A 55,516-nucleotide genomic window follows, 5' to 3' on the forward strand; every position below is an offset into this window, starting at 1 on the left:
ACTTCAACACTTTTGCGTCCGACCTGTTCAACCAGATCCGAGTCACCAAGACGACGTCCGCATCGATGGATGAAGGTTCCCTGGGCGCCACCGTCGATCTGCGCACCGCGCGCCCGTTCGACTATGGTTCGGGGCTGACGGCCGCCATGTCGGGCCAGATGGGCTATAACAGCCTGTCGGAAGAGACCAGCCCGCGCGTGGCCGGTCTTGTGTCCTGGGTCAATGAAGAAGAGACGTTCGGCGCCAATCTGTCGATCGCCTTCTCTGACCGCACCATCATCGAGGAAGGTTTCTCGACGGTTCGCTGGGATGACGGCAATTTCCGCTCGGTGAATGGCGTCGCCTGTCCGGCCGGTCCCGATTGTGCCGGCATCAATTCCAGCTCCACCGTCTACCATCCGCGTATCCCGCGTTATGGCCGTCTGACCAATGAGCAGGAGCGTCTGGGCATTACCGGTGGCCTGCAATTCCGTCCGAGCGAACGCACGACGGTGTCGCTGGATGCGCTCTATTCCAGCTTCGACGCAACCCGCACCGAGAACTTCCTGGAAGTCTTCATCCGCAGCCAGCAGGGTCAGTTCGACGTCAACAGCTTCACGGTCGACAGTGGGCTGAGCATCATCGACTCGGGTAATTTCGACATCAGTGCCAATGCCAACGGTACCCACCCGATTCGCTCGGAAGGTCGCTATGATGAGCTGACGACCGAGTTCACGCAGTTCACCTTGAATGTCGATCACGACTTCTCGGACCGTCTGCGCGGCAACTTCCTTGCTGGTACGGTGACATCGGATTTCGACAACCCGGTCCAGACGACCATCCTGTTCGACGCCATCGGCGATGTGACCGGGTATTCGTATGACTTCCGCGGCAATCTCAACACGCCGGCGATCGACTTCGGGTCACTTGACGTGACGGACGCATCGCAGTTTGCCTTCACCGAAATCCGCGACCGCCCGCAGTCTGTGTCGAACAGCTTCGATACCTTCTCGGCGAGCTTGGAATTTGACGCGAACGAGAACTGGGTCATTTCAGGCGGCCTCAATTTCAAGCAATATGACTTTGAAAGCCGCGAAGCCCGCCGCGAAAGCACCAATGGCTCGATTGTCTGTAACCTGCCAGGCGTGTCTTGCCCGGTTGGTGCGAACGGCCTGCCGATCACCAGCGACCTGTCATCGGTTCTCACCGGTTTCGGCAATGATCTGGGCATGCCGGCGGGCAATGACACGGCCTGGTTGGTCCCGAACATCCAGGCTGCCGCCGCAGCTGCCGGAATTTACAACATTCCGGGAACGGTTCGCGCCGGAAATCAGCGCGCCGTGAGCGAAGAGGATCTGGGCGCCTTCGTCCAGGCTGATTTCGAAGCGCAGCTGGGCAGCATCCCGGTTCGCGGTGATGTCGGCATCCGCTATGTCGAAACCACCACCGCGGCAACGGGTCTGGTCAGCGGTACGGAAGTCACGGTCGAGCGCAGCTATGAAGATACGCTGCCCTCATTGAACCTGACATTCGAGATGTCCGAGGACTTCCTGATGCGCTTCGGCGTTGCCAAGGTGATGGCCCGTCCGTCGCTCGGCAATCTGACGCCGGGTGGTTCGCTGGACAGCTTCACCGGACCTCCCTTCTCCTACAATGCGGGCAATCCGGGTCTCGATCCCTACCGGGCAACAGCCTATGACGCCTCGTTCGAATGGTATTTCGATGATGAAGCGCTGTTCGCGGTCAGCTTCTTCTACAAGGATGTGTCGAGCTTCTTCACCTCTTCCCAGTCGGTTGAAGTGGCCTACAGCCTGTCCGGCCTGCCGGCCAATCTGCCGCCGGCGTCCAGCCCGCTCTTCAACCTGATCCAGGCCGGCGGCGACCCGCTGGTCGAGATCAGCCAGGTGTCGAATGGTGGCAGTGCCTCCGTGCAGGGTTTCGAAGTGGCCTATCAACAGCCCTTCACCTTCCTGCCGGCGCCGTTCCACAATTTCGGCTTCCAGGGCAACTACACCTATGTGGACAGCGACGAGATCATCGGCTTCTCGCCGAATGCCTACAACGCGACCATCTATTATGAAGATGATCGCCTGTCGGCCCGCATATCTTCGGCTTACCGCGATGCCTATGTGACGACCCGGGCCAATGGTTCCGGTCGGAACGAACGGGGTGTGGAAGCGAGCTTCAATCTCGACTTCGCCTCCTCCTACCGCGTCAACGACATGATCGATCTCACCTTCGAGGCGATCAATCTGACCGACGAGTTCGAGCATCAGACCTATGACTCGGGCTATCTGCCGACGGTTTACCATCACACGGGCACGGAATACCTCTTCGGGGTTCGTGCATCCTTCTGATCGGTTTGACCATGTGAATGCGGAAGGCCCGGCGCGGGAGATTGCGCCGGGCCTTTTCGTCAAAACCTTGGAGTTGTCATGCACCGCGTGTTCGCCCTTGCGCTTGCTGTGGTCGTCATCGCGCCGTCGACGCCGGCCCAGCACCGTGAACCCGATGCCGAAATCGCAATCTGGGGCGATGCGGTCCCACCCGGCACGGGCCCGGTCGCCGACGGGCTGTTGGAGGTGATCACCGAGCGAAGCGGGGCTCCGGAATTGATCCGTGACCGCATGGCGACCGGCATCACAAGGCCGCGGCTCCTGGTTTTCCGGCCCGAGCAGCCCAATGGCTCAGCCCTTCTGATCCTGCCCGGCGGCGGCTATCAGCGGGTGGTGATCGACAAGGAAGGAATCGAGAGCGCTGAACGCTTCAACGCGGCCGGAGTTACGGTCTTCATCCTGCTCTATCGCCTGCCGCATGAAGGTCATGATCATGGCGCCGACGCGCCCCTGCAGGACGCCCAGCGCGCCATGCGCCTGGTTCGAAGCGACGCTGCGGCGTTCGGCATTGATCCAACCCGCGTCGGCGTGCTGGGGTTTTCGGCCGGCGGTCATCTCGCCGGTTCGCTGACAACGCGTTTCGACGCGACTGTCCATACACCGTCTGATGCGGTCGACGCGGTCAGCGCCCGACCGGACTTCTCGGTGCTGGCCTATCCGGTCGCCCGCTTGAGCGGGCCGGCCGTCCATGCGGACTCCCGCGATCGCCTGATCGGTGCCGCGCCGGATGCCGCCACCCTCGCCATTTACGACATTGCCGAAGCGGCCCGGGCCGATGCGCCGCCGCTTTTCCTGTTTCACGCTGCCGACGATGCCGCGGTGCCGGTCGAAAACGCGCTGGACGTGTTCAACGCTTTCCACGCGCTCGGGGTCGAGACCGAAATGCACATCTTCGCCGAGGGCGGGCATGGGTTTGGCATCCGCTTCGCCGAGGGCCTGCCGGTCGAGGTCTGGCCCGACCTGGTCCTGGCCTGGATGGCGCGCGGCGGCTTTCTGGGCGAGTCGCGTCAGGTGCCCGGCTGAACGTAGGGCACGCTGGCGAAGAGCGCCCGTTCGGCGCCGCGCGGGTCATTCTCCATCCGCGGCGGCCAGTCAAAGATCATGGTTTCGCGGTTTGGCAGCGTATAGCGCGACCAGGCCGGCAGGGCCGCGTGTTGTGGCGTGCCATTGCGGGCGAGGGCAATGAAGGCCTCGCTCATCAGCGCCGCCATGTTGCGGGCCGTCTCGCCATTGCCCGGCAGGTCGCCCTCCACCGCCGTATTGTCGAACACCAGTGGTATGTCGAATGTGTGCGGTGCGTAGGGATTGCCGAAGTCGAGCTGGTAGACCCAGGTCGGCGTGTCGACCTTGGCCCGTTCCTCGGCTTCGATGATTGCGCCGCGCCAGGATCGGGCGGCGGTGGTAGCGGCGTAGAAAATTTCCTCCGCCGAACGCTCAGGATAGAGTTCGCGATAGCGGGCAATCACCGTCTCCGGCCGGATATCAACCCGCATGTTCGGGATCAAAAGCTCGGGCAGGTCGTCCCAGTCGAGGTTTTCGTATTGCGGGCCGCGCAGGAAGGCGCGGGTCTCGTCACGGGTGTTGCCGATGATCATCGGGATGTGGCGCGATTGCGGCGCCACGTCCGGGTAGAAGGGGTGGCGCGGCAGGACGACATCATCCTTCACCGGCCCGAAATAGACCCGGCCATAGGGCAGCACCGGATCATCAACGCCGAGCGCTTCGACAAGCTGCGCCATTGGCAGGTCGAGGATTTCGTGGGCGCGGGCATCATCCAGGCCAAGCCCCGCCAGAAAGGCGCGTGAGCGGGCCGTCGCATTGGCCGGACCTGATGCCGTCACCTGCTGTCCGCTCATCGTGGCCGCGCTGTGGAACAGGCCGTCGGCGACCGGGGTCGCCATCAGGCTGGCAATCTTGGCGCCACCACCGGACTGGCCGAACACCATGACCCGGCCCGGATCGCCGCCAAAGCGGGCCGCATTGTCGCGGACCCATTCCAGCGCCAGCACAAGGTCCAGCTGTCCGGCATTGCCTGAGGCGGCAAAGTCCGGTCCCAACACGCGTTGCAGATAGAGATAGCCAAAGGCATTGAGGCGGTGATTGACCGTTATCACCACCACGTCGCCGCGTTGGCACAGCTGGGTGCCGTCATAGAGCGGTGAGGAGCCGGATCCCGCCGCATAGGCGCCGCCGTGGAAATAGACCATGACCGGTCGCGCCGCATCGGTTTCGAGGCCGGGCGTCCAGACATTGAGGAAAAGGCAATCTTCTGACTGGTTCGCTTCGTTGCGGCCTTGTGGCGAGGCTGAGCCATACTCGGTCGCGTCAAGCGTGTCCGTCCAGGGCGCCGGCCGGGTCGGAGGCCGGAAGCGGGTCGTCGCGGTGTCGGCGCCATAGCGGATGCCGAGGAAGCGGTGGATGCCGTCCTCGATACTGCCGCGAACCGGTCCGTTTGATGTGGTTACAACAGGGTCGCGACGCTGGGCGCAGCCGGCACCGGTCGCGAGCACACTACCGGCGGCGCCGGCCGTGGCCAGAAGGGTGCGTCGGTTAAGTGTGGGGCTCATCGGATCACTCCTGCATCGCTGTCGTCGATCGCGCGTTCAATCTCGTCCAGCCGCGCCATCGAGGCGTCGCCGGGCGTCGTCATGGCCAGGGCACCGTGAGCGGCGCCATACTCCACCGCCTGGGCAGCGCTTTTTCCGGCCATCAGCGCCCAGCAGACACCCGAGGCGAAGGCATCGCCGCCGCCGACCCGGTCGAGGATGTCGAGGCCTGGCCGTTTGCGGGATTCATGGAATTGGCCATCGGCGTGGATGATCGCCGACCAGTCGTTCGAATTGGCTGTATGCGCCGTCCGGCAGGTGGTGGCGACAACGCGCAGATTGGGAAAATCGGCGACCGCGCTCTCGATTGCCGTCCGCGGATCGCCGCCGGACGGTCTGTCACCCAGCCCTTCGGCCCCGAACAGGACGTCAACATGGGGGGCGATGGTGCGGTTTAGGGCGCGGGCCGCGTTCGAGCCGCCGCGTGAGGCCCAGAGCGAGGCGCGGTAATTGAGGTCGAAGGAGACGACGGCGCCGTGCTTGCGGGCGGCCGTCACGGCCTCGACGGTCAACGCGGCCGTGCTGTCGCTGAGGGCGGCGAAGATGCCGCCGGTGTGGAACCAGCGCACGCCCTGGGCGCCGAACAGGGTGTCCCAGTCGACATCGCCGGGCTTCATCGCCGAGGCCGCGCTATGGCCGCGATCCGACACGCCCAGGGCTGGACGCAGGCCGAAGCCGCGCTCGACGAAGTTCAGGCCGACCCGGCTGTCGCGACCGATACCGTCGAAAGCCCGCCAGAGAATGTGCGAGGTATCGACCCCGCCCTGGCAGATGCAGTCCTCGACCAGCCAGCCGACATCGTTTCGGGGCAGGGCCGTGACCACGGTTGCCGACAGGCCGAAGCATTTGCGGGCCGCGCGTGCGAGATTGTACTCGCCCCCGCCCTCCCAGACCTGGAAGTGACGGGTATTGCGCACCCGGCCTTCGCCGGGGTCGAGGCGCAACATGACTTCACCGAGGGCGGCGACGTCCCAACGCGCCGATCCGGCGGGTTTGATGGGCAGAAAGCTGTGGGTCATGGGATCAGGGTCAGAGCGTTACGCCGCCCTTCCACAGGGCGATCTGGCGTTCGTCATAGAGTTCGTTGCGGGCGCGCTTGCCGCCGGCGACATCGAGAAGGGTCCGCCACAGACGGTCGGCCGTCGCGTCCGGTGCCTCGCCATCGAGGATGGGACCGGCGTCAAAATCGATCCAGTTCGGCTTGCGCTCGGCAAGGTCGGAGCGGGTGGCGAGTTTCAGCGTCGGCACCATCGTGCCCAGCGGCGTGCCGCGACCGGTGGTGAAGAGGATCATCGTGGCGCCGGCGGCGGCCATGGCTGTTGTGGAGACGGCGTCATTGCCCGGTGCTTCCAGCAGGCTCAGCCCGCTGCGGCGCAGCCGGTCGCCATAATCCAGGACATCGACCACCGGCGCGCTGCCGGCTTTTTGGACCCCGCCGAGGGATTTTTCTTCCAGCGTGGTGATGCCGCCTTCGATATTGCCGGGCGATGGATTGGCGTGGACCGGTTCGCCATGGCCGATGAAATAGCGTTTGAAGCGGTTCATCATGGTGCCGATCGCGGTGTGGACTTCGCGCGAGACGGCGCGGTCCATCAGAATGTGCTCGGCGCCGAACATTTCCGGCACTTCGGTCAGGATGGTGCTGCCGCCGGCGGCGTCGAGCCGGTCGGTGATGCGGCCCAGCAGCGGGTTGGCGGTGAGGCCGGAAAACGCGTCTGAGCCACCGCATTTCAGCCCGATCACCAGGTCGGAGACCGGGCAGGGCTCGCGGCGATCCATCTGCGCCATATGATCGGCGATCTCGGCGACGGCGGCGATGCCGGCATCCAGCTCGTCGCCGGCCTCCTGGCAGGCGAAGGCGCGAACGCGCAATGGATCGGTGTCGGGCATGGCGTCGAGCAAGGCGCGATACTGGTTGGACTCGCAGCCCAGCCCGACCAGGAGCACGCCGCCGGCATTGGGATTCTGGGCCAGGCCGGCGAGGATGGCGCGAGTCTTCTCGAGATCATCGCCGAGTTGCGAGCAGCCGAAGGGGTGGGTGATGGCATGGACGCCGTCAACCTGGCCACGGACCTGGTTGGCGGCCATGCGGGCGATGCGTTCCGAGGTGCGGTTGACGCAGCCGACGGTCGCGATCACCCAAATTTCATTACGGATTCCCACCCGGCCATCAAAGCGGCGATAGCCCATGAATGTATCGGTGCTGACCGCGGCCTTGGAAGACCGGTCTGCCGTGCGCCCGGTCCAGGCATAATCTTGTTCGCCGCTGAGCGTGGTTTCGAGATTGTGGCTGTGGACATGGGCGCCAGCCGCGATATCGCAGCGGGCGCGGCCGATGATGGCGCCGTATTTGATGACCGGCGCGCCAGCCGGAATGTCGGTGAGGGCGAATTTGTGCCCGGCGGGAACAGGGTCGAGCAGGCGCGGCAAATTGGCGGCCGGGCGTTCGCCCCGGGCCAGCGCGCTTGTCGCGACCCCGACCCCGTCGTCCGGATGGACGACAAGACCTTGGCTGATCGCGGATTTTTCGGCGACACTCATATCGTCTCTCACCCTTGCTGGCCTGAATGGTAACCGGTGTCATTTTGCACGGAAAGAGAAAATTTCATCGCCAGCCATCAAGCGGCCGAAAGGCATGACAAGCAAGGAGATGTCCTGTAGTGGACATTTCCTCGGCATGGTGCCGCGGGGGATTTTCCGGATGACTGACGGCGAGACGCCTGACAATGGCAAGCCGGCGAAAAGCCTGCGCGATGAGTTCGTGGACCGTCGGCCGACCATCAATGATGTCGCCCGGCTGACCGGCGTTTCCAAGAAGACCGTGTCGCGGGTCATCAACAAGTCACCGGCGGTGAAGGAACACACCCGCGAGGAAATCCTGCGGGTGATGCATGAGATCGGCTATGCGCCGGATCCGCAGGCGCGCGGCCTGGCTTTCCGGCGTTCCTTCCTGATCGGCATGATCTACGACAACCCGAACCCGCAATATGTCGTCAACATGCAGCAGGGCTTGCTGGACGGCATGCGCAGCACCGGTTTTGAGCTGGTCGTCCACCCCTGTGACCGCGCCAGTCCGACCTTCCTGGAAGATGTCCGCAATTTCGTCGAGCGCCAGAAGCTCTATGGCGTCATCCTGACCCCGTCGGTGTCGGAAGACGAGCGTGTGCCGCCGATCCTGCGCCAGATCGGCTGTGAATTCATCCGTATCGCTTCGGTCTCGCTGGACGAGCCGGAACACATGATTGTCTCGCATGACCATCTCGGCGGTGCGGCGGCAGGCCGACATCTGGCCGAACTCGGGCACACACGGATCGGCTTCATCTCCGGTCGAGAGAGCTTCCGCTCCTCCCACGAACGCCGCCGCGGCCTCGAGCGGGCGCTGGGCGAGGCCGGGCTCGCCCTGGACGATGAGCTCGTCGTACAGGGCGCCTACACATTCGAGTCCGGCTATGACTGTGCCCGCGACCTGTTGCAGCGGCCGGTCCGGCCGACAGCGATCTTTGCCGCCAATGACGAGATGGCCGCCGGCGTGCTGCAGGCGGCGCGGTCGCTGGACATTCGCGTGCCCGATCAGCTGTCGGTCGTCGGCTATGACAATTTCCAACTCGCCGAGCGGCTGTGGCCGCGTCTGACCACGGTCCACACCCCGACCCGCGAGATCGGGCGGCGCGCGTCGACCAAGCTGGTCAATCCGCAGTCGGCCGCCGAGATCGAACAGCAAGACCCCCGGGCCCTGCCCAGCCTGGTCATCCGGGACACCACCGCACCGCCTCTCTGACACCCCTGCAAAGACATCGGGCAGAAAGACTGAATTCGCACGCTTGGGACCGGTTGATGTTCGCAATGACACCGGTTACCTTTCTGCCTGACAGTCCGCAGGACAGATAATCGAAAACAATGCCCACGAAGTCGTTTTTCCATGAGGATCGCCTCTTTCCCGCCGACCCGGTCGTGCGGGGTATTGCTCGTGAGCTGCATGCCTCGGTGCGCGATCTGCCGATTGTCTCGCCGCATGGCCATACCGATCCGCGCTGGTTCGCGAGCAATGATGCCTTCGACAATCCGACCGCGCTGTTGCTGGCGCCGGACCACTACATTTTCCGCATGCTCTACAGCCAGGGTATCCGGCTCGCCGATCTCGCCATTCCCGATCGCCAGGGTGTCCCGGCGACCGATCCGCGCGCGGCCTGGCGCTTGTTTGCGTCCAATTTCCATCTCTTTCGCGGCACGCCGTCAGCCATCTGGCTGAGCCATGTCCTGGTCGAGGTGTTCGGCATTGAGGACCGGCTCGATGCGGCGACGGCCGATGCGGCCTATGACAGGATTGATGCCGCGCTCAAGACCCCGGAATTCCGTCCGCGCGCCCTGTTCGATCGTTTCAATATCGAGCTGATCGCGACCACGGAGTCTCCGGTCGACACGCTTGAGCATCACCACGCCATCGCCAGTTCCGGCTGGACCGGCAAGGTCGTCACGGCCTACCGGCCCGACCCGGTCATCGATGCCGACCACGAAGATTTTTTCGCGTCGCTCGAAGCCTTTGGCGACATCACCGGCGAGGATGTTTTCAACTGGGATGGTTATCTCGCTGCCCACCGCCAGCGGCGGGTCGACTTCATGGCCGCCGGCGCGACGTCAACCGATCACGGCCACCCCACCGCGCGGACCGCAGATCTCGACCGGGGTGAGGCAAAGGCCCTGTTCGACCGCATCGTCAGTCGCAAGCCAGCAGCTGGTGATGCGGAATTATTCAGGGCCCAGATGCTGACCGAAATGGCGGCGATGAGCCTGGAAGATGGTCTGGTCATGCAGATCCATCCCGGCAGCCATCGCAATCACAATGGACCGCTGTTCGCCAGCCATGGCCGCGACAAGGGTGCCGATATTCCGACGAGCACCGAATATGTCGAGGCCCTGCGTCCGCTCCTCAACCGGTTCGGCAATGAACCGGATTTTGGCTGCATTGTCTTCACCCTCGACGAGACCAGCTATTCGCGCGAACTCGCGCCGCTGGCCGGTCATTATCCGGCGCTGAAGCTGGGGCCGGCCTGGTGGTTCCACGACAGCCCGGAAGGCATGATGCGCTTTCGCGAGCAGACCACCGAGACCGCCGGTTTCTACAACACGGTCGGCTTCAATGACGATACCCGCGCCTTTCTCTCCATCCCGGCCCGTCATGACGTGGCGCGACGGGTGGATTGCGCCTTCCTGGCGCGGCTCGTGAGCGAGCACCGGCTCGGCCTCGACGAGGCCCATGAGACCGCCCGCGACCTCGCCTATAATCTGGTCAAACAGGCCTACAAACTCGACGCTCAAAACTGAGACAGGAAATCCCCATGAAGATCGCGCTCATCATCGAAAACAGCCAGGCCGCCAAGAGCGGAATTGTCCACGATGCCCTGGCCACCGTGGCCGAGCCGCTCGGCCATCAGGTGCACCATTACGGCATGTATACGCCCGAGGATGAAGCCTCGCTCACCTATCCGATGAATGGCTTGCTGGCGGGCCTGCTGCTCAATTCCAAGGCCGCTGATTTCGTGGTCACCGGCTGCGGCACCGGTGTCGGTTCCAACCTCGCCTGCAACGCCATGCCGGGCGTGTTCTGTGGTCTCGTTGTCGATCCGACCGACGCCTTCCTGTTTGGCCAGATCAATGATGGCAATGCAATCTCGATGCCCTATGCCAAGGGCTTCGGCTGGGCTGCGGAACTCAATCTGCAGGACTGTTTCCGCAAGCTGTTCGAAAACGAGCGCGGAGCGGGCTATCCCAAGGAACGGGCCGCCGTCATGGCGAAAAACCGCGGCATTGTGGCGGAGCTGAAAGCGGCCTCCTGTCACGACATGCTGACCGTGCTGAAGACGGTCGACCAGGACCTGCTGAAAGCGGCCATCGCCGGCGAGAAATTCCAGGAATACTTCTTCGCCAACTGCCAGGACGACGCCATCGCCGACTATATCCGCACGGTGCTGGCCGCTTAGGCCTTGCGCCCGAACGGCCGTGTGAAACGGAGAAACCCATGAGCCAATCATTCGATCTCACCGGCAAGGTTGCCCTGGTCACCGGCGGCAATACCGGGCTTGGCCAGGCGATGGCGATTGCCCTGGCCCAGGCCGGTGCCGATATCGTCGTCGCTGGCCGGTCCAGCGCCGCCGAGACCGGTGAAGCGGTCGAATCCGCTGGCCGGAAATTCTACGAAATCAAGGCCGACTTCTCCGACCCGTCCTGTGTCGAGGGGGTGGTCGCTGCCACCGTCGAACAGGCGGGCCGGATCGATATCCTGGTCAACAATGCCGGCATCATCAAACGCAATGACGCACTCGATTTCACCCAGGATGACTGGGACAGCGTCATGGACGTCAACATCAAGTCGGCCTTCTTCCTGTGCCAGGCCGCAGCCAAGCACATGGTCGCCCAGGGCAGCGGCAAGATCATCAATATCGCTTCGATGCTGTCCTTCCAGGGCGGCATCCGGGTGGCGTCCTACACGTCTTCCAAGAGCGCGATTGCCGGCCTGACCAAGCTTCTCGCCAATGAATGGGCGGCGAAGGGCATCAATGTGAATGCGATCGCGCCCGGCTATTTCGCGACAAACAACACGGCCGCATTGCAGGCTGACCCGGATCGCAACGAGCAGATCCTGGGCCGCATTCCGGCCGGGCGCTGGGGCGACCCGTCCGACATCGGCGGCGCCGCCGTCTTCCTGTCTTCTTCGGCCGCAGACTATGTCCACGGCACGGTTCTGGCCGTGGATGGTGGCTGGCTCGCCCGCTAGGCAAACAACTCCCGAACCTTCCCTCCAGCCGGCCCTTCGGGGTCGGCTTTTTTTTTGGCTGTCGGACGCTCTTCCAGCGCTCGGCCTCCTTCGTCCTGTCGCCATTGGGAAGAAGAGGGCGCGGGTCATCACCCGGACGAGGAAAGGCGGCGGGACGCGAAGCGGCGAGGCGGAGCGGGTGACCGTTGGGCGGCGGCACAACGCGAGCGCATCCCACCCCTTCCGGCCCTTCGGGCCACCTTCGACGTCAAGGGGAAGGGTTTTTTGAGCGGGTTTGTCGCTCGACCTCAACGCATCAGATTGACCAGACCCATGGACAGGGCGGGGAAATAGGTGACGGCCATCAGGGCGACGAACAGGGCGCCATAGAACGGCCAGATCGTCTTGACGGTCTCTTCCACCTTCACCTTGCCGATTGCGGCACCCACGAAAAGGACCGAGCCGACCGGCGGGGTGACCAGGCCGATGCCCAGATTGAGCATCATGACGACGCCGAACTGGACCGGGTCCATGCCGAGATCGACCACGATGGGCAGGAAGATCGGGGTGGTGATCACGATCAGTGGCGACATGTCCATGAAGGTGCCGAGCACCAGCAGGATCAGATTGATGATCAGCAGGATGAGGATCGGATTGTCGGTCACCGTGGTGATCAGGCTGGCCAGTTGCGAGGGCGCTTCCAAGAGGGCCAGCATCCAGCCGAAACCGGAGGCCGAGCCGATGATCAGCAGCACCATGGCGGTCGTCTTGACGGCCTGGATGGCGGCATCAAGGAAGGCGCGCGGGCCCATCGAGCGGTAGAGCAGGGCGGCGACCGCGACGGTGTAGAGCACCGCGACGGCGGAGGATTCGGTGGCCGTGAAAAAGCCACCGAGCACGCCGCCGACGATGATGATGGCGGTGAACAGGCCGGGCAGGGCCATGATGAAGGCGCGCAGGAACGCCATCCAGCCGGGGAATTCACCCTTGGGATAGCCACGCTTCACCGCCACCAGCCAGGCGGCAACCATCAAGGTCGCACCCGTCAGGAGGCCCGGCACGATCCCGCCCACGAAGAGCTCGCCGATCGACACGCCGACGCCGGCAGCGGCAGCATAGATGATCATGTTGTGCGAGGGCGGGATCAACAGGCCGCAAACGGCGGAGGTCGAGGTCACGTTGACGGCATAGTCGGCATCATAGCCGCGCTCGCGCATCATCGGCATCAGGGTCGAACCCATCGCCGAGACGCTGGCGATGGCCGAGCCGGAGACGGCCCCGAACAACATCGACGCGCCGACATCGACCTGTCCCAGCCCGCCTCGTGATCGCCCGAAGGCGGCTTCCGCGACATGGACCAGGCGTTCGGCGATGCCGGACCGGTGCATGAGTTCACCGGCGAAGACAAAGAAGGGGATGGCCATCAGCGAGAAAATGCTCATCCCGCCCGCCATGCGCTGGAAGACGGCGATGGCCGGCATGTCCATCATGAAGAAGGTGATGAGGGTCGCGCCGAGCAGGGAGAAGGCAACCGGCACGCCGATGATCAGCAGGAAAACAAGGGTGCCGAGGAGGACTGACAATTCCATGGTTCAGGACTCCGCGTCGCCGGCAATGGCCGGATTGAGCTGTTCGAGAATATTTTCCAGCGCGAAGAGGCTGATCAACACGCCGCTGATCGGCAGCGGCAGATAGGCAAAGCCGCGCGAGATACCGAGCGTCGGAATGGCATGCTCCCAGGTTCGCAGGATCAATTCTCCGCCCCAAAAGGCCATGGCGCCACCGACCAGGGCGACGATGAGGTGGGACAGGAGTTGCAGGCGGTGCGGCCATCGGCCGGGCAGGTTGTCGGCGAAGGCGGATATCCGGATATGGAAACCTTCCTTGACCCCGGCCGCCGCGGCGAAACTGACAAACCAGATCATCAGGACAAGCGAGGCCTGTTCGGACCAGGACGGGCTGGCATTGAGCACATAGCGGGCGAAAACCTGCCAGCCGATGATCAGTGTCATGACCGCCAGGCCGATACCGCCGAGCAGCAGCAGTGACCGGCTGGCGAAATTGAGGAGATTGGCGAAAGCACGCATCAGGCATCGCCCCCGAGATTGCGGACATCCTCGACCAGGCGGCGTTGGACATCGGTGACCACGAAACGGTCCCAGACGCTTTCCATGCGGTCTGAAAAGGCGGTGATGTCACCGATCTCGTTCGCTTCCACGCCACCGGCCAGCACCCGTTCGCGCGCGTCGGAAACGCGGGCATCCCAGATTTGACGCATGACTGGCACACTGTCGCGGGCGGCCTGCTGGAAGATCGCCTGGTCTTCGCCGGACAAGCGGTCCCAGCGGTGTTTCGACATCACCAGGATTTCCGGTGCCATGACATGGCGGCTGAGGCTGTAATAGCGCGCGGCCTCGAAATGACGGGTCGTCTCATAGGAGGGCCAATTGTTTTCGGCCCCGTCGATCACGCCCTGCACCAGGCCCTGATAGACTTCGCCGAAGGACATCGGGGTCGGGTTGGCGCCGAGCGCCTCGACCATGGCGACGTAGAGATCGGAGTTTTGCACCCGGATCTTCATGCCGCGCAGATCGTCCGGCGTGTTGATCGGGTGGCGGGTATTGTAAAAGCTGCGGGCGCCACTGTCGTAAAAGCAAAGTCCGACCAGCCCGTGCGGGCGCAGGGCGTCGAGAATGGCCTGGCCCGGCGCGCCGTCGAGCGAGGCGCGCATGTGGTCGATGGAGTTGAACAGGAAGGGCAGGCTGGGGACGATGGTCTCATTGGCGATCGAGTTGAGTGGCGCCAGATTGACCCGGTTGAGGTCGAGCGCGCCGAACACGGTCAGCTCCAGCGTGTCGCGTTCCGAGCCGAGCTGGGCCCCGGCGAAGATTTTCACCCGCTGACGACCGCCGGTGCGTTCCTCGACCATACGGGCCATGGCTTCAACGCCTTGGACTGTCGGGTAGTCAGCGACATGGGCGTCGGCGGAATAAAGCGGCCGGTCGGCTTGTCCGCAGCCGGCAACAGCCGCGGCCGCCCCCGTCGCGATGAGGTGTCTGCGATTGATCATGATCCCTCCCCAGGGTCTGGTCCGTGCCGGCTACTCAACGAGTCCGTTCAGCCAGTCCTCCAGTTCAGTATACCCGTTGCCGTCGGCGTCATGCGAGCCGTCTTGCGGATTTTCGGGGTCGAGACCGCGGGCGGTTTCCCACGCATCGGGCATGCCATCGCTATCGCTGTCGGTGCGCGCAGGCTCTGAAGGCAGGTCGGGCCAGCCACCGACTTCTTCCTCTGATGAGATGATCCGGCCTGTGCCGTTGAGCACGTCATTGATGATGCGTTGGTCGGCTGCGTCGCGCCAATGCGAGGCGCCGGCGCCCGCCAGGACCGCCGCATAGGCTTCGTCGGCGGTGTCGGTGCGGATGAAATCAGCCTCATAGGGCTCATCAACCCAGCTCAGATCATGCGCCGCCGAGCGCAGCATGGGGCGTTGCTCGCGCAGCTCGCCATCCATCGTATTGCCGGAGAAATGGGCGCGCCCTGTTGTGTTGCGCATGTAGAAAATGACCGGGCCGAGCGTTTGCGGACCCTGGACATAGGCATTGTTGATGAAGTTGTAGTGCGCGACCGAGGCCGGATCGAGATCGGTGCCGGCGGCATGATGATAGTCGGTGCCTTCGCGCCCGTAGAGCGGGTCCTGGTTCAGACCAAGATGCTGGGAGGGGTCGAACTCGGCGCTGGCCGGGACCCAGTCCCAGAAGTCCGTCTCGGCGCCATGTCCCCAATTGTAAAAGACATTATTGCGGAAATCGAGGAAGAGTCCGTCGGGATCGTCGAACGGTGTCGCGTAATTGCCGATGCGGGGCATGCGCGAGTTGTGGTTGGCCCACAGATTGTGATGCCAGGAATAGCGGGCGCCATTATTGCCGCGGATCAGGCTGCCATAGGCGCGGTCGCCCTTTTCATGACCGGCCTGGTAAAGGCCTTCGGCCATGATCGACCATTGCACCGTCAGATTGGTCAGGTGTTTCTGCCCTGGCGTGCCGCGATAACTTTGCGACGAGGACAGGGTCTCGTCGATCGCCCAGCTGGTCGAGACGTGGTCGAGAATGATGTCAGAGCCGCCGACGATCGAGATGGCGTCATCCTCGACATGGCTGGCGCCGCCGATCCGCGAGCGGATATAACGGATCACCACATGATTGGCGTGCACCTGCAGTGGATAGTCGCGCAGGGCAATGCCAGCGCCGGGTGCCGACTGGCCGGCGATGGTGATGTAGTCATTGAGCACCCGCAACGGGCTTTCCAGCTGGATCGTGCCGGAGACGGCAAAGACGATGGTACGCGGCCCGTCAGCCTCGACGCCTTCGCGCAGCGAGCCGGGACCTGAATCGCCCAAGTGGGTGACCGTGTAAACGTCGCCGCCGCGACCGCCGCGGCTGAAACGGCCGAAGCCGTCAGCGCCCGGGAAGGCGATCTGCTGGCCGTCGGCCACGGTGGGCGGTGCAACGGGAGGCGCAGTGTCATCGGCAGAAAAGTTTGTGGTCAACGCATCAATGTGACCGCAACCAGTCGCCACGGCGCAAACGCCAACGAGCAAAGCGCTTCTGAACATTCGTCTCTCCTCCCGGACGGTCGAGAATTGCCTCTGACCGCCTCCCATTCGTGCCGCTCATTGTTGCTTGCGGCTTGATCTTGAGGGAATACCGTGAAAAATGACACCGGTTTCCTTGTTTGGAACCGTAACCGATATCGAGTGAGGCGCAAGCCCCTTCGTCAGAGTAACTCGCCGGCCGACAAGGCGAGGAAAATCAGGGAAAATCGACTTGACGCCCAATCAGAAAACCATCTCGGAAGCCTTCATTGACGCACGTCAGGCGGGGGCCGGATTGCGCGACTATCCCGGTCAATTGCCGGCGACGCTCGCGGACGCCTACGCGATCCAGGACCAGTCCATTTCGCGCTGGCCCGATCGTGTTGACGGCTGGAAAATCGGACTGGTGCCGCCGGAGTTTCGCGGTCCTGTCGGTGCCGAGCGTCTGGTCGGTCCGATCTTTGCCAACCTGATCCGTGATCACGCGATCGGCCAGGTCCATGACATGCCGGTTTTCGCCGATGGTTTCGCCGCGGTGGAAGCGGAATTCATCTTCGTGCTTGGCAAGCCGGTCCCGGTCGGCACCAAGATCACGCCGGAACTGACCCGCGATGTGGCTGGCCGGCTTCATGTCGGCGTCGAGATCGCTTCGAGCCCCTTCCCGGGTATCAATGATCTCGGACCGATTTGCGTTGTGACCGATTTCGGCAATAATTTCGGCCTCATCGTCGGGCCGGAGATCGCCGACTGGCAGTCGCGCAGCTGGGCGGATCTGCCGGCTCGGGTCGTCATCAATGGTGATGAGGTCGGCGCGACCACCGCTTCTGCCTTGCCCGGCGGGCCGATCGGCGCGCTCGAATTCATCCTGCGCCTGATGCAGGAACGCGGGATCGCGCTCGACGCGGGCAGCCATATCTCGACCGGCGCCGTGACCGGCGTCCATCAGGCCAAGGTGGGTGATACCAGCCGCGTCAGCTTCGGTGAGTTCGGCGAGATCGAGCTCGGCCTGTCTCCGCTCCGCTCCGACTGGCTTGGCCTGCCGGCAGGGCAACGGGCTGCGGTGCGCCCCACCGGCTCTTAGGTGTTGCGTCCCCGGGGCGTGCAGACAGGTCCCGGAAACGGTGCTACCTGTCTGGCAACGCAGTGTTTCGGGGGAGAAATCGATGAGCGTCACCACCAAGCCGATCTGGGCCAGCCTGATCCTGGCTGCCACCTTGGCCGCCTGTAGCCAACCGACCGAAACCGGCCCGGCCGGCGCCGATGCGGTGTCGGGCACAGCAACAAGCGAGAGCGCCCCGGAAGCCGGGCGCTTCACCATCCTGGTCGGCGGAACCGAGATCGGCGCCCTGGAGATTTTGCCCTCCGAAGACGGCTATGCGGTCGAGTACGAATACCGCAATAACGGCCGCGGCCCGACCATCACCGAAAGCATCGCGCTGGACGAGGCCGGCCTGCCGGTCGACTGGACGATCTCCGGCGCTTCGACCTTCGGCAATCCGATTGACGAGAGCTATGCCTATGTCGACAGCGAGGCGCGCTGGCAGGACGCCACCGGCAGCGATCAGGCCTTGCCCGAGGGCGACGCCTTCTATGTGCCGCAGGACGCCAGCCCCTATTGGCTCGCCATTGCAGCGCGGGCCCTGATGGCGCGCGACGACATGACGATCCCGGCCCTGCCCGGCGGCGAGCTGCGGTTGGCCGAGATCGATCAGCTCACGGTGAGCAATGGCGAAACAAGCCGCAATGTCACGACCTATGCCCTGTCCGGAACCAGCGAGAACCCGACCTATTTCCTGATGGATGATCGCGCCTTTTTCGGCCTGATCACGCCGGGTTTTGCCATACTGGAAGCCGGGTATGAAGGTGAGGATGAGCGCTTGCGTGCCCTGGCCGCAGGCTATGGCGCGAGTCGTTTCTCCGAAATCCAGGCGCGGGTCGCGCATGACTATGACGGGCCGGTGCGCATCCGCAATGTCCGCGTTTTTGATCCACAGACACTGAGCCTGGGCGAGCCGGTTTCGGTGGTTGTCGAGGGCGAGCACATCACCGCGATCGATACGCTGGATGTGGCGACGCAGGCCGGTGAGACGGAGATTGACGGGGCCGGTGGATCGTTGATCCCGGGCCTGTTCGAAATGCATGCCCATATGGGCGAGACCAGCGCTTTCCTGAACATTGCCGCCGGTGTCACCAGCGTTCGTGACATGGGCAATAACAATGCCGTTCTTGATGAGTTGATCGGACGGATCGAGGCGGGCGAAGTCGCCGGGCCGCGTGTCCACCGCAGCGGCTTCATCGAGGGGCGCAGCCCGTTCAGTTCCAATAACGGCATTCTCGTCGCCAGCGAGGAGGAGGCTGTGGCCGCCGTTGAGACCTATGCGGCGAGCGGCGATTTCATCCAGGTGAAAGTCTACAACTCGATGAATCCGGACTGGGTTCCGGCGGTTATCGAGGCGGCTCACGCCAATGGTCTGCGCGTTGCCGGCCATGTCCCGGCCTTCACCAATGCCAATTCGATGATCGCGGCCGGTTATGACGAGATGACCCATATCAACCAGATCATGCTGGGTTGGGTGCTCGAGGAGGGCGAGGATACGCGCTCCCTGCTGCGTCTCACCGCGTTGCGCCGCCTGCCGGCCCTCGATCTCAACAGTGAAGCGGTACAGGCAACCATTGCGGCGATGGCAGCCAATGGCACGGCGGTCGACCCGACCTATGCCATCCATGAAGCCCTGCTCCTGTCGCGCAATGGCGAGGTCTCGCCGGGCGTGGTCGACTATATCGACAATATGCCGGTCGATACCCAGCGCGGCGCCCGCAGTGCCTGGGCCGATATCGCGACGCCCGAGGATGATGCCAATTATCGCGGCGCGTTCGACCAGATCACCGAAACCCTGAGGATGATGCGCGAGGCCGGTATCTTCATCGTGCCGGGCACCGATCTGGGTGGGTCTTTCGCCTATCACCGTGAACTGGAACTCTATCAGAATATCGGCATGACCCCGGCCGAGATCATCGCCTGGGGTGGTCATGGCATGGCCGAATATCTCGGCGTCGATGACGAACTCGGCACGATTGCACCGGGCATGCTGGCTGACTTCTTCCTGGTCCCGGGCGATCCGACCGTCGATTTCAGGGAGCTCAAGACGATCGCGCTCGTCTCTGCCAATGGGGTCTTCTACTATCCGACGGAGATTTATCCGGAATTCGGGATCCAGCCATTCACGGACCTGCCGGCCATTTCGCAGCCGCGCTAGGATCAGGCTTGCCGTGTCGGTCCGGTGTCGGGAATCATCGGGCCGGGAGGGGTGTGATGCCTGTGATCGAAACTGCCCGACTGTCTCGCCGGACCCTGCTCGCGCAGGCCGGCGCGGTCGCCCTTGGTGCCTGCCAGCCGCTCACCGGTTGCGCGCCGGTGCGCGCCGGCTTGCAGCTTTACTCGGTGCGCGAGGCCATGGCCGTTTCGGTGCCGCCGACCCTGGAGCGGGTTGCGGGGATGGGCTATGGCGCCGTTGAATTCGCGGGCTATTTCGATCAGGCGCCGGCCGGGATTGCCAGCCTTCTTGCGGCGACCGGACTTGTCTCGCCCAGCGCCCATGTCGATGCCCGCCAAGCCCGCAATGATCCGGCCCGCATCGTCGCGGCCGGCGCCGAAGCCGGGCATGATTATCTGGTGATCGCCTGGATCCCGCCGCAGGACCGGACCTCGCTGTCGGACTGGCAGGCCTGGGCCGATGTCCTCAACCGGTTCGGCGAGGCGTGCAGCCTGGCAGGGTTGCGATGTGCCTACCATAATCATGATTTCGAGTTTGCCGACGCAGCCGGTACGGACGCCCCATCCGGGCAAACGCCATGGGCCGTCCTTCAGGCGCGGTGTGACCCCGCTTTGGTATCCTTCGAAATCGACACTTATTGGGCTCAACTGGCTGGACAGGACCCGGCGGCCCTGGTCGCACAGGCGCCGGATCGTTTCCCGCTTTGCCATATCAAGGATTATCATCCGGACGGCGCCATGGCCGGGCTCGGCGATGGCGTTGCCGATTTCGCACCGGTTTTTGCCGCGCGCGGTGCTGATGGTTTTGTCCAGTGCTATGCCGAACTCGACAATCCGGCATCACCTTTCGGCTTCGCGGCGACGGCGCGCGGCCGGCTGGAGGACTTGTTGCGGGCCAATCAGGCTTGCCCGGTGTGACGGGGGTGACTAACCTTCCCTCCGGCTGCTTTGGCGGCTGTGTGCAACCTCTCGGAGTTTGTGTTTGATGGCGTCTTCGCCCCGCCCCGATACGGCGTCGCGAACAGCATCCCGGCTGCGACCCTGGTTGTGGCTCCTGGCGGTCGTCGGCTTGACCGTATTGGCGATGTGGACGTGGCAGATGCTGGCAGGGCCATCGACCGAGGGCGCCGCCGCGCTGACCGGTGATTATGCGGATCTCGCGCGGTCGCGGGGTCTGCAGGTGGAGCTTGATTATCTGGATGCCGAGGCGGATTGGCGCGCGCTCGCAGACCTGCCCGATCCGTCCGACGACATCGGCATGTCCTTCCCCTGGCTCGCGGGCCTGACCATGGTGATGGTGATCAAGTGGGTGGTGATCGGGCTGGCGGTCGGGGTCCTCGCCTACATTGTTTATCTCGCCATTCGTCACGGGGCCGGCTTGCGGGTCGCCACGCGCCAGGTTGCGGCGGTCGGTGACCATGACGGTCCGGGCAAGGGCGGCCTGCCGGCCGGGGAATTGCCGCTCTTGAGCCTTGAGGAGATCGCCAGGCTCGCCGATGCGGCCAAGGCGCTGGGCGCCTTGCAACGCCTGGTTCTGGTGGCCGCGGCCGAGGCCACCGGCTCCGTCCTCCGTCGCAGCGAGACGGCCCGGGAAGCACTGCGCCGCCTGCCACGCGACTGGGGTCATTACGACAAGGTGGCGCGCCTGGTGCAGATCGCCGAACAGGTCCGCTATGCCGGACGCCCGATCGAACAGGATGGCTTGGACGGACTCATCGCCGACGCCCGGCTGGTTCTCGGTGCCAGGGTGGCGGTGTCATGACGGGCGCCGGGGGGCAACGCAATGTCGTCAACTGGCTCGCCCTTGGCCTGCTCGCAGCGGTGACTGTCACGGCGGCCTGGATGCTCGCGCGTCAGGACCGTGCCCCGGCCTTGGAGCACAGCGCGCTTGGTTTTGATGGGCTGGCTGTCTGGTTGGCGCTAGATGGCATGGATACGCGTCGCTTTCTGGGGCGGGGACCGTTGTCCGGCGATGGTGTCGGACTGCGCATCCTGCCGCTCTATGATACCGATCTGGACACTGTCAGCGGCCGCAATTTCGAGCCTGAGGGCGCTTATCTCACCGACACCCAGCGCAACATGTTTCGCCATGTCGTCACGATGAAAGCGGATACATTGCCGACCCTGGTCGTTCTGCCGAAATGGCGCGACGGGGTCCGCCTGGTGGGCGTGACGCACCCGGAATTCCTGATTGCCCGGGAGCGCGGCGCGGCAGATCCGGTTGCATCGGAGGTTGATGCTGCCGATGCCGACACTGCGGATGCTGGTGCAGACGCCGCCGAAGCGGACACTGCGGCTTCTGACCCATCGCCCGACGAAGCGTCGCAAACCCGTTTTGGCCGGCCCGACACCGACGAAGACCGTCACTCGCAACCGGTGACCTACGTCGAGCCCGAATTGCTGGCGATTGGGGACACAGGCTGGGAAACCCTTGACGTGTCGGGCTTCGCCGACGGCATGGCGCGGCTCTACGCACCGCAATGGATGACCCTGCCGGAGGGCTGTGAGGCCCTGATCGGCGTGCCCGAGCGCGCTTTGCTTGGCCGCTGCGAGTTTGACGACCTGTCCTATTGGGTGCTGTCAGATCCCGACCTCCTGAACAATCACGGCCTCACCCAGGCCGGCAATGCGGATCTGGCGCGCCAGCTGGTGCGGCGTCTGGCCGATGGCGGTGACGTGCTGGTCGACTATTCCACCGCGGTTTTCCTCACTGCCACGCCGGATGAGCATCAGCGCAGCTGGGCCGATATGGCCCGCATGTTCGAGCCGCCCTTCACCTGGCTCTGGCTGGCCGGTGGCGGCCTGCTCGTCCTGCTCCTGTGGCGCGCCGGGCTGCGCGGCCGCCCGTTGATCGCCGTGTTTGAGCATGGCCATGGTGCCGCCCGCCAGGTGGCCCTGCGTGCCCAAGCCCGCCTGATGCGCAACGCCCAAGCCGATGGCGCCCTGATCCGCACCCTGGTCGCCAATCGCCGGCAAGCGCTCGCCGAGGCCTGGCTGGGCCGTGAACGCCGTACTGGCCACGCCTTCCAGCGCACCGTTGCGCTCCTGCGTCTGAAGGACCGGGAACTGGCGGCGCGCCTCACTGATATCTTTGACCGCGCAGACGCACTGCCCGACCGAATCCGCCAGGACGTGGCCATCGACGCGCTCGCCGATGTCGAACACGTCTACCAACAGGCCCTGGAGCTCGCATGACCCTGACCCTCGAACAATTTGCCGAGCGCGCCGAGACGCTGCGCGCCGAAATCCGCAAGGCCGTCCACGGCCAGGATCATGTGATCGACCAATTGCTGACCGCGGTCTTCGCCCGCGGCCATGTCCTGCTGGAAGGCCCGCCGGGAACGGCCAAGACCCTGCTCGCGCGCAGTTTTGCGTCGGCGCTCTCGCTTGATTTCGGACGGGTCCAGTTCACCCCGGACCTGATGCCGGGCGATGTCCTGGGCGCCAACCTGTTCGACTTCAGCTCGAACACATTCCGCCTGGTGCGTGGACCGGTCTTTACCGACATTCTGCTGGCCGACGAGATCAATCGTGCCCCGCCCAAGACCCAGGCGGCCCTGCTACAGGCGATGAATGAGCGCACGGTCACCATCGACGGTGTCGACCATCCCCTTGGCGGGCATTTCCATGTCATTGCCACCCAGAACCCGATCGAGCAGCAAGGCACCTATCCGTTGCCGGAAGCCCAGAATGACCGCTTCATGTTCAAGCTGGTCCTCGATTTTCCCGACCGTGAGGACGAGCTGGAAATCCTGCGACGCCACGCCTTGCAGCCGCTCGATTTCGACGCCCGTACGGCCGGGATCGAACGCGTGATTTCCGGCGAGGATGTCAACGCTGCCCATGCCCTGGTCGACGCGATCCGGCTGGATGAGAAAATCCTGGCCTATATCCTCGACCTCGTTCGTGCGACCCGCACCGATGGCGATGTCCGCGAGGGCGCGTCTACCCGCGCCGCCGACACACTCGCTGCCGCCGTGCGGGCGAGTGCCGCCCTGGCGGGCCGCGACTATGCCATTCCCGACGATGTCCAGGCGCTGATCCTGCCGACCTTGCGCCATCGCATCCAGCTCGGGCCGACGGCTGAAATCGAGGGGCGGACACCGGATGATGTGTTGAAGGCGATCCTGACGCGGATCGAGGTGCCGCGCTGATGCGACCAACACGGCGATTGCTGTGGGCGGCCCTGATCGCCCTCGGGCTGACCGGTCTGCTGCTGCCCTTTGCGGCCGGTGATGGTAGCCTGCTCGCCATGCCGTGGATCGCGCTGGGCTCGCTGATGGCGGTCGATCTGGCGGGCAGTGTCCATCGCCGCCGGCATCTGGAGCTGGAGGGGCCGGATGCGGTGTTCGCCGGTCAGACCGCTGTCTTCCGGCTGCATATTCTCCCGTCGGCACCGCCGGGAATGGTGGCGCATTTTGATTGGCCGGACGGCTTGTCCGGGCCTGCCAAGTTGAGTGCCGGGAGCGGTGAGCGTGTGCTCGACCTGCCGTTGGAAGGCCGGGTCCGCGGCGCCTGGCCACTCGGACATGTCTGGCTCAACTGGCCGTCCCGCTTTGGCTTTTTCGACTTTATTCCACGGAGCGAGCTGGGCCGGTCGGTGACCATCCTGCCGGATATCCGCCCGGTGACCCAGGGCCAGATCGATCTCGCCGTGCGCACCAGCATGCACGGGCAAAAGGAGTCTTTCGCCGAAGGTGAGGGGTCGGAATTCCACCAGCTGCGCGAATACGTGCCCGGCGACAGCCTGCGCCGCGTCGACTGGAAACGCTCGGCCCGGCAGCGCCGCATGTTGTCCAAGGAGACGCGCGCCGAACGCAATCACAACATCATCATCGCGCTCGACCATGGCTATCTCATGCGCGAGGTGATCGATGGCCTGCCCAAGATCGACCACGCCATCAATGCCGCGCTCGCGACCGCCTGGGCCGCGGCGGTCGGTGGCGACCGGGTCGGCCTCTATACATATCACGCGCGCCCGCACAGCTGGATGCCGCCGGAACCGGGTCGCCAGATATTCCCCAAACTGCGCCGGGCGCTCGCCGAGCTGAGCTATGAAAGCGCCGAGAGCAATCCGACCCTGGCGCTGGCGACCCTGCAGACCCGCCTGCGCCGTCGCAGCTTGGTGATCATCTTCTCCGACTTCGTCGACACCACCACGTCGGAACTCATGGTCGAGCATCTCGGTCGCCTGTCACGCGATCACCTGGTCATCTTCATTGCGCTGCGCGACCCGGCCACCGAGGACCAGGCACGCCAGCCGGTTGCATCGCTGGATATCGCCGCCGAGTCGGTCTCGGCCGCCGACATTCTTCGGGACCGCCGCATCGTCATCGAACGCCTTGGCCAGCTCGGTGTCATGGTGCTCGATGTCCGGCCCGACCAGCTGACCCCGAGACTGGTATCGACCTATCTCGATCTCAAGGCGCGAGAGGTCGCATGAGCGAGGTCCAACCGATCCGGTCAACCCGTTTCCGGGCCGAGCGCGAAGCCGATTGGCGGGCGCTTGAGGTCTTGATCAAACGGGTCGAAAGCCGGGGCAGCCACCGGCTCAGTTTCGACGAGTCGCGCGCGCTGGCCGAACTCTACCGCAAGGCGGCGACGTCATTGTCGGTGGCGCGCGATATCTCCCTCGACAAGAATCTGCTGATCTATCTGGAATCGCTGGTCGCACGAGCCTTCCTGTCGGTCTATGCGCCGCAGGACAGCCTGTCCGGCGTGGTCGGTCGCTTCTTCGGCGGTTCGGCATCGGCGGCGGTCCGGCGCTCGGGCGGGGTCATATTGATGGCCTTTCTCGCCCTCTTCTTGGGCAGCTGGGTCGCTGCCAGCCTGTTCGCGCAAGACCCGGCTTGGTTCTACACATTCGTGCCCGGCGAACTGGCTGGCGAACGCGGACCGGGTGCCAGCACCGAGACCTTGCGGGCCGGCCTGTTCTCCACTGAAGCCAATCTGATCGGCCAGCTGGGCGTGTTTGCCGCCTCGCTGTTCTCGCACAACACACGGGTGGCCCTCTTCTCCTTCGCGCTGGGGGTCTTTGCCTGTGTTCCGAGCTTGTTGCTGACCATCTATAACGGCCTCATCCTTGGCGCCTTCTGGGGGCTTTATGCGGATCGCGGCCTGGCGCTGGAATTGTTTGGCTGGCTCTCGATCCACGGCGTGACCGAATTGTCGGCCCTTGCCCTGGCGGCGGCCGGCGGCTTCCGGCTCGGCCTGGCGCTGTTGTTTCCCGGCAGCATGACCCGCAAGGACTCGCTGCGGATGGCATCCAAGGATGCCGTCAAGCTGGCCCTGATTGCCTCGCTGATGCTGTTGGTCGCCGGATTGCTGGAAGGCTTTGCCCGGCAATTGGTCACCGACACGACGTTACGGATCCTCATCGGCTGGGGGATTGGCGTCCTGTGGCTGGCCTGGTTTCTGCTGGCGCGCCGGAGGACGGGCTGATGGCGCACACGGAAACGCCGGCGCAGATCGCCCGCCGTCTCGAAAAGAGTCGCCGCTGGTTCGATCTCATTCCGCCGGAAGGGGTGCCGATCCGTTTCGAAGTGGCGGGTCTGGCAGGCCGTTTCGGGGCGCAATTGCTGGATATCCTGATCACGGTCGTGGTCATGATGGCGATCATCATCGTGCTGGCCTTCCTGCCCTTCGACATCGCGCCCGTTGTCAATTCGCTCGCCGCGATCCTGATGCTGATGATCCGGGCGCCCTATTACATCCTCACCGAATTGTTCTGGAATGGTCAGACCATCGGCAAGCGGGCCACCGGGCTGCGCGTTCTCGGCGCCGACGGGCGCGGCCTGACCACCCATGCGGTGGTCGCGCGTAATCTGATGAAGGAGGTCGAGATCTTCATGCCGGGCACCTTGCTGCTGGTCTCCGGCGGTCTGGGTCTGTTCTGGAACCTGGTCTTGTTGCTGTGGATCGTGGTTGTCCTGATCGTGCCACTGGCCAGCAAGAAGCGGCAGCGCCTGGGCGATCTGATCGCCAACACCTATGTCATGGTGCGGCCGAAATCGGTGCTCCTGCCCGACCTATCGACCTCAGTATCCCCAAATGTTTTCGACTTCACGCCGGCCCAGCTGGAACATTATGGGCGGTTCGAACTGCAGACGCTGGAAAGCCTGCTGCGCACCGAGGCCAAGACACGCGGCTCGGATGCGCGCCGTCGCGACAGCCTGATCCAGGTCGCGGCCCAGATCCGTCGCAAGATCGGTTATGAAGAACCGGTCCCGGATAGCCGGGTGGCGGAGTTCCTGCACGCTTTCTATACGGCGCAGCGGGCCTTCCTCGAACAGAAGCGCATTTTTGGTGATGTCCGCGACGACAAGCATCATCGTGACATGGACACAGGCTAGTCATTCAATCGTTTAAGACGCCACAAGGGGGGCAATATGACGGATACAAACCCAACACCGACCACGCAGGCAGAGCTTGGGATCGGCCGCATCCTTGGCGGCACATTCAAGCTCTATTTCAGCAATTTCCCGCTATTCTTCGGGGTGGTTTTCCTGCCCTACGCATTGTTCACCATGCTGGTGATTGATCCGGTCAACCGCAATTTCATGGCGAGTACGACCAATCCGTTGGATACGCTCGGGCAGAGTTTCATGGTTGCCGGCCTGTCGATGATCCTGATCATCTTTCTCCAGGCCATCATCGTGCGCATGTCGATTTCCCTGAATGGCGGGCAAGGCCCCCAGCTTGGTGCGGCCCTGCGCGGGGCGGTGACCGGCTTCCTGCCGATCATCATTCTCGGCATCGTAGCGGGTATCGCGACCGGGATCGGCTTCATCCTGCTGATCGTGCCGGGCCTTTATGTCCTGGCCCTGCTCTATGTCTATGTGCCGGCGATCGTGTTTGAAAAGGCTGGCTTTTCGGCGCTCGGTCGCAGCGAGGACCTGACCAAGGGTTATCGTTGGGCCATCGTCGGCGTCATCCTTGTGATCATGGTGCTGACATGGATCATTTCGGCCATCTACTCGGCGGTCATCTTCTCGACGGTCGTTGATCTGGGGGCCGTTGTCGATGGAAGCACCGATCCGGCCGCCATCGCGGCGGCGACTCCCTGGTGGTTGAATCTCGTGGCCTCGGCTGTCCAGGCCGTCACCTTGCCGATCACCCTGATCGCCTCCGGCCTGGTCTATGCGCGTCTGCGCGAGATCAAGGAAGGTGGCTCGACGAGCGACCTGCTGCGTGTCTTTGAGTAGGCCCGTATCGCAATCCCGATGACCTAAAGCATCGGCCCGCCGCCTGTCAGGGCGGCGGGCCTTTGTCCTCCAAGAGACCGAGCGCGCTGAAATCGGAGTCTATGTTAGGGGTAACATATCGCGTATAGAGAATGCCGAACGAGGGGTCACCGGGTGTGCAGCGGTGACGGGACAGACAGATCCAGGGGCAGGCGTGCCGCGAATGAGCCATGAACCGAGCTATCTCGTCGCCGATATCGGCGGCACGAATGCCCGTTTCGCCATTGCGCGCGGCAGTGTTTCGCGTGGCTTTGATCTCGACCAGGTCCGCCGCCTCAAGAATGAGGATTTCGAACATTTGCGCGATGCCGCCATGGCCTATCTGGAGAGCTGTGATGGCGAGCGCCCGGGTCGAGCCTGTTTCGCCGTTGCCTCGCCGATCCGCGCCGGCCGCGTTCAGCTGACCAATGCCACCTGGAGCTTCCGTCCCGACGAGCTGGGTGGTGAGCTGGGCATGGCCACCCTGATGGCGGTCAATGATTTCGAGGCCCAGGCCCGTGGCGCACCGCTGACCCCGACCGCCGACATCGTCCAGATCACCGATGGCCGCCCCATACCCGGCACGCCGATTGCCGTGCTGGGTCCGGGAACCGGGCTGGGCCTGGGATTGCTGGTGCCCGATGGCGATACTGTCAAAGTCGTGGCGACTGAAGGTGGGCATGCCGGCTTTGCGCCACGCACCGATCTCGAGATCGAGGTCGGTCGGCTGCTGGCGCGGGAATATGGTTTTGTCTCCTGGGAGCGCATCCTGTCGGGCCGCGGCCTGGTCAATATCCATCGCGCCCTGTGCCAGATCGATGGCGACAACTGGCCCGGCTACCGGCCTGAGGATATCACCGCCGAAGCCTTGGCCGACCCCGACTCGATGGGGGCCCGCGTGGTCGAGTTTTTCTGTGCAGCACTCGGCGGTTATGCCGGCGATGTCGCCGTTCTGACAGGGTCGCGGTCCGGGATTTATCTGGGCGGGGGCATCCTGCCGCGCATCCGCACCCTGCTGGAGGCTAGTGCCTTCACGTCGCGTTTCCTGGGCCGTGGCCCGATGACGCGCTATGTATCCGATATTCCGATCCGTCTCATCCAGTCCGACGGTGCCGCCCTGCGCGGTGCGGCAGCGCTGGCAGAACAGGGCCAATCCCACTCATGACCATCACGCTTGAAACCCTCGTCCGCGCCGCCAGTGTTATCCCGGTCCTCACCGTGGGGGATGTGGCCAAGGCCGCGCCGCTGGCCCGCGCCCTCAAGGCCGGGGGCTTGCGCGTCATCGAAATGACCATGCGCACGCCGGCCGCCCTCGACGTGCTGACCGCGATGAAGTCCGCCGAGCCGGACCTGATCATCGGCATGGGTACGATCCGCACGCCGGAACAGGTCGCCGACGCGATGGCGGCGGGCACCGACTTCCTGGTCTCGCCGGGCCTGTCGCCGGAACTGATCCCGGCCCTGTTGGGATCCGGCCTGCCGGTCCTGCCGGGCGTCGCCACGGCGGGCGAGGCCATGAGTGCCGTGGAAGCCGGTTTCGACGTGCTCAAATTCTTTCCGGCCGAACAGGCCGGCGGGCGGCCCTATCTCAAATCCATCGCCGGTCCTTTGCCCGATATCCGCTTCTGCCCCACCGGTTCGATCACCCGCGAAATGGCGCCGGACTATCTGGCCCTGCCCAATGTCGTCTGTGTCGGCGGATCCTGGATCGCCACCGGCGCCATGATCGAGGCCGGCGACTGGGACGCAATCACGGCCAATGCGGCGGCCGCAGCCGCGATGAAGGCCTGATATCCATCACCGGACGGCCCAAGAAAAAAGCGGCGACCCGATGGGCCGCCGCTTTTCTTTTGCCGTTTTGTGATCCGGCTATCCGGCTTTGACGCGCTTGTGCATCTCGTCGAAATAGTCGGTCACCTCCGGTCCCGGCTTGGCGGTGGCCTTGGAGACCACATAGAGCGTCACCAGGCAGGCGATGAAGCCCGGCACGATCTCGTACATCACACCGGAGAGCTGCAGGCCGTAGATCCAGACCAGCACGGTCACCGCGCCGGCGATCATGCCGGAGATGGCGCCCAGACGGGTCATGCCGCGCCAGAACAGGCTGACCAGGATGACCGGGCCGAAGGCAGCCCCGAAACCGGCCCAGGCGTTCGACACCAGGCCGAGGATATTGCTGTCCGGATTGAAGGCCAGTCCGATCGCCACCAGCGACACGGCCAGCACCGACAGCCGGCCGACCAGGACCAATTCCTTCTGGCTGGCGCCGCGTCGCAGGAAGATCTTGTAGAAGTCCTCGGTCAGCGAGCTCGATGAGACCAGAAGCTGGGACGAGATCGTACTCATGATCGCGGCCAGGATGGCGGCCAGCAGGAAGCCGGCAATATAGGGGTGGAAAATGACCTGGGAGAGCAGGATGAAGATGGTTTCCTGATCGCCGAGAACAACATCGCCATCGGCAAAGGCACCGTTGGTGTCGATGTTTTCCAGATCGCCCATCGTGGTTGTGGCATCGCCGGGCGCTTCGACGACGCGGGCCACATTCAACCCGTCGGCCGTCTGGATTCCCTGGCTCTTCACATAGGCGAGGCCGGCGGCGCCGGTCAGAACGGCGCCGACCACGGTGATCAGCATCCAGCTCATGCCGATACGCCGCATGACCTTGACGTCCTTGAGCGACTTCACGGCCATGAAACGCACAATGATGTGCGGCTGGCCGAAATAGCCCAGGCCCCAGGCCATGGTCGAGATGATGCCGACCACGGCGAGGGCAAGCCCTTCCTGCGGGATCATCGAGAGATAGGGTTTGTCCCAGCCGCCGACATCGACGCTGAGCGTGCTCAGCGCGTCGATCGTCGGGCCGAACCCGCCCAGCTGCATGATGGTCACCACCGGCACCAGGATGAGGGCGATGAACATGATCACGCCCTGCACGAAGTCGGTCAGGCTGACAGCCAGGAAGCCGCCGAACAGGGTGTAGGCGACCACCACACCGGCGGTCAGGAACAGGCCCATCCGATAGTCCAGCCCGAAGGAGGCGTCGAACAGCTTGCCGCCGGCAACCACGCCGGCCGAGGTGTAGATGGTGAAGAAGACCACGATGACGATGGCCGAGATCACGCGCAAAAGGCGCGAATTGTCGGCGAAGCGTTTTTCGAAATAGTCCGGAATGGTGATCGCGTCGTCCGCCACCTCGGTATAGACGCGCAGGCGCGGCGCCACGAGCTTGTAGTTGAAATAGGCGCCGATCATCAGGCCGATGGCGATCCAGCTTTCCGACAGGCCGGTCAGCAGGATGGCGCCGGGCAAGCCCATCAGCATCCAGCCGGACATGTCCGACGCGCCGGCCGACAGGGCGGCAACGGCGGGGTGCAACTGGCGTCCGCCCAGCATGTAGCCGGACACGTCATCGGTGGATTTGCGATAGGCATAAAAGCCGATCGCCATCATCAGGACGAAGTAGAGCGCCAGTGAGATAAGGGCTTCAATATCCATGGACTTGCCTTGGGTTCAGCGAAACGAAAGGTGGAAGATCAAGTGGTTCGGCGTTCGGCTCAAGGGTGCAGGCCGGGATCACCGCGACCGGCTTAGGGACGCGTCTGCCCCTCACCATGGACCAGGTATTTGAACGAGGTGAGCTGTTCCAGTCCGACCGGGCCGCGCGCATGCATCTTGCCGGTCGCAATGCCGATCTCGGCTCCCATGCCGAACTCGCCGCCGTCGGAGAATTGGGTCGAGGCATTGTGCATCACCACGGCGCTGTCGATCATCGCCAGGAAACAGGCCGCCGCGTCGGCGTTTTCGGTGATGATGGCATCGGTATGGGCCGAGGAATGGGTGGCAACATGATTGATGGCCGTCTCCAGCCCGTCGACGATCTTCACTGACAGGCAGGCGTCGAGATATTCGGTATACCAGTCGTCCTCGCTGGCCGGCTTGATGCGCGGATCGATCGTCATGGCGGCGTCGTCGCCGCGGAATTCGCAATTGCTCATGCGATCGACCAGGCGCGGCAGGAGATCGGCGGCCACGGCCTCGTCGATCACCAGGCTTTCCGTGGCGCCGCAAATACCGGTTCGGCGCAGCTTGGCGTTTTCGACAATGGCGACGGCCTTGTCGAGATCGGCCTCGGCATGGACATAGGTGTGGCAATTGCCGTCCAGGTGCAAAAGCGTTGGCACGCGCGCCTGATCACGGACCAGGGAAACAAGGCCCTTGCCGCCGCGCGGAATGACCAGGTCGACGAACTGGGTGCACTGGAGAAGATGTTTCACCGCGTCCCGGTTCGAGGTGTCGATCATCTGGATTGAGTCTTCCGGCAAGTCCGCTTCGCGCAGGCCTTCCTTCATGCAATCGACGATGATGCGGGTCGAGTTGAGGCTTTCCGAGCCGCCGCGCAGGATCACGGCATTGCCGGATTTCAGGCACAGGGCGCCGGCATCGGCGCCAACATTGGGACGGGACTCATAGATCATGCCGATCACACCGAGCGGCACGGCGACACGTTCGATGCGCAAGCCGTTGGGGCGGTCGATCTGGGCCAGGACCCGACCGACCGGGTCGGGCAGGGTGGCGATGGACTCCACGGCCTTGGCGACGCCTTCAATGCGCTCACCGTCCAGCATCAGCCGGTCGATGAAGGCATCCGGCTTGCCGGCCTGCTTGACGCTGTCAACATCGATGCGGTTGGCCTCGAGCAGGTCGTTGGCCCGCAGGCGCAGGGCTGCCGCCGCAGCGACCAGCGCTGCATTCTTGCGCTCCGTGGACGCCGTCGCGAGAACGCGGGCGGCGGCACGGGCCTGACGGCCGAGTTGTTCGATATAGGCTTGCATACGATCTGACATGGGTTCCTTGGGGTATGAGTGTTGTTGAGAAGTTGCCGTCCGGCAACTAGCGAAGTTCGACCGCCCGGTCATAGGCGGCCTGGACGGTTTCGGTCATGAGGGTCTCGAGTTGGCCGTCGCGACGCAGCGCATTGATGCCAGCCTCGGTCGTACCCTTCTTGCTCATCACCGAATTGCGCAACTCGGCGACGTCTTGGTCGGACCGGCTTGCCATCTCGATGGCGCCGCCCATGGTTTCCAGCACCAGGGCGCGGGCCGTCTCTTTCGAGAAGCCGAGGCTTTCGGCGGCGGCGATATAGCTGCGGGCGATTTCGAAGACATAGCCGGGGCCGCTGCCGGCAACAGCGGTCAGGCGGTCGAGTTCGTCCTCGCTGTCGAGCCAGACCGGGGTGCCGGTGGTGCGGGCGAGCTGGTCGCCGAGGTCGCGATGGCGGTCATCGCAGGCGGTGTTGGCGTAAAGACCGTTGACGCTGCGGCCGATCAGGGCCGGCAGATTGGGCATCAGGCGCAGGATGGGCTTGTCGCCCACCACACGCGCGATCGAGGCAACGGAAAACCCGGCGGCGATCGAGACAAGGCAGCCGCCCTCGGCCAGCAGTCCGGAATAGTCCGGCAGCACGTCGGGGATTTGTTGCGGTTTGACCGCGATGATGATGGCGTCGAAGCGCCGCCCTGCCAGGGCGTCGGCGCCGTCGACATGCTCCGTACCGGCGGGCAGGGCCCGGCCCGACCGATTCACCGTTGTGAACCGGGCCGGCATGGCATCTAGCCAGCGGCGCAGCATCGCGCCGCCCATTTTGCCGCAACCGATGAGGAGTATGTCCATGCGCCGTCTGCTCCATTTGCGTTTGCCCGCCGTCATGGCTGGGCCGTGCTCACATGAAAATGCCCGATCCGCCGGGGCGGGTCGAGCCTGTCTTGTGGCGGTATATAGCAAAAACAATTTCGAATTCAAATTATATATGTGAGTGCGTGTTCAGCCTGTGATGTCGGTGTGGTCGCATAAGAAATGACGCATGCTACGCTGGTGCCACGGCATGGCGGCGGGATTTAGTTGGGGCTTTGGGGTTGAAAAATTTCGAATGCTAAATATTTTGCGCTCAAGTTTTGCGCCGCAACAAAGGTCGGCGCGCCAAACAGGAGAACCGTGTGAGCCAGCGTAAACGCATCGTCGTCAAGATCGGGTCCAGTCTTCTGGCCAATGACAGCCGGCTGACCCTTCGCTATGCCTTCATGAACGAGTTGCTGGCCGATATCGCGCGCCTGCGCGATGAGGGGCATGATGTGGTACTGGCCTCGTCCGGCGCTGTCGCCCTCGGTCTCAACGCGATCAAGACCTCACCGGAAGATGCCGGCGTGCTCGACAAGCAGGCCGCCGCCGCGTGCGGACAGCCGCTGCTGCTCAACGCCTACAAGCAGGTCGCCCACGAACACGGTTTCGACATCGCCCAGATCCTGGTGACCCTGGAAGACCTCGAGGAGCGCCGTCGCTTCCTCAACACCAAGAACACGATCCAGCGCCTGTTCGAGCGTGATGTCATGCCGATCGTCAACGAGAATGACACGGTGACCACCGAGGAGATCCGGGTTGGCGATAATGACCGTCTGGCCGCCAAGGTGGCGCAGATGATCCAGGCCGACCATCTGATCATCCTGACCAGTATTGACGGCCTTTATGATCGCGACCCGTCCGACCCCGACGCGCAATTTGTCGAGACGATCGATGATGTCACCGAATATCTGGAAGTGACCTCGGGCACGAGTTCACTCGGTTCCGGCGGCATGCTGACCAAGATCCAGGCGGCCAATCTGGCCCAGAATGCCGGTTGCACCACGCTGATCGCCGAGGGCACGATCGACCGTCCGGTCTCAGCGGTGCTGTCCGGTGAGCGTCGTCACACCAAATGCGTTGCCAAGGGTACACCGGCCTCGTCCTGGGCTGTCTGGCTCACCAATCGCCTGCAGCGCGCCGGCAGCCTGGTGCTCAATGATGCCGCCGCTGAAGCGCTGGCGACCAGTCCAAGCGGCGTCAGCCATGAGGATATCGTCAAGATCCATGGCGCCTTCACCAAGGGCGATGTGCTGCACATCTATTCCGAGAGCGGCGAGGAAGTCGCGCGCGGCCTGACCAATTTCTCCTCCGACGAAACCATGATGCTGGCCCGCCATACCGATCAGGACGTCAAGGAACTGCTCGGCTATCACGCCCGCCCGGAGATCGTGAACCGCGACAATATGGTCATCCTCAACGCCCAGCACCTGCCCTGGGATGCGCCGACCAAGTCGCTGCGCCTGGTCGCGTCCTGATCTGATCTGCATCTGGCCGTACCGGAAGCTGGAATTTTGTGTGGCGGCGGTCCAGACTTGCCGTCATGCATGAAGTTTCAGCCGAGGGTGCCACCATGGACGGGGCAGACACGTCGCAAGGCGAAAAGAAGAAGCGTCGGGACTACAGCCCGGCCGAATTGGCCGCCGGTCTCGTCCATCTTCTCGATGTCGAGGAGATCGATGTCGATCTCTATCGCGGGCGTCGCAATCCCGGTGGCCAGGGCCGGGTTTTCGGTGGCCAGGTCATTGCCCAGGCGTTGAAGTCCGCCGTGGCGTCGGTCGATCCCGAGCGTCATATCCACTCGCTGCACGCCTATTTCATGCGGCCGGGGGATGAGGACTTCCCGATCATCTATCGCGTTGAGCGTGATTATGACGGCGGCAGTTTTTCCAATCGCCGCGTCATTGCCATGCAGCGCGGCAAGCCGATCCTCAACATGACGGCCTCCTTCCAGAAGCCGGAGGCGGGGTTGACCCACCAGTTCGATCTCGGTGATGTCGCGATGCCTGACGACTTGCCGACCGAGGTCGAGCTTTTGCGCAAGATGAAGGACCAGATCCCCGAGCCCTTCTACCGCTTCATGACGAGGCCGCGGCCGATCGAGATGCGTCCGGTCGATCCCTGGTCGCCAATCGACCCGCGCCCGCGCGAGCCCAGGCGCCAGATCTGGATCCGCGCCACCGACCTGGCCACGGACGACCAGGTCATGCACCGTGCCATCCTCGCCTTCGCCTCCGACATGGCGCTGTTGAGCACCTGCATGCAGCCGCACGGCGTCAGCTGGATGACCCGCAAGATGCAGTCAGCCAGCCTCGATCATGCGGTCTGGTTCCATGATGATGTCGATATGAGTGACTGGCTGCTCTACGACACCGATAGCCCCTGGTCCGGCGCCGCCCGCGGCTTCAATCGCGGCCAGCTCTTCACGCGTGAGGGCAGGCTTGTTGCTTCGACGGCGCAGGAAGGCCTGATCCGGCTGCGGGATTGACTGGAACGGGCGCAATGCTCACCGGGGCTTGTTGGAAATCACGGCTTCAAGGTTGTGGGCGTGCCGTAACAGGAATTGGCTGTCTTCGCAGATGTAGCCGAGCATGTTGTCGAGGCGCTGCATTTGGTGCCGTGGGCTTTTGTCGAAGATTGACCGGTAGTGCATCACGTCGTTCCTGAAGGCTCGAAGTGAATCGAGGCGTTGGTGGATGGATGCACGGGTTTCCTGCGCGGGCGCGTGAGGAAATGACATGGCAATACCGCCCGCCCACAATTGCTTGTCCATTTGAGCCGACATGAGGCCGGTCCAGAAGCCTAGTGTAAGTGCCGAAATGATATGCTCGGACGTTGTGTTGTGCCGGTGCTGACGGGTTTCCTTGCTGACGGCCTTGGTCAGTTCGGTGCGTTGATAGTTGTTGAGTGTGTTGCGGAATTTCGGGGAAGAGTGCCAGCTTGCGCCAAAGCGCTGTCGAAGGCGCTTGGCTATGGCGTTGCGAACCGCCACTTCGACGATTTGAATGGGGCTGTAGAAAGTGGCGCTGAGCTCCGAATTCCAGATGTAGAGCCTTATCGCGAGTGGCAGGTCGCCTTTGGCCGCGGCGAGGTATTTATGTAGCCGGGAGGCGGAGAGGCTCGCCTGAATCGCGGTTGCAGTGGGGCGTGTGCATGAGAAGTTGTGTTGCATATCAGGCCGGATTTTCGTATATATAAGGCCTGTGCTGAGGTCCTGATCACTGTCGGGAGGCAAATCTGCTTCAGACAAAGAATACGGGCGGGGCCTTCGGGCCGCCGCCCTTTCTATTTCACGCTACTTCAGGTTTGTGCGGATGAGCAACCCTTCTCGGGATTGCGCTCCCCATGGTCGGTATCCGGAGAACTCGGCGGCCGACCATGGGGAATTGTTCAGAGCACTTCAAACAGGCCCGCCGCGCCCATGCCGCCGCCGACGCACATGGTGACGACGACGTATTTGGCGCCGCGGCGCTTGCCCTCGATCAGGGCGTGGCCGACCATGCGGGCGCCGGACATGCCATAGGGGTGGCCGATCGAGATGGCGCCACCATTGACGTTCAGCTTGTCGGCCGGGATGCCGAGGCGGTCGGCGCAATACAGCACCTGCACGGCGAAGGCTTCATTGAGTTCCCACAGGCCGATATCGTCCGCCTTGAGGCCGAAGCGCTCGAGCAGTTTCGGCACAGCGAAGACCGGGCCGATGCCCATTTCGTCTGGCTCGGTGCCGGCGACGGCCATGCCCATATAGCGGCCGAGCGGGGCGAGGCCGCGCTTGGCGGCGAGTCCGGCTTCCATGACCACACAGGCCGAGGCGCCGTCGGACAATTGCGAGGCATTGCCGGCGGTGATGGTGCCGCCTTCAATCACGGTCTTGAGGCCCTGCAGGCCTTCCAGATTGGTGCCCGGACGATTGCCCTCGTCCTTTTCCAGGAACACCTCTTTCTGCGAGGTCTCGCCGGTCGCCTTGTCGACCACGATCATGGTCGATTTCATCGGCACGATCTCGTCGTCGAACTTGCCGGCCTCCTGGGCGGCGGCGGTGCGCTGCTGTGACTGCAGGCCGTACTCGTCCACGCGCTCGCGCGAAATGCCATAGCGGCTGGCGACCACTTCGGCGGTCTGCAGCATCGGCATGTAGATGTCCTTGTGCATGGCCAGGAGTTCCGGGTCCGGCTGTACGCGCATTTCCTTGGTCTGGACCATGGAGATCGACTCGACGCCGCCGGCGACGACGACGTCCATGCGGTCGACGATGACCTGTTTGGCCGCTGTGGCGATGGTCATCAGGCCGGACGAGCACTGGCGGTCCATCGACTGGCCGGCGACCGTGACCGGCAGGCCGGCGCGCAGGGCGGCGGTGCGGCCGATCGTGTGCTGCACGCCCTGCTGCAGGGCGGCGCCGATGATCACGTCCTGGACTTCAGCCGGATCGATTTTCGAGCGCTCGACGGCTGACGCGATGGCGTGGCCGCACAGGGTCGGCGACGGCGTGGCATTGAAGGCGCCGCGATAGGCCTTGCCGATCGGGGTGCGGGCGGTGGAGACGATGACGGCATCACGCATTGTGGGATCTCTTTCATTGCGGAAACGGAGCGTTCGGGGAGGGTATGACGACGGGATCTGGGCTCGCGACCTTATCAGCTTCGAAGACCCGGCTTGTTGGATCCCTTGCTTGCAGATTACTGTTTGCTTGCGCCCACTCTCTCCTCTGCGCCAACGGATTGTGATGAAGTTCTAGTCGCCTGCACTGGTGCAGGGCAAGAGAAAACCGGACCGGCTTCTCAAATTTGGTCAGTCGCACCGACTTTCACAATGTCAGACCTCGTAAAGCGCCTGTATTCTCTGACTCTTGTCGCTTTTCAAAAAACAAGTATGCTCATACCGTACGCATGAAAAAGTGAAGTGTCTCCTCTGCAGAATGAGACGGTCCTGACATCAAGTGCGGCATGGGGCAGACGTCGAAACGACGCGCCCGGAGGGAGGATGAATGACCGAAACTGCGACGCCCATTTCGGCGCCACCGATAAAGTACGCCACCAAGTTGCTGTATGGCGTGGGGTCGATGGCATACGGCGTCAAGGACGTCGCCTTTCGCGCCTATCTGCTGTGGTATTATAATTACGTGATTGGCGCTGACGCGGCGATGGTGTCGCTCGCCATCCTGGTCGCGCTCGTCTTCGACGCTATCTCCGATCCGATCGTCGGGCAGTTTTCCGACAGTTTGAGAACGAAGTGGGGCCGTCGGCACCCGCTCATGTACATGTCGGCAATTCCCGCGGCGGCGTCGTTTTTCTTTCTCTGGCATCCGCCCGAGGCGTTGGACGGTTGGGGCCTGTTTGCCTATCTCGCTGTCCTGTCTTCGGCAGTCCGGACCTGCATCACATTCTACGAAATCCCCAGCTCGGCGCTCGCGCCTGAACTGTCGAGTGACTATGACGACCGTACCTTGATCGCGAGCTATCGCTATTTCTTCGGCTATCTCGGTGGCTATGGGATGTCGATCCTGGCCCTCGCAGTCTTCCTGGCGCCAACGGCTGAATACCCGATCGGTCAGCTCAATCCGGTGGGATACTGGACGTTCGGACTTGTCGGATCGGTGTTGATGTTTGGCACGGTCATGATCTCGACCGCGGGGACCCATCACCGCATCAAATATCTCCGGAAGCTTCCGCCACCCCAGCGCCGGAATCCGCTGGAAACACTCATGCTGATGCGACGGACTTTCAGCAATAAGGCGTTTCTCGCAATTCTCGGATTTGGCCTTCTCAAATACACTGCGATCGGTATGGCGGCCGCTCTAAGTCTCTATTTCGGGACCCTGTTCTGGGGTTTCGACAATTTCGAGATGGCGATTATGTCCGCCGAGCCATTGATGGGGGCTGTCCTGGCGCTGGTCTTCGCACCGATCATCGCCAAGCGACTTGGCAAGCGGAATGCGGCGTTCTGGCTGGCGATTGCTGCCATCTTTCTGGGGACGTTGCCGTTCATCCTGAGGCTGAATGGCCTGTTCTATGCCGACGATGATCCGCGTGTTCTTCCTACCTTGTTCGGCATTCTCGCCTTGTACTCGGCGTGCGCAATTTCCTCGGCCATCCTGGTCCATGCCATGATCGGCGACGTGATCGATGCGAGCGCGCTCAAGACCGGGCGGCGGGCCGAGGGGCTGTTCTATGCGGCCAACAGCTTCATGCAGAAGTGCGTCACCGGCTTCGGCCTGATGGCGGCGGGCGTCCTGCTGACGATCGTTGATCTTCCCGAGCGAGCCCAACCGGGTGAGGTCGATCCGGCTTCGGTCGACCTGCTGGCGACGCTCTATATTCCCAGCATCGCCGTCCTTTATATCGCCGGCGCGCTCTTCCTCCATTTCTACCGGATTGATCGCGCCAGTCATGAGGCCAATCTCGCAGCGCTCAAGGCGCGTGATGATGCCAAGCGGCCGGCTCCATGAGCTGCCGAAACCGACAGGAGCTCGTATGAGCCTGCGTAATGCCGCCTGCATCGCCGGCGCCTTTGAACACCCGACCCGGTTGGCGCCAGACATGACCACGCCGCAGCTGCATGCGGAATGTGCGGCCGGGGCGTTGGCCGATGCCGGCCTCTCGCTGACGGATGTCGATGGCTATTTCTGCGCCACGGACGCGCCGGGTTTCGGGCCGATCTCGATGATCGATTATCTCGGCCTGACCGTCCGTCACACGGATTCAACCGAGATGGGTGGCTGTACCTATATCCAGCACGTCGCCCATGCGGCGCAGGCGATCGCCATGGGCAAGTGCTCGGTCGCGCTGATCACCCTTGCCGGACGGCCGCGCTCGGAAGCGGTGCAACGCTTCCGGCCCGGGGCGCCGGAGAGCGCGTTCGAGCAATGGGTCGGGCTGACCAATCACACCAGCTACGGCATGTGCGCCGCCCGCCACATGCATGAGTTCGGCACTACGTCGGAACAGCTGGCCTGGATCAAGGTCGCCGCCTCGCACCATGCCCAGCACAATCCGCACGCCATGCTGCCCAAAGTGGTCACGGTCGAGGAGGTGGTGAACAGCCCGATGATCGCTGATCCGCTGCACCGGCTCGATTGCTGCGTGACGACCGATGGTGGCGGCGCTCTCGTCGTGGTCTCACCGGAGATCGCGAAGACATTGAACCGGCCTGTGATCTCACTGTTGGGGGCCGGTGAGGCGACCAAGGGGCCGTCCGGCGGGCTCGGTCTTGACCTGACCGTCTCGGCCGCCGCGCAATCCGGTCCGCGTGCCTTTGCGGAGGCCGGCGTCACCCCGGCCGACATCAAATACGCCTCGATCTATGACAGCTTCACCATTACCGTGCTGATGCAGCTGGAAGATCTGGGCTTTTGCGCCAAGGGCGAGGGCGGCAAGTTCGTGGCCGACGGCAATCTCATCTCCGGCACCGGCAAGCTGCCCTTCAACACCGATGGCGGCGGGCTGTGCAACAATCATCCCATGTTCCGCGGCGGCATCACCAAGGTGATCGAGGCGGTGCGGCAATTGCGCGGCGAGGCGGCGCCCGCCGTCCAGGTGCCCAATTGTGATCTCGCTGTCGCCACCGGTATTGGCGGCTCGCTCGGCGCCCGGCACGGCGCGGCCACCATCATCCTGGAGCGTCAATCATGAGTGCGCGCAAGCGACCCGCCCCGCAGCCCAATCCCGAGACCCAAGCCTTCTGGGACGGGCTGGGTGAGGGCGTCCTGCGGATCAAGACCTGCGGCAATTGCCATGAGGGTCACTATTATCCGCGCCATATCTGCCCCCATTGCGGATCGGCCGACACCCGCTGGCTTGATACGGCCGGGACGGGCGAGATCTACAGCCTGTCGGTGATGCGGCGCGGCGAGGGGGCGCCCTTTGCGGTCGCCTATGTCACGCTCGATGAGGGGCCGTCCGTGCTGACCAATCTGGTCGCTGATGATCTTGATGCGCTCGCCATCGGTCAGCGTGTCCGGCTCGCCCCGCAGCCCGGCGATGCGGACGATATCGGGGATGGGCCCGCCTTGCCCGTCTTTGCCGCGATCGGCGATTGATCATGGCGACAAGAGGTCTCCGCCCGCCCGCCTTCGCCAACCGGTCCGTCCGCGAGCTGTATTGTGGCGGGTGACGGGACCGCAGAGGCGCGCGAGCAGGCCTATAGCGATTTCGTCGAAGGCAATCTGAAGCGAAACTATATCGCGCACTTCACCCACGGCATGCTCGGCATGACCGGCTTCCGGCTGATCTTCGCGCCAACCTTCGTGCCCGCCTATCTGCACATGCTGACCGGCTCGCCGATCTTTGTCGGTATCGGCCAGGCGCTGATCCAGCTCGGCGCCATTGCCTCGCCGGTCATGGGCGCCGCCCATATCGAGCATCGCCGCCTGGTCATGCCGGCAGCGATGACGATCGGCATACTGATGCGGGTGCAGTTGCTCGGGCTGGCGCTGGCCGGCTGGTTCCTGACCGGCCCGGTCCTGCTTGCGGCGACCTTCTTCTTCCTGCTCTTGTTCGGCTTCTTCCTGGGGTCCCAGCGTGTTGCCTTCCAGGTCGTGCTGTCGAAGGTGATCCCGATCCGCATGCGCGGGCGTCTGCAGGCCTGGCGCAATATCGCCGGCGGTGCGATCGCGGCCGGCCTGTCCTGGTGGGCCGGGGCGCATCTGATCGAAAACAATGCGTTCGGCAATGGTTATGCGACGACTTTCATGGTCGCCTTCGTGCTGACCAGTCTTGGTCTCGGCGCGCTCTGGCTTGTCATGCGGGAGCCGGAAAGCCCGACGGTCAAGGTCCGGATGGGGGTGATGGCGCGGGTGCGGGAATTCCCGCAGCTCCTCGTCAATCGCGATTACCGCAACTTCCTGATCGCCCAGATGATGGCGACGGCCGGCCGGATCGTCATTCCGTTCTGTATCATCTATGCGGGTCGAAAGATGGAGGTTGACGGGGCCGCGATCGGGCTGTTCTCGCTGGCCTTTCTCGGTGCCGACACCGTGACCAACCTGCTCTGGGGCACGCTGGGGGATCGTTATGGCTTCCGGCTGACCTTCATCCTCACCGTGGCGACCTGGATCGTGTCGCTCGTGGTGATGATCTTTGCCGAGCAGCCCTGGCAATTCCTGGTCGCCTTTTTCGGATTGGGGGCCGCAGCCTCCGGTTATATGATGAGCTCGACGACGCTGGTTCTCGAATTCGGCGAGCGGGACGATATCCCCATGCGTCTCGCCCTCTCGACCACGGTGGAAACCACAATGGCGTCGCTCGGCCCGGTGCTCGGCGGGCTGATCGCCAGCTTTTTCGGCTTGGTGCCGGTTTTCATCATCTCGCTCGTCAGCCTGGTGGCGGCCTTGGTCATTCTAGTTTCCGCAGTACGCGAACCGCGTCATCTTAAAGCGGGAGGTGATGCCGCAGTGCAGCGTTGAATTAGCCAATAATAACTCGCAATACGGCCTCTATCTCCTTGACTTGCTAAATTCCGATTGATCTAATCGAATGTGCGGTATGCAAAAAAATAAGGCAGCCGCACCAGTCTGGGAGGAGAATATGACTGTTAAAGGTCTCATGCGTGCGAGCAGCGCGCTGACAGCCCTTGCCATGGTGGCAGGCCTGTCGGCGACGTCATACGCGCAAGACGATGTGATCATCGTCACGGGTTCCGTCATTCGCGGAACCCCCGAGGACGCGGCCCTGCCGGTCGACGTCCTGTCCGCAGAAGAGCTGGCCCGCCTGGGCAACCCCTCGCCGGTCGAGCTGATCAAGGCGCTGCCGGTTTCAAGCGGGGTCATCGGGGACACCAACCAGTTCGATAGCCGGTCGCAAGCCACCGAAGGCATGGCCTCGGTCAATCTGCGTGGCCTCAGCCCGCAGCGCACGCTGGTGCTGTTGAACAATCGTCGCCTGGTTCCGGCGGGGACGGGGGTCCCGTTTGTCGATCTGAACCTGCTGCCGGCGGCGGCGATCGGACGGATCGAAATTCTCAAGGACGGCGCTGCGGCGATCTACGGATCGGATGCGATTGGTGGCGTGGTCAACTTCATCACCCGCTCGGGGCAGGAGGGTTTCCGCTTCGGTGGCGACTATTCCTTCATTTCCGACACGGATGGCGATTACACGCTGCAGGGCAGCTTCGGTCACCAGGGCGATAATTTCCGCTTGATGGTGGCGGCCGGATATCAGCACCGTTCAGAGTTGCTGGCGATGGATCGCGACTTTGCGGTGCAGGACTTTGAAGCCAACCCGGAAGGCGGTTGGACCGGTGGCGGCAATCCCGCAACCTTCCTGCCGCTGGGTGTCATTCCCGGTGTCGGGGTCGCTCCGATCGGCGGGCTTCGCGCCGACCCGGATTGCGCCGCACTCGGTGGCTTCGTGACGGCGGCCAATTGGTGCCGAACGCAATACACTGGCTTTGATGCCCTGGTCGAGGAAGAGGACCGCTACCAGCTCTGGGGCGAGATGGGGGTCGACCTTACCGACAATGTCGAGTGGGAAATCAGCCTGCTTTATGGACATGACGAGGTGCCGCGTTACCGGACCTCACCCATGTATCTTCTGACCCAGTCGCCATCGGTCAGTGTGGGCGGGTCGCCAAGCGGCTTCGTCGTGCCCGGAAACAATCCGGGTTTCATCCAGATGGTCACCGAAAACCCCGGGATCGTACCCGCCGGCACGGTTGCAGCCCTGTTTCCGACCCTGCTGTTCCGGCCATTGCTCGCGGGTGGCAATCCGGCCTTCGCCGGCAATCCCGATGATCTGGGGTCGGCGACGGGCCTGCGGGAGAATGAAAGCTTCCGCATCTCGACCGGCCTGAACGGCGAGCTGAACGACACGACCTCGTTCGACTTGAATGTCACCTATCATCGCTATGAGCGGTTCTATGATGGCTATGACAGCTTTGGCGACCGGGTCCAGCTGGCCCTGGGCGGCTTGGGTGGCCCGAATTGCAACCCGGCCACCGGAACGCCGGGCGTGGGCGGTTGCATGTGGTACAATCCATTCGGCAACCAGGCGCCGACCAATGCCGTTACGGGAGCCGAACGCCCCGGCGACGAGCCGAACCAGAACAGTGCCGAGCTGATCAACTGGTTCTTTGTTCGTGGCACGACCACTCTGGAAACCGAATTGTTCGTGGCCGAAGGCACATTGAGCGGTGAAACCGGATGGGAGTTGGCAGGGGGACCCGTTCTCTACGGCGTCGGTGGCCAGTATCGGCGTGAAACCTACTCGGCGGCCTATGGCGACAACAACAATATTGCCGTCAATCCGTGTCGCGACACGCCTGTCTCCGGCAATACGAGCTGTGACCCGCAAACCGGGGCATGGGCGTTTCTCGGATCCAACGCCGACAGCGACGCAGATGGTGATGTCTATGCCATTTTCGGCGAGCTCCAACTGCCCGTGACGGATGATTTCAATGTCCAGCTTGCGGCGCGTTTCGAGGATTATGGCGGGCAGACCGGTTCGACCTTCGACCCGAAAGTGACGGCGCGTTGGCAGATTTCCGACGGTTTCGCCTTGCGCGGTTCGGCCGGCACGACTTTCCGCGGGCCACCCGCCCAGCAGACGGTCAACTCCAACGTCACGTCGCTGCAGGTGATCGCATCGAGCTTCCGCCCGGTCGACGTGTTCGGCAATCCGGCTCTGGCGCCGGAATCGGCCACCAACTACTCGATCGGGGCCCTGTTCTCGACGGACAATTTCACGGCCAGCGTGGATTATTTCCGTTACGAGATCTCCGACACGATCACCACCGAGCCGCTCTCCGGCATGGTCGCCACGCTGTTCGCTGATCCGGCGAATTGTACTGACCCGGCCTTCGACGGTCTGCGCGAGCGTTTCCAGTTCAATGATGGTGGCGGTGTTGCCGGTGCCGGCACCTGTGCGGCAGCCAATATCGCGCGGGTGCGGACGGAAGTGGTCAATGGCGGAGATCTGACGAGTTCCGGTGTCGATTTCATCCTGAACTATGATTTCGGTGATGTGTTGGGCGGTTCGCTCAATGCCGGAATTACGGCGACCTACATGCTGGGCAATGAGCTTGGCGAGGAGATCGTGGAGGGTGTCGTCGTCCAGGACGGATTCGACGGCGTCGGCTTCATGAACTTCCAGACCACCGCTTATCCGGTGCCGGAATGGAAGGGCCGGGGGTTCTTCGAATATTCTGTCGGCAATATCGATACCCGACTGACTTTCACCTATGTCGACAGCTATCGCGACCAGCGCGCTGATCTCGGGACCGGGCCGTTTGCCCCGAACCCGTATATCACGGGCAATCCGGTGCTGATGCAGGGGGCAACGATCGACAGTCAGCTGACGACCGATTTCAACCTGCTCTACCACTTCGGTGAGGCAACGACCTTCTCGTTCACGGCCATCAACCTGACCGACGAAGATCCGAGCTTTGCCCGTCAGGACTATAACTACGACCCCTTCACCGGAAATCCGGTGGGGCGTGTCATCCGGCTCGGTTTCAACACCGAATTCTGATCCGGCGTTATCTGACAGGAAGAGGGCTCCGACCGGCGGTCGGGGCCCTTTTCATTTGCGTGCCTGCACGGCGCGCGCGGAGGGGAGGCGATTCAGTATTGTAAAACTCAGACAATATACTTGCCATCCGGCCCATGCTGACCAATCCTTGCCCAAAATCGGGGAGTGTTGATCATGCGCGGATTTGCGATTTTCTTACTTGCAGCATTGGCGTTCGGGAGCATTGTCAGCGCAGTGGCCGCAGCGCAGACGGCTGATCAACATCTCCGACATAATCGCCTCATCGTGCTCACCGACATCGAGGCTGATCCGGACGACACGCAGTCCCTGATCCGCCTCCTTCTCTATGCCAACGAGATCGATCTGGAAGGCTTGGTCGCCACGACATCGATCCATCAGCGTAGCCGCACGGCACCGGAGTCGATCCACCATGTTATCGGGCAATACGCCGAGGTGTACGACACGCTGAGCCAGCACGCGTCCGGCTATCCTGAGGCCGAAACGCTCACAGCACGGGTCACCACAGGTCAGCCGGTCTACGGCATGGCCGGCGTTGGCGAAGGCCGCGACACACCCGGCTCCGATGCGATCATCGCCGCTCTGGAAGCGGACGATCCCCGCCCGCTCTGGGTTGCCGCCTGGGGTGGACCCAACACCCTGGCCCAGGCGCTGCACACGCTGCGCGCCACCCGTTCACCGGAAGCGCTTGCGCGCCTCGTTGCCAAGCTGCGCGTCTATACAATCTCCGACCAGGATGACAGTGGCGCCTGGATGCGCGAGACCTTCCCCGACCTCTTCTATATTGTCAGCCCCGGCGGCTACGGCGCCGCCACATGGACCGGGATTTCGCAGGTTGTCGACGGGCTCGACAACACCACCATCTCGAATGCCTGGCTGGCGGAGCATATCCAACAGGGCCACGGCCCGTTCGGTGCCGCCTATCCCGATGTCGCCTACGGGATGGAGGGCGACACGCCGACCTTTCTCAACCTGATCCCGAACGGGCTGAGCGATCCGGAACACCCCGACTGGGGCGGCTGGGGCGGTCGATACGAACTCTATACGCCCGAACTTTCGGCGCTCGACCCGGATGGTTTTACCGGCGGGGTTCCGGTGACCGAGGAAACCCGTGAGATATGGACCAATGCGATCGACACGGTGCGGCCCTGGCGGGCACGATCCCATGGTCGCGCGCATGGTTATGCCGAGGAAAGCTTCACTGGCTTTCGTGCGACCCTGTGGCGCTGGCGTGATGACATCCAGAATGATTTCGCCGCCCGCATTGACTGGACAGTCAGTGCGTATGTCGATGCCAACCATCCTCCGGTCGTCCGTCTTGATCATGCGGATCGACTGACAGTGCACAGTGGCGACGCCGTTCGTTTGAGCGCGCTGGGGTCATCCGATCCGGATGGTGACAGCCTCAGCTATCATTGGTTTCAGTATCCCGAGGCCGGAAGTTATCCCAATGCGATCGACCTTTGGGGGGCTGATAATCTCTATGCTCGCGGCTTTCACGCCCCTGAGGTCGAGGCACCACAGACCGTTCACTTCATCCTGCGCGTCACCGACAAGGGCAGTCCGGCGTTAAGTCGTTACCGCCGCGTCATCGTGACGATACTCCCTGCCGGCGGTCAGTGAGGGAAGGCGGGTGCGTGTCACCCAATACGCCCCGGCGCCTTGCTTCTCCCGACCGGGAAGAGGCGGGTTGTCCCCGCCCTGTACCCCTTTCCTTCTCCCTGGGGAGAAGGTGCGCGTAGCGCGGATGAGGGGGATTCGTCCTGCTATCACCGGGGTTTACCACTCACCCTGCCCCTCTCCCAAGGGAGAGGGAAAGTGAGCGCCGACAAAAAATCGGGAAAACTTATCCGCCCCTCTTCCGGCCCATCGCATAATCTTCCCGTTCCCAGGCCATCCTGAGGCTCGGACCGGTTATCCGGCGGGATGTCTGTCGCGGTTACCGGCATAGAATCAGCGTTTAATTGGCTCCGGCCGGTATCCCACACGACCTCACGACCCAAAACGCCAGGCGACGAGGCCGTGGCGCGGTTCGGGGCGCCCCGCGCATAACCCATCCACCGCCCACACAGCCTATCCCGCTTGGCCAAACCCGTTGTCGATGCTACCTGCCCGCATCATGACCATAGATCCGTCCCTCATCCGAAATTTCTCCATCGTGGCGCATATCGACCACGGCAAATCCACGCTGGCCGACCGCCTGATCCAGGTGACCGGCGGACTGACCCAGCGCGAGATGAAAGAGCAAGTGCTCGACAATATGGAGCTCGAGCGCGAGCGCGGCATCACGATCAAGGCCCAGACGGTGCGGCTCGATTACACCGCCAAGGACGGCAAGACCTATGTCCTCAACCTGATCGACACGCCCGGCCATGTCGACTTCGCCTATGAGGTCAACCGCTCGCTGGCCGCCTGTGAAGGCTCTTTGCTGGTCGTCGATGCCTCGCAGGGCGTCGAGGCCCAGACCCTCGCCAATGTCTACCAGGCGATCGAGGTCAATCACGAAATCGTCCCGGTGCTCAACAAGATCGACCTGCCGGCCGCCGAGCCGGAGCGGGTCAAGGAGCAGATCGAGGATGTGATCGGTCTGGACGCGTCCGACGCCGTCATGATCTCGGCCAAGACCGGTCTTGGCATCGAGGACGTGCTGGAAGCGGTCGTCACCCGTCTGCCGCCGCCCGCCGCCGGCGATCCGAATGCGCCGCTGAAGGCGATGCTGGTCGACAGCTGGTATGACCCCTATCTCGGCGTCATCTGCTTGGTGCGGGTGATCGAAGGCACGCTGAAAAAGGGCATGAAGGCCCGCCTCATGGGCACCGGTGCCGCCTATCCGGTCGACGGGGTTGGCGTGTTCCGTCCCAAGAAAGAGGCGATCGACAGTCTCGGCCCGGGCGAGCTGGGCTATCTCAATGCCTCGATCAAACAGGTCCGCGATGCCCGCGTCGGCGACACCGTCACCGATGACCGGCGGCCGGCCGACAAAGCGCTCACGGGCTACAAGCCGGCCCAGCCGGTGGTGTTCTGTGGTCTCTTCCCGGTCGACAGTGCCGAGTTCGAGGATCTGCGCGAGGCGATCGAGCGGCTGGCGCTCAATGATGCCTCCTTCTCCTATGAGATGGAGACCTCGGCGGCGCTCGGCTTTGGTTTCCGTTGCGGCTTCCTGGGCCTGCTGCACCTGGAAGTCATCCGCGAGCGTCTCGAGCGCGAATACAATATCGAGCTGATCACCACGGCGCCGTCCGTGGTCTATCGCCTGCACATGAATGATGGCAGCGAGATCGACCTGCACAACCCGGCCGACATGCCGGACCCGGTCAAGATCGACACCATTGCCGAACCCTGGATCAAGGCGACCATCCTGGTGCCGGACGAGTATCTCGGTGGCGTGCTGAAGCTGTGCCAAGACCGGCGCGGTAACCAGATCGAGCTGACCTATGCCGGCAATCGCGCTTTGGTCGTCTATGAACTGCCGCTCAATGAGGTCGTGTTCGACTTCTATGACCGGCTGAAGTCGATTTCCAAGGGCTATGCCTCGTTCGACTATCAGTGGATCGAGGACCGGGTCGGCGATCTGGTGCGCATGTCGATCCTGGTCAATGACGAACCGGTCGATGCCCTGTCCATGGTCGTGCACCGGGCGCGTGCCGAGCTGCGTGGCCGGGCCATGTGCGAAAAGCTGAAAGAGCTGATCCCGCGGCACATGTTCAAAATCCCGATCCAGGCCGCCCTGGGGGGGCGCATCGTCGCCCGCGAAACCCTGTCCGCCCTGCGCAAGGACGTGACCGCCAAATGCTATGGCGGTGACGCCAGCCGCAAGCGCAAGCTGCTGGACAAGCAAAAAGCCGGCAAGAAGAAGATGCGCCAGTTCGGCAAGGTGGAGATCCCGCAGGAAGCCTTTATCGCGGCCCTGAAGATGGATGATAATTGATCGGGGCTTGCCAAGTGCCGATCATGGCCCATCTTGATGCGTAAGCGCCGCCATCAAACGGGGAGTTTTCCGATGCGCCATGTTCTGTCTGCCTGCCTTGCCGCGTTCGCGCTGACCGCCGCACCGGCTCTCGCCGAACTCGACGCCGGCGACGCCGCTGCCGACTTCACCGTGTCCGGCTTCCAGGCCGGTGAGCCGGTGAGTTTCCATCTCGCCGAGGCCCTGGAGGACGGGCCGGTCGTGCTGTTCTTCTTCCCGGCCGCCTTTACTTCGGGCTGCGAAGCCCAGGCGGCGGCCTTTGCCGAGGCGATCGATCAGTTCACCGCGGAAGGCGCGACCGTGATCGGGGTGACTGGCGGCAATACCGACCGTCTGGCCGAGTTCTCGACCCAGCATTGCGCCTCGGCCTTTCCGGTCTTCGCGATCGAGGACGGCATGGCCGGTGATTATGATGCCCGTCTGATGCTGCGTCCGGGTTGGACCAACCGCACCTCCTATGTGATCGATCAAAATTCGACGATTGCCTTTGCCTGGTCGGATATGAGCCCCTACGAGCACGTTGATCAGACGCTTGCTGCCGTGCGGGCGCTGAACGTCGAATAATCTTGCATGCAGCGCGGCGGAGTCGGGGCTTCGTTAGCGATATCATGCAGTGGACAAAGGCGCGGTCATCGTGTTGCGGTGCATCGCGAAGCGTGGCGATTCCCGAGCCTGCCATCCACTGAGGTGTTTGCCTGATGTCCGATCCCGTTGTCCTGTTTGAAAACGTCCATCCTGTTGCCGATATCGCCTTCTCGGCTGACGGTTACGCCATCGAGCGTCACACCGCCGCGCTTGATATCGGTGATCTTCATGCCGCGCTCGGACCGGCCGTGCTGGCGGGGATCCGTTCGCGCACCAAGATGAACAAGGCGGCCTTTGACGCGGCGCCCAACCTGCTGGCCCTGGGCTGTTTCTGTATCGGCACCAACCAGGTCGATCTCGAGACGGCGGCCGGTCGCGGCATTCCGGTCTTCAACGGCCCGTTCGGCAATACCCGCTCGGTCGCCGAGCTGACCCTGGCCTCGATCATCATGCTGATGCGTGGCATCCCTGTGCGATCAAGCGCGGCGATGCGCGGCGAGTGGCAGAAATCGACGACCAATTCGCACGAGGTCCGGGCCAAGAAGCTCGGCATCGTCGGATATGGCAATATCGGCTCGCAATTGTCGGTTCTGGCGAGCGCACTGGGCATGCATGTCTATTTCTACGACACCGAACCCAAGCTGGCGCACGGCAATGCGCGCTCCTGCGCCTCGCTCGACGAGTTGCTGGAAATCTGTGACGTCGTCACCCTGCACGTGCCCTCGACCGAGCACACCCGCAATCTCATGAGCGCATCGGCCATCGGCAACATGAAAAAGGGTGCCATCCTGATCAATCAGGCCCGCGGCGATCTGGTCGATATCGACGCGCTGGCCGCCGCGCTGGAGAGCGGGCATCTGATCGGCGCGGCCGTTGACGTCTTCCCCAAGGAGCCGGCGTCGAAGGATGAGGCCTTTGTCTCGCCGTTGCAGAAATTCGAGAATATCATCCTCACCCCGCATATCGGTGGCTCGACGCTGGAAGCCCAGCAGGCCATCGGCGAAGACGTGTCGGGCAAGCTGGCGCGTTTTGTCTCGCTCGGCGCGACCAAAGGGGCGGTCAATGTGCCCGAGATCGAGCCCGGTCAGATCAAGCCGGGCCGGACGCGCCTGTTGAGCTTCCACTCCAACGCGCCGGGTTTCCTGTCGCGCCTCAATGATGCGGTCAGCGCCTCCGGCGCCAATATTGCCGCCCAACAGCTCGAGACACGCGGTCAGTTGGGCTATGTGGCGGCCGATCTGGAGGGCGATCTGCCGCCCGGTTTCATCGATCACATCCGGGCATTGGACGGATCGATCCGGGCCCGGCTGGTGCGCTAGTCCGACGGTCCGGTCCGGCTCTCCCATTGGCGGCGGTTGAGGCCGACCACCAGCAGCCAGCCGGCGAAAACAAATTCCGGGAGGGCGGCGGGAAGGAGCAGCAACCCGCCCAGGCCCGACAGCGCGGGGAGGCCGAAGTGAACGATGCCGAGGGCCAGATAACTCAGGCCTGACAGCCCCATGAGCAGGCCGAGGAAGCGCGGGAAGTAGCCTGAACGGGCAAGCAGGATGCCGAGCGCGCAGCCATGCAGGCCGAACAGCATGAGGGCGAGGATATAGCCTTCATTGTGCAGGCCGAGGAAGGTGAGGGCGAGCGTGTCGGCGGCGCCCGCCTCGAACTGGCCGGCAATGCCGGTATCACCCAGCAGGATCAGCGGTGCTGTCTGCGCCAGAAGCGCGGTGACCAACACCCCGCTCATCACAAGACGAACAGACAGGGCCAGGAGCGCCAGGCCGCGATCGACCGGGGCCAGAAGGCGGTAGAAGGTCACGGCCAGAACGATGTCGAGCACGAGGACCAGGAAATCGGCCAGGAGGCCCAGGCGGAACAATCCGTTCCGGCTCTGGATCAATTCGGCGGTCGCGCCGGCATCCTGCCAGTCGATCAGACTGCCGCGAACAGCCATTTGGGCGAAAATGCCGCAAAGAATGATCGCGATATAGGCCAGCCCCGACAGGCGGGCGAGCGCGACGGGATGGCGGGTTGGTGTGGTTGTGTTGGGCATGCGTGCTCCGATCCGGACCTGATTGTGGTGTCCATACTAGCGACCGGCACAGCGCGGGTCTTGCCGATTTCCAAATCGGCGCATCGTTCTGGGAAAACGGGTTCGCCGGTGCGCTAGACGCCCAGCGCCTTGGCCAGCCCGTCGACTGTGCGGACATAGCTGGCACCGGACCATTCACAGGCCGCTATCACGACTTCTCGTTTGGCGATCAGACCGAAGCCGATGAAGCGGTCAGCGGCGCCGGCCTCATAGGCCTCGAAATCGGTCATGCCGTCGCCGACCATGATGGTTTCGTCGGCCTTGCCGGAGATGGTGTTGAGGATCTCGGCCTTGCCGCCATTGCGCGACAGCGGATAGTCCGTGTCCAGGCCACTGACCTGGTCACCATTCCAGATAAAGCGATTGGCGTGGATGTCGCCCTGGCCAAAGCCAAGATCGCCAAGAACCGGTTCCAGGAGGTCGGCAAAGCCACCGGAAACGGCGTGCAGCACATCGCCGCGCGCCCGCAGCTTGCGGATTAGCGGTGCCATGCCGGGCGTCAGGCGTTGACGCAATTGCTCGGCGACGGCGTCTACGCCCGCTCGATCCAGTGCGGCGAGTTCCAGGCGTGCTTCCAGACTGTCGCGCAGCGCCATGCTGCCCGACATGCCGGCGCGGGTGATCTCATGCAGGCGCGCTTTCGCCGCCAGCTTGTCGTCGCGCATGGCAAGTGCCGCCTCCAGTGCGCTGTCCAGCGACTCAACCCGCAACAGCGTCGAGTCCACATCAAAGGCAATCAGTCGTGTCACGCCGTCTTCCCGAACCACCAGAGCGTGAGTCTAGACGCGGGCTTGCGGCCTGTCAGCGTCTTTGCGCGACGCACGCTCAGGCGCCGGCGCCCGGGTTGATCGGGCAGACCACGCCGGTACCGCCAATGCCGCAATAACCGGACGGGTTCTTGGCCAGGTATTGCTGGTGATAATCCTCGGCATAATAGAAGGGGCCAGCCGCTGTGATCTCGGTCGTGATTGCACCGAGGTCTGCCTTGTCGAGACCGGTCTGGTAGCGCGCCGCTGACTGGCGGGCGAGGGCGAGTTGGTCCGAGGTGGTGGCATAGATCGCCGAGCGGTATTGCGTGCCGCGATCATTGCCTTGCCGCATGCCCTGGGTGGGGTCGTGGCTTTCCCAGAAAATCTTCAACACGCCATCCAGCGTGATCACGGCCGGATCGAAGATCACGCGCACCAGTTCGGCATGGCCGGTGGCGCCGCTGCAGGTCTCTTCATAGGTCGGGTTCGGCGTTGAGCCACCGCCATAGCCGACCGCCGTATGCCAGACACCCGGTGCCTCCCAGAACAGGCGCTCGGCCCCCCAGAAACAGCCCAGGCCGAGGAATATCTCCTGCAGGCCGTCGGGCACGGCCACCTTGATGTCACGCCCGGTGATGAAATGGGTCGGCGCGGTCGCGATGGCCTCGCTGCGACCGGCCAGGGCCTGGTCGGCGGGAATGATTCGGGATTTCCAGACAGGGTCTGACATGCGGGGCTCCAAAGCCTTGAGGTGTCGCCTGAAGATAAGAGGCTTGCCGGCAAAAACCAGAGCCAGTTGCGGCGATATCCGCCCCGTCACGGCGGGCATTGCAGCGGGGCGTCGACCGGTCGGTGTGTGGCCGTCCGGAGGCCGTGGCACATGCGCGCGGATGCATCGCGGTCCACCTCAAGTCCCGGCCCTTGCCCCACCCCTTCGCAATATGTGCACAAGACCTTTTGAGGTGGCCGGGACAGTCATCCCGGGGCGGGCTGTCAAATCTTGCATTCGACGGGTGCGCAAGCTGAGCGAGACGCCTTGCAGGATGCGCCGCGATGGGTATAGTCCGCGCCTTCGCGGTGAGGTGGCCGAGTGGTCGAAGGCGCACGCCTGGAACGCGTGTAGGCGGGTAACCGTCTCGTGGGTTCGAATCCCACCCTCACCGCCACATATCTTCTTGAAATAATTAGATAAAATGGCGCCGCACAATTCCCGCGGCGTTTCCGCGGCTTCGTGGATACTTCCTTGCATGGAGACTTGGGTGTCTCGGCGATCTTCGTCACTGCTCACGCGTCCGCCCGCATCATTTCAACCACGACCGATCCCTCGAGCGCCGTTCCAGATTCAAAAACCTTCGCAATGCCGCTCTCATCGAAAGGCGCGAATTGCTGCTGGCCAAAGGCTATGCGAGCGCCGACATTCGAGACTTGTCCGCTTTAGTTTGACACCACCTTTTTGAGACCAGTCCGGTTTTGTCTGGTTCCTCCTAGCGATCCCTCAGATCCGGCGTCGGCCGGAACACGAAAAGCTTGAGCAACGAGAAAATGCTCACGGCTGCTGCAATCATGGCCACGATTTGGGAGATGATATGGGGCAGGCCAAGCTGGAAGGTCAGGCCGTACAGGACTGCAATCTGCACCACATAGCCCACGCCATAGGCGGCAATATACCTGATGAAGGCGGTATGGTGTGTCGACTTGTCGCGGAAAGACCAGCCCTTGTTGAGAATATAGGTCACCACAATGCCGGTGGAGTAGCCGATGCTGCTGGCAGTCACCTCGTGAACGCCGAGAGCCGTCAGTCCCGCATAAAGAGCCAGCAGGGCGAGATTGGTACTGCCGCCTACGATCAGATAGCGAACGGCTGGTCGCTCGATAATGGCGTATATAAGTTTGGGAAATTTATTGCGCGTCATAGATGCACTTGAAACCAACGAGTTTACGCTCTTAGAAGAACGCAGGTCATACCAATGCAGAAAATATAGTCAACGGAGATGGCAACCTCCAATATGATAACAACCGCGGTTCGGGAGAGACCATTTAAATGTAGCGCCAAGTTCGAACTAGGTCGTGGGCTCATAAGTTCTGATCCAGAGACGCGCTGAGGCGAGAGCGACGGCAGCGAGGAAGTTTCTGGCGAGCTTGTCGAAGCGGGTGG

Annotated in this window: 45 protein-coding genes and 1 tRNA gene (1 of these 46 only partly in view); 30 read left to right on the forward strand and 16 right to left on the reverse strand. The window is 63.3% G+C overall.

The features are described from left to right. A protein-coding gene (locus tag C7435_RS12260) for a TonB-dependent receptor (protein ID WP_121211824.1) crosses the window boundary here: on the forward strand, positions 1-2,336 show its 3' portion. It extends 433 nt beyond the left edge of the window; only the last 2,336 of its 2,769 coding nucleotides appear in the window; its start codon lies beyond the left edge, outside the window; the stop codon is at positions 2,334-2,336. A gap of 78 nt (positions 2,337-2,414) precedes the next feature. After that, positions 2,415-3,398, forward strand: a complete 984-nt coding sequence (locus C7435_RS12265) for an alpha/beta hydrolase (RefSeq protein WP_121211825.1) — start codon at positions 2,415-2,417, stop codon at positions 3,396-3,398. Here C7435_RS12265 and C7435_RS12270 read toward each other — a convergent pair. From C7435_RS12270 to C7435_RS12280, 3 genes are read right to left on the reverse strand one after another with little or no spacing between them, the layout of a single operon-like run. Then, positions 3,383-4,942, reverse strand: a complete 1,560-nt coding sequence (locus tag C7435_RS12270; protein ID WP_121211827.1) for a carboxylesterase/lipase family protein — start codon at positions 4,940-4,942, stop codon at positions 3,383-3,385. The genes C7435_RS12265 and C7435_RS12270 overlap by 16 nt on opposite strands. Beyond that, positions 4,939-6,000 (reverse strand): sugar kinase, encoded by a 1,062-nt coding sequence (locus tag C7435_RS12275; protein WP_121211828.1) that lies wholly within the window; start codon positions 5,998-6,000, stop codon positions 4,939-4,941. The genes C7435_RS12270 and C7435_RS12275 overlap by 4 nt, the downstream gene beginning before the upstream one ends. A 10-nt stretch (positions 6,001-6,010) precedes the next feature. Next, positions 6,011-7,522 carry a UxaA family hydrolase gene (locus C7435_RS12280; RefSeq protein WP_121211830.1) on the reverse strand — a complete coding sequence of 504 codons (1,512 nt, stop codon included), beginning with the start codon at positions 7,520-7,522 and terminating at the stop codon, positions 6,011-6,013. Positions 7,523-7,682: 160 nt separating this feature from the next. Here C7435_RS12280 and C7435_RS12285 point away from each other — a divergent pair, with 160 nt between their 5' ends. The 4 genes from C7435_RS12285 (at position 7,683) to kduD (ending at position 11,753) form a co-directional block, all read left to right on the forward strand. Further along, positions 7,683-8,759, forward strand: coding sequence for a LacI family DNA-binding transcriptional regulator (locus C7435_RS12285; protein ID WP_121211894.1), 1,077 nt, complete (start codon positions 7,683-7,685; stop codon positions 8,757-8,759). 119 nt (positions 8,760-8,878) lie between these two features. After that, positions 8,879-10,303 carry a glucuronate isomerase gene (uxaC, locus tag C7435_RS12290; protein ID WP_121211832.1) on the forward strand — a complete coding sequence of 475 codons (1,425 nt, stop codon included), beginning with the start codon at positions 8,879-8,881 and terminating at the stop codon, positions 10,301-10,303. Between the two features lie 14 nt (positions 10,304-10,317). Next, positions 10,318-10,959 carry an RpiB/LacA/LacB family sugar-phosphate isomerase gene (locus C7435_RS12295; protein WP_075191514.1) on the forward strand — a complete coding sequence of 214 codons (642 nt, stop codon included), beginning with the start codon at positions 10,318-10,320 and terminating at the stop codon, positions 10,957-10,959. 38 nt (positions 10,960-10,997) lie between these two features. Next, positions 10,998-11,753 (forward strand): 2-dehydro-3-deoxy-D-gluconate 5-dehydrogenase KduD, encoded by a 756-nt coding sequence (kduD, locus tag C7435_RS12300; protein WP_121211834.1) that lies wholly within the window; start codon positions 10,998-11,000, stop codon positions 11,751-11,753. Positions 11,754-12,040: 287 nt separating this feature from the next. Here the strand turns inward: kduD and C7435_RS12305 are convergent, their stop codons facing one another. The 4 genes from C7435_RS12305 to C7435_RS12320 are packed head-to-tail and all read right to left on the reverse strand — an operon-like array spanning position 12,041 to position 16,347. Continuing rightward, positions 12,041-13,321, reverse strand: coding sequence for a TRAP transporter large permease (locus C7435_RS12305; RefSeq protein ID WP_121211836.1), 1,281 nt, complete (start codon positions 13,319-13,321; stop codon positions 12,041-12,043). 3 nt (positions 13,322-13,324) lie between these two features. Beyond that, positions 13,325-13,819, reverse strand: coding sequence for a TRAP transporter small permease (locus C7435_RS12310; RefSeq protein ID WP_075191511.1), 495 nt, complete (start codon positions 13,817-13,819; stop codon positions 13,325-13,327). Next, a complete protein-coding gene (locus C7435_RS12315; RefSeq protein ID WP_121211837.1) occupies positions 13,819-14,802 on the reverse strand; it encodes a TRAP transporter substrate-binding protein in 984 nt (327 codons plus the stop codon). Before C7435_RS12315 ends, C7435_RS12310 begins: the two co-directional genes overlap by 1 nt. A 30-nt stretch (positions 14,803-14,832) precedes the next feature. After that, positions 14,833-16,347: a pectate lyase gene (locus tag C7435_RS12320; RefSeq protein WP_170150462.1), complete on the reverse strand. Its 1,515-nt coding sequence runs from the start codon at positions 16,345-16,347 to the stop codon at positions 14,833-14,835. Positions 16,348-16,558: 211 nt separating this feature from the next. Here C7435_RS12320 and C7435_RS12325 point away from each other — a divergent pair, with 211 nt between their 5' ends. From C7435_RS12325 to eda, 12 genes are all read left to right on the forward strand, one after another. Then, on the forward strand, positions 16,559-17,407 hold the full coding sequence (locus C7435_RS12325) for a 2-keto-4-pentenoate hydratase (RefSeq protein ID WP_121211841.1): 849 nt from the start codon (positions 16,559-16,561) through the stop codon (positions 17,405-17,407). An 82-nt stretch (positions 17,408-17,489) separates the two neighbouring features. Beyond that, positions 17,490-19,583: an amidohydrolase family protein gene (locus C7435_RS12330; protein WP_121211843.1), complete on the forward strand. Its 2,094-nt coding sequence runs from the start codon at positions 17,490-17,492 to the stop codon at positions 19,581-19,583. Positions 19,584-19,639: 56 nt separating this feature from the next. Beyond that, positions 19,640-20,518, forward strand: coding sequence for a sugar phosphate isomerase/epimerase family protein (locus tag C7435_RS12335; protein WP_121211845.1), 879 nt, complete (start codon positions 19,640-19,642; stop codon positions 20,516-20,518). Between the two features lie 67 nt (positions 20,519-20,585). Next, complete coding sequence (locus tag C7435_RS12340) at positions 20,586-21,362, forward strand: DUF4129 domain-containing protein (RefSeq protein WP_121211846.1); 777 nt, start codon at positions 20,586-20,588, stop codon at positions 21,360-21,362. Next, a complete protein-coding gene (locus C7435_RS12345; RefSeq protein WP_121211848.1) occupies positions 21,359-22,795 on the forward strand; it encodes a hypothetical protein in 1,437 nt (478 codons plus the stop codon). The genes C7435_RS12340 and C7435_RS12345 overlap by 4 nt, the downstream gene beginning before the upstream one ends. A 2-nt stretch (positions 22,796-22,797) precedes the next feature. Beyond that, on the forward strand, positions 22,798-23,754 hold the full coding sequence (locus tag C7435_RS12350) for an AAA family ATPase (protein ID WP_369823734.1): 957 nt from the start codon (positions 22,798-22,800) through the stop codon (positions 23,752-23,754). Continuing rightward, the gene (locus C7435_RS12355; RefSeq protein WP_121211850.1) at positions 23,754-25,043 is read left to right on the forward strand and encodes a DUF58 domain-containing protein; all 1,290 of its coding nucleotides are present in this window, start codon (positions 23,754-23,756) and stop codon (positions 25,041-25,043) included. Before C7435_RS12350 ends, C7435_RS12355 begins: the two co-directional genes overlap by 1 nt. Then, entirely contained in the window at positions 25,040-26,041 is a 1,002-nt protein-coding gene (locus C7435_RS12360; RefSeq protein WP_121211852.1) for a stage II sporulation protein M, read from the forward strand. Before C7435_RS12355 ends, C7435_RS12360 begins: the two co-directional genes overlap by 4 nt. Beyond that, entirely contained in the window at positions 26,041-26,952 is a 912-nt protein-coding gene (locus tag C7435_RS12365) for an RDD family protein (protein WP_121211895.1), read from the forward strand. Before C7435_RS12360 ends, C7435_RS12365 begins: the two co-directional genes overlap by 1 nt. Positions 26,953-26,988: 36 nt before the next feature. Beyond that, a complete protein-coding gene (locus C7435_RS12370) occupies positions 26,989-27,804 on the forward strand; it encodes a hypothetical protein (RefSeq protein ID WP_075191501.1) in 816 nt (271 codons plus the stop codon). A 202-nt stretch (positions 27,805-28,006) separates the two neighbouring features. Next, entirely contained in the window at positions 28,007-28,987 is a 981-nt protein-coding gene (gene glk, locus C7435_RS12375) for a glucokinase (RefSeq protein ID WP_121211854.1), read from the forward strand. Next, positions 28,984-29,613, forward strand: a complete 630-nt coding sequence (eda, locus tag C7435_RS12380; protein WP_121211856.1) for a bifunctional 4-hydroxy-2-oxoglutarate aldolase/2-dehydro-3-deoxy-phosphogluconate aldolase — start codon at positions 28,984-28,986, stop codon at positions 29,611-29,613. The genes glk and eda overlap by 4 nt, the downstream gene beginning before the upstream one ends. Positions 29,614-29,691: 78 nt before the next feature. Here eda and C7435_RS12385 read toward each other — a convergent pair whose 3' ends face one another. The 3 genes from C7435_RS12385 to C7435_RS12395 form a co-directional block, all read right to left on the reverse strand. Next, a complete protein-coding gene (locus C7435_RS12385; protein ID WP_075191498.1) occupies positions 29,692-31,317 on the reverse strand; it encodes a sodium:solute symporter family transporter in 1,626 nt (541 codons plus the stop codon). 92 nt (positions 31,318-31,409) lie between these two features. Further along, positions 31,410-32,666: a glutamate-5-semialdehyde dehydrogenase gene (locus C7435_RS12390; protein ID WP_075191497.1), complete on the reverse strand. Its 1,257-nt coding sequence runs from the start codon at positions 32,664-32,666 to the stop codon at positions 31,410-31,412. Positions 32,667-32,712: 46 nt separating this feature from the next. Further along, positions 32,713-33,492: a pyrroline-5-carboxylate reductase family protein gene (locus C7435_RS12395; RefSeq protein ID WP_075191496.1), complete on the reverse strand. Its 780-nt coding sequence runs from the start codon at positions 33,490-33,492 to the stop codon at positions 32,713-32,715. A gap of 323 nt (positions 33,493-33,815) precedes the next feature. Here C7435_RS12395 and proB point away from each other — a divergent pair, with 323 nt between their 5' ends. Together proB and C7435_RS12405 are read left to right on the forward strand one after the other, a co-directional pair. Further along, positions 33,816-34,973, forward strand: coding sequence for a glutamate 5-kinase (gene proB / locus C7435_RS12400; protein ID WP_075191600.1), 1,158 nt, complete (start codon positions 33,816-33,818; stop codon positions 34,971-34,973). Between the two features lie 95 nt (positions 34,974-35,068). Beyond that, a complete protein-coding gene (locus C7435_RS12405) occupies positions 35,069-35,983 on the forward strand; it encodes an acyl-CoA thioesterase (RefSeq protein WP_121211897.1) in 915 nt (304 codons plus the stop codon). Between the two features lie 18 nt (positions 35,984-36,001). On the opposite strand, the gene C7435_RS12410 is transcribed toward C7435_RS12405, so the two are convergent. Continuing rightward, the gene (locus C7435_RS12410; protein WP_121211858.1) at positions 36,002-36,667 is read right to left on the reverse strand and encodes an Abi family protein; all 666 of its coding nucleotides are present in this window, start codon (positions 36,665-36,667) and stop codon (positions 36,002-36,004) included. A 218-nt stretch (positions 36,668-36,885) separates the two neighbouring features. After that, positions 36,886-38,058 (reverse strand): acetyl-CoA C-acyltransferase, encoded by a 1,173-nt coding sequence (locus C7435_RS12415; RefSeq protein ID WP_121211860.1) that lies wholly within the window; start codon positions 38,056-38,058, stop codon positions 36,886-36,888. Between the two features lie 424 nt (positions 38,059-38,482). Between C7435_RS12415 and C7435_RS12420 the strand changes: the two genes are divergently transcribed. The 9 genes from C7435_RS12420 (at position 38,483) to serA (ending at position 51,848) form a co-directional block, all read left to right on the forward strand. Further along, positions 38,483-39,943 carry an MFS transporter gene (locus C7435_RS12420; RefSeq protein WP_075191494.1) on the forward strand — a complete coding sequence of 487 codons (1,461 nt, stop codon included), beginning with the start codon at positions 38,483-38,485 and terminating at the stop codon, positions 39,941-39,943. Positions 39,944-39,968: 25 nt separating this feature from the next. After that, positions 39,969-41,126, forward strand: a complete 1,158-nt coding sequence (locus C7435_RS12425) for a thiolase family protein (RefSeq protein WP_121211862.1) — start codon at positions 39,969-39,971, stop codon at positions 41,124-41,126. Next, positions 41,123-41,533 (forward strand): Zn-ribbon domain-containing OB-fold protein, encoded by a 411-nt coding sequence (locus tag C7435_RS12430; protein ID WP_121211863.1) that lies wholly within the window; start codon positions 41,123-41,125, stop codon positions 41,531-41,533. Before C7435_RS12425 ends, C7435_RS12430 begins: the two co-directional genes overlap by 4 nt. Before the next feature lie 63 nt (positions 41,534-41,596). Continuing rightward, a complete protein-coding gene (locus tag C7435_RS12435) occupies positions 41,597-42,898 on the forward strand; it encodes an MFS transporter (RefSeq protein WP_121211865.1) in 1,302 nt (433 codons plus the stop codon). A gap of 121 nt (positions 42,899-43,019) precedes the next feature. Then, on the forward strand, positions 43,020-45,959 hold the full coding sequence (locus C7435_RS12440; protein WP_170150463.1) for a TonB-dependent receptor plug domain-containing protein: 2,940 nt from the start codon (positions 43,020-43,022) through the stop codon (positions 45,957-45,959). 174 nt (positions 45,960-46,133) lie between these two features. Next, the gene (locus C7435_RS12445; RefSeq protein ID WP_121211899.1) at positions 46,134-47,600 is read left to right on the forward strand and encodes a DUF1593 domain-containing protein; all 1,467 of its coding nucleotides are present in this window, start codon (positions 46,134-46,136) and stop codon (positions 47,598-47,600) included. Positions 47,601-48,096: 496 nt separating this feature from the next. After that, positions 48,097-49,905, forward strand: coding sequence for a translation elongation factor 4 (gene lepA, locus C7435_RS12450; RefSeq protein ID WP_121211868.1), 1,809 nt, complete (start codon positions 48,097-48,099; stop codon positions 49,903-49,905). A 72-nt stretch (positions 49,906-49,977) separates the two neighbouring features. Further along, positions 49,978-50,508 carry a peroxiredoxin gene (locus tag C7435_RS12455; protein ID WP_121211870.1) on the forward strand — a complete coding sequence of 177 codons (531 nt, stop codon included), beginning with the start codon at positions 49,978-49,980 and terminating at the stop codon, positions 50,506-50,508. A 134-nt stretch (positions 50,509-50,642) separates the two neighbouring features. After that, complete coding sequence (gene serA / locus C7435_RS12460) at positions 50,643-51,848, forward strand: phosphoglycerate dehydrogenase (protein WP_075191490.1); 1,206 nt, start codon at positions 50,643-50,645, stop codon at positions 51,846-51,848. Here serA and C7435_RS12465 read toward each other — a convergent pair. The 3 genes from C7435_RS12465 to msrA all read right to left on the reverse strand — a co-directional run bounded on the left by C7435_RS12465 (position 51,845) and on the right by msrA (position 54,091). Further along, positions 51,845-52,573 carry a DUF4386 domain-containing protein gene (locus C7435_RS12465; protein ID WP_075191489.1) on the reverse strand — a complete coding sequence of 243 codons (729 nt, stop codon included), beginning with the start codon at positions 52,571-52,573 and terminating at the stop codon, positions 51,845-51,847. The two genes, serA and C7435_RS12465, sit on opposite strands and share 4 nt — an antisense overlap. A gap of 113 nt (positions 52,574-52,686) precedes the next feature. Then, positions 52,687-53,361 carry an HAD-IB family phosphatase gene (locus tag C7435_RS12470; protein ID WP_170150464.1) on the reverse strand — a complete coding sequence of 225 codons (675 nt, stop codon included), beginning with the start codon at positions 53,359-53,361 and terminating at the stop codon, positions 52,687-52,689. 76 nt (positions 53,362-53,437) lie between these two features. Further along, positions 53,438-54,091, reverse strand: coding sequence for a peptide-methionine (S)-S-oxide reductase MsrA (msrA, locus tag C7435_RS12475; protein ID WP_075191488.1), 654 nt, complete (start codon positions 54,089-54,091; stop codon positions 53,438-53,440). 346 nt (positions 54,092-54,437) lie between these two features. Between msrA and C7435_RS12480 the strand changes: the two genes are divergently transcribed. Beyond that, positions 54,438-54,527 (forward strand) — tRNA-Ser (locus C7435_RS12480). A gap of 318 nt (positions 54,528-54,845) precedes the next feature. Here C7435_RS12480 and C7435_RS12485 read toward each other — a convergent pair. Then, positions 54,846-55,274: a GtrA family protein gene (locus C7435_RS12485; protein ID WP_075191487.1), complete on the reverse strand. Its 429-nt coding sequence runs from the start codon at positions 55,272-55,274 to the stop codon at positions 54,846-54,848. Positions 55,275-55,516 lie beyond the last annotated feature (242 nt).

Origin of the sequence: Maricaulis maris (assembly GCF_003634045.1) — a bacterium.
Taxonomy (GTDB): domain Bacteria; phylum Pseudomonadota; class Alphaproteobacteria; order Caulobacterales; family Maricaulaceae; genus Maricaulis; species Maricaulis maris.

Bases quoted from the DNA above. Each gene is read 5' to 3' on its own strand.
- C7435_RS12340 (WP_121211846.1), top strand. From the start codon at position 20,586: ATGGCGTCTTCGCCCCGCCCCGATACGGCGTCGCGAACAGCATCCCGG.
- C7435_RS12280 (WP_121211830.1), bottom strand. From the start codon at position 7,522: ATGAGTGTCGCCGAAAAATCCGCGATCAGCCAAGGTCTTGTCGTCCAT.
- serA (WP_075191490.1), top strand. From the start codon at position 50,643: ATGTCCGATCCCGTTGTCCTGTTTGAAAACGTCCATCCTGTTGCCGAT.
- lepA (WP_121211868.1), top strand. From the start codon at position 48,097: ATGACCATAGATCCGTCCCTCATCCGAAATTTCTCCATCGTGGCGCAT.
- C7435_RS12430 (WP_121211863.1), top strand. From the start codon at position 41,123: ATGAGTGCGCGCAAGCGACCCGCCCCGCAGCCCAATCCCGAGACCCAA.
- C7435_RS12395 (WP_075191496.1), bottom strand. From the start codon at position 33,492: ATGGACATACTCCTCATCGGTTGCGGCAAAATGGGCGGCGCGATGCTG.
- C7435_RS12415 (WP_121211860.1), bottom strand. From the start codon at position 38,058: ATGCGTGATGCCGTCATCGTCTCCACCGCCCGCACCCCGATCGGCAAG.
- eda (WP_121211856.1), top strand. From the start codon at position 28,984: ATGACCATCACGCTTGAAACCCTCGTCCGCGCCGCCAGTGTTATCCCG.
- C7435_RS12265 (WP_121211825.1), top strand. From the start codon at position 2,415: ATGCACCGCGTGTTCGCCCTTGCGCTTGCTGTGGTCGTCATCGCGCCG.
- C7435_RS12370 (WP_075191501.1), top strand. From the start codon at position 26,989: ATGACGGATACAAACCCAACACCGACCACGCAGGCAGAGCTTGGGATC.
- C7435_RS12390 (WP_075191497.1), bottom strand. From the start codon at position 32,666: ATGTCAGATCGTATGCAAGCCTATATCGAACAACTCGGCCGTCAGGCC.
- C7435_RS12405 (WP_121211897.1), top strand. From the start codon at position 35,069: ATGGACGGGGCAGACACGTCGCAAGGCGAAAAGAAGAAGCGTCGGGAC.
- C7435_RS12310 (WP_075191511.1), bottom strand. From the start codon at position 13,819: ATGCGTGCTTTCGCCAATCTCCTCAATTTCGCCAGCCGGTCACTGCTG.
- C7435_RS12345 (WP_121211848.1), top strand. From the start codon at position 21,359: ATGACGGGCGCCGGGGGGCAACGCAATGTCGTCAACTGGCTCGCCCTT.
- C7435_RS12330 (WP_121211843.1), top strand. From the start codon at position 17,490: ATGAGCGTCACCACCAAGCCGATCTGGGCCAGCCTGATCCTGGCTGCC.
- C7435_RS12270 (WP_121211827.1), bottom strand. From the start codon at position 4,942: ATGAGCCCCACACTTAACCGACGCACCCTTCTGGCCACGGCCGGCGCC.
- C7435_RS12445 (WP_121211899.1), top strand. From the start codon at position 46,134: ATGCGCGGATTTGCGATTTTCTTACTTGCAGCATTGGCGTTCGGGAGC.
- C7435_RS12485 (WP_075191487.1), bottom strand. From the start codon at position 55,274: ATGACGCGCAATAAATTTCCCAAACTTATATACGCCATTATCGAGCGA.
- C7435_RS12275 (WP_121211828.1), bottom strand. From the start codon at position 6,000: ATGACCCACAGCTTTCTGCCCATCAAACCCGCCGGATCGGCGCGTTGG.
- glk (WP_121211854.1), top strand. From the start codon at position 28,007: ATGAGCCATGAACCGAGCTATCTCGTCGCCGATATCGGCGGCACGAAT.
- C7435_RS12315 (WP_121211837.1), bottom strand. From the start codon at position 14,802: ATGATCAATCGCAGACACCTCATCGCGACGGGGGCGGCCGCGGCTGTT.
- C7435_RS12360 (WP_121211852.1), top strand. From the start codon at position 25,040: ATGAGCGAGGTCCAACCGATCCGGTCAACCCGTTTCCGGGCCGAGCGC.
- C7435_RS12285 (WP_121211894.1), top strand. From the start codon at position 7,683: ATGACTGACGGCGAGACGCCTGACAATGGCAAGCCGGCGAAAAGCCTG.
- C7435_RS12440 (WP_170150463.1), top strand. From the start codon at position 43,020: ATGACTGTTAAAGGTCTCATGCGTGCGAGCAGCGCGCTGACAGCCCTT.
- C7435_RS12365 (WP_121211895.1), top strand. From the start codon at position 26,041: ATGGCGCACACGGAAACGCCGGCGCAGATCGCCCGCCGTCTCGAAAAG.
- C7435_RS12455 (WP_121211870.1), top strand. From the start codon at position 49,978: ATGCGCCATGTTCTGTCTGCCTGCCTTGCCGCGTTCGCGCTGACCGCC.
- C7435_RS12335 (WP_121211845.1), top strand. From the start codon at position 19,640: ATGCCTGTGATCGAAACTGCCCGACTGTCTCGCCGGACCCTGCTCGCG.
- C7435_RS12355 (WP_121211850.1), top strand. From the start codon at position 23,754: ATGCGACCAACACGGCGATTGCTGTGGGCGGCCCTGATCGCCCTCGGG.
- uxaC (WP_121211832.1), top strand. From the start codon at position 8,879: ATGCCCACGAAGTCGTTTTTCCATGAGGATCGCCTCTTTCCCGCCGAC.
- C7435_RS12385 (WP_075191498.1), bottom strand. From the start codon at position 31,317: ATGGATATTGAAGCCCTTATCTCACTGGCGCTCTACTTCGTCCTGATG.
- msrA (WP_075191488.1), bottom strand. From the start codon at position 54,091: ATGTCAGACCCTGTCTGGAAATCCCGAATCATTCCCGCCGACCAGGCC.
- C7435_RS12295 (WP_075191514.1), top strand. From the start codon at position 10,318: ATGAAGATCGCGCTCATCATCGAAAACAGCCAGGCCGCCAAGAGCGGA.
- kduD (WP_121211834.1), top strand. From the start codon at position 10,998: ATGAGCCAATCATTCGATCTCACCGGCAAGGTTGCCCTGGTCACCGGC.
- C7435_RS12305 (WP_121211836.1), bottom strand. From the start codon at position 13,321: ATGGAATTGTCAGTCCTCCTCGGCACCCTTGTTTTCCTGCTGATCATC.
- C7435_RS12465 (WP_075191489.1), bottom strand. From the start codon at position 52,573: ATGCCCAACACAACCACACCAACCCGCCATCCCGTCGCGCTCGCCCGC.
- C7435_RS12320 (WP_170150462.1), bottom strand. From the start codon at position 16,347: ATGTTCAGAAGCGCTTTGCTCGTTGGCGTTTGCGCCGTGGCGACTGGT.
- C7435_RS12410 (WP_121211858.1), bottom strand. From the start codon at position 36,667: ATGCAACACAACTTCTCATGCACACGCCCCACTGCAACCGCGATTCAG.
- C7435_RS12425 (WP_121211862.1), top strand. From the start codon at position 39,969: ATGAGCCTGCGTAATGCCGCCTGCATCGCCGGCGCCTTTGAACACCCG.
- C7435_RS12420 (WP_075191494.1), top strand. From the start codon at position 38,483: ATGACCGAAACTGCGACGCCCATTTCGGCGCCACCGATAAAGTACGCC.